General features: G+C 67.9%; 49 protein-coding genes (1 of these 49 cut by a window edge). 28 read left to right on the top strand and 21 right to left on the bottom strand.

The annotated features are described in order from the left end of the window. Positions 1–100: 100 nt before the first annotated feature. The 5 genes from HFGMBDPB_RS21385 to HFGMBDPB_RS21365 form a co-directional block, all read right to left on the bottom strand. Positions 101–1,393 carry a M20 family metallopeptidase gene (locus HFGMBDPB_RS21385; protein ID WP_016449789.1) on the bottom strand — a complete coding sequence of 431 codons (1,293 nt, stop codon included), beginning with the start codon at positions 1,391–1,393 and terminating at the stop codon, positions 101–103. Beyond that, positions 1,390–3,165, bottom strand: a complete 1,776-nt coding sequence (gene uraD, locus HFGMBDPB_RS21380; protein ID WP_017406411.1) for a 2-oxo-4-hydroxy-4-carboxy-5-ureidoimidazoline decarboxylase — start codon at positions 3,163–3,165, stop codon at positions 1,390–1,392. Before uraD ends, HFGMBDPB_RS21385 begins: the two co-directional genes overlap by 4 nt. A 6-nt stretch (positions 3,166–3,171) precedes the next feature. Beyond that, positions 3,172–4,128: an allantoinase PuuE gene (gene puuE, locus HFGMBDPB_RS21375; RefSeq protein ID WP_016452629.1), complete on the bottom strand. Its 957-nt coding sequence runs from the start codon at positions 4,126–4,128 to the stop codon at positions 3,172–3,174. Then, entirely contained in the window at positions 4,125–4,802 is a 678-nt protein-coding gene (locus HFGMBDPB_RS21370; protein ID WP_012204034.1) for a GntR family transcriptional regulator, read from the bottom strand. The genes puuE and HFGMBDPB_RS21370 overlap by 4 nt, the downstream gene beginning before the upstream one ends. 86 nt (positions 4,803–4,888) lie before the next feature. Then, on the bottom strand, positions 4,889–5,812 hold the full coding sequence (locus HFGMBDPB_RS21365) for a LysR family transcriptional regulator (RefSeq protein WP_016449787.1): 924 nt from the start codon (positions 5,810–5,812) through the stop codon (positions 4,889–4,891). Positions 5,813–5,936: 124 nt separating this feature from the next. Here HFGMBDPB_RS21365 and HFGMBDPB_RS21360 point away from each other — a divergent pair, with 124 nt between their 5' ends. The 3 genes from HFGMBDPB_RS21360 (at position 5,937) to HFGMBDPB_RS21350 (ending at position 9,500) form a co-directional block, all read left to right on the top strand. Next, positions 5,937–7,043 (top strand): tartrate dehydrogenase, encoded by a 1,107-nt coding sequence (locus tag HFGMBDPB_RS21360; RefSeq protein ID WP_212646179.1) that lies wholly within the window; start codon positions 5,937–5,939, stop codon positions 7,041–7,043. 52 nt (positions 7,044–7,095) lie between these two features. Then, positions 7,096–8,073, top strand: coding sequence for a tripartite tricarboxylate transporter substrate binding protein (locus tag HFGMBDPB_RS21355; protein WP_017406414.1), 978 nt, complete (start codon positions 7,096–7,098; stop codon positions 8,071–8,073). Positions 8,074–8,177: 104 nt separating this feature from the next. Then, positions 8,178–9,500, top strand: coding sequence for a glycerate kinase type-2 family protein (locus HFGMBDPB_RS21350; protein WP_212646178.1), 1,323 nt, complete (start codon positions 8,178–8,180; stop codon positions 9,498–9,500). 42 nt (positions 9,501–9,542) lie between these two features. Here HFGMBDPB_RS21350 and HFGMBDPB_RS21345 read toward each other — a convergent pair whose 3' ends face one another. From HFGMBDPB_RS21345 to HFGMBDPB_RS21335, 3 genes are all read right to left on the bottom strand, one after another. Continuing rightward, entirely contained in the window at positions 9,543–10,466 is a 924-nt protein-coding gene (locus HFGMBDPB_RS21345; RefSeq protein ID WP_212646177.1) for a Fic family protein, read from the bottom strand. Beyond that, a complete protein-coding gene (locus HFGMBDPB_RS21340; RefSeq protein WP_249343592.1) occupies positions 10,456–10,794 on the bottom strand; it encodes an antitoxin VbhA family protein in 339 nt (112 codons plus the stop codon). The genes HFGMBDPB_RS21345 and HFGMBDPB_RS21340 overlap by 11 nt, the downstream gene beginning before the upstream one ends. Before the next feature lie 95 nt (positions 10,795–10,889). Continuing rightward, positions 10,890–11,807 carry a LysR family transcriptional regulator gene (locus tag HFGMBDPB_RS21335; RefSeq protein ID WP_016449783.1) on the bottom strand — a complete coding sequence of 306 codons (918 nt, stop codon included), beginning with the start codon at positions 11,805–11,807 and terminating at the stop codon, positions 10,890–10,892. 120 nt (positions 11,808–11,927) lie between these two features. On the opposite strand from HFGMBDPB_RS21335, the gene gcl reads away from it, so the two are divergent. From gcl to glxR, 3 genes are all read left to right on the top strand, one after another. Further along, positions 11,928–13,718 (top strand): glyoxylate carboligase, encoded by a 1,791-nt coding sequence (gene gcl, locus HFGMBDPB_RS21330; protein WP_016449782.1) that lies wholly within the window; start codon positions 11,928–11,930, stop codon positions 13,716–13,718. 241 nt (positions 13,719–13,959) lie between these two features. After that, entirely contained in the window at positions 13,960–14,760 is an 801-nt protein-coding gene (hyi, locus tag HFGMBDPB_RS21325) for a hydroxypyruvate isomerase (RefSeq protein ID WP_016449781.1), read from the top strand. 52 nt (positions 14,761–14,812) lie between these two features. Further along, a complete protein-coding gene (gene glxR / locus HFGMBDPB_RS21320; RefSeq protein ID WP_016449780.1) occupies positions 14,813–15,727 on the top strand; it encodes a 2-hydroxy-3-oxopropionate reductase in 915 nt (304 codons plus the stop codon). A 96-nt stretch (positions 15,728–15,823) separates the two neighbouring features. Here the strand turns inward: glxR and ggt are convergent, their stop codons facing one another. Then, complete coding sequence (gene ggt, locus HFGMBDPB_RS21315; RefSeq protein WP_016449779.1) at positions 15,824–17,644, bottom strand: gamma-glutamyltransferase; 1,821 nt, start codon at positions 17,642–17,644, stop codon at positions 15,824–15,826. A 337-nt stretch (positions 17,645–17,981) separates the two neighbouring features. On the opposite strand from ggt, the gene uraH reads away from it, so the two are divergent. Beyond that, entirely contained in the window at positions 17,982–18,332 is a 351-nt protein-coding gene (uraH, locus tag HFGMBDPB_RS21310) for a hydroxyisourate hydrolase (RefSeq protein WP_012204044.1), read from the top strand. A 110-nt stretch (positions 18,333–18,442) separates the two neighbouring features. On the opposite strand, the gene HFGMBDPB_RS21305 is transcribed toward uraH, so the two are convergent. Then, positions 18,443–18,832, bottom strand: a complete 390-nt coding sequence (locus tag HFGMBDPB_RS21305; RefSeq protein WP_016449777.1) for a DoxX family protein — start codon at positions 18,830–18,832, stop codon at positions 18,443–18,445. A gap of 318 nt (positions 18,833–19,150) precedes the next feature. Between HFGMBDPB_RS21305 and HFGMBDPB_RS21300 the strand changes: the two genes are divergently transcribed. Next, positions 19,151–19,735, top strand: a complete 585-nt coding sequence (locus tag HFGMBDPB_RS21300; protein WP_016449776.1) for a BPSL1445 family SYLF domain-containing lipoprotein — start codon at positions 19,151–19,153, stop codon at positions 19,733–19,735. Between the two features lie 65 nt (positions 19,736–19,800). On the opposite strand, the gene HFGMBDPB_RS21295 is transcribed toward HFGMBDPB_RS21300, so the two are convergent. Next, a complete protein-coding gene (locus HFGMBDPB_RS21295; RefSeq protein WP_016449775.1) occupies positions 19,801–20,130 on the bottom strand; it encodes an Arc family DNA-binding protein in 330 nt (109 codons plus the stop codon). 93 nt (positions 20,131–20,223) lie between these two features. Between HFGMBDPB_RS21295 and HFGMBDPB_RS21290 the strand changes: the two genes are divergently transcribed. After that, a complete protein-coding gene (locus tag HFGMBDPB_RS21290; protein WP_017404032.1) occupies positions 20,224–20,613 on the top strand; it encodes a hypothetical protein in 390 nt (129 codons plus the stop codon). A gap of 3 nt (positions 20,614–20,616) precedes the next feature. On the opposite strand, the gene HFGMBDPB_RS21285 is transcribed toward HFGMBDPB_RS21290, so the two are convergent. Next, positions 20,617–21,105, bottom strand: coding sequence for a hypothetical protein (locus tag HFGMBDPB_RS21285; protein WP_016449773.1), 489 nt, complete (start codon positions 21,103–21,105; stop codon positions 20,617–20,619). A gap of 130 nt (positions 21,106–21,235) precedes the next feature. Here HFGMBDPB_RS21285 and xdhC point away from each other — a divergent pair, with 130 nt between their 5' ends. Further along, the gene (gene xdhC / locus HFGMBDPB_RS21280) at positions 21,236–22,111 is read left to right on the top strand and encodes a xanthine dehydrogenase accessory protein XdhC (RefSeq protein ID WP_133073328.1); all 876 of its coding nucleotides are present in this window, start codon (positions 21,236–21,238) and stop codon (positions 22,109–22,111) included. A 186-nt stretch (positions 22,112–22,297) separates the two neighbouring features. Beyond that, positions 22,298–23,617, top strand: coding sequence for a urate hydroxylase PuuD (locus HFGMBDPB_RS21275; RefSeq protein ID WP_133073327.1), 1,320 nt, complete (start codon positions 22,298–22,300; stop codon positions 23,615–23,617). A gap of 70 nt (positions 23,618–23,687) precedes the next feature. Here the strand turns inward: HFGMBDPB_RS21275 and HFGMBDPB_RS21270 are convergent, their stop codons facing one another. After that, a complete protein-coding gene (locus HFGMBDPB_RS21270) occupies positions 23,688–25,571 on the bottom strand; it encodes an EAL domain-containing protein (RefSeq protein ID WP_133073326.1) in 1,884 nt (627 codons plus the stop codon). 140 nt (positions 25,572–25,711) lie between these two features. Between HFGMBDPB_RS21270 and HFGMBDPB_RS21265 the strand changes: the two genes are divergently transcribed. Both HFGMBDPB_RS21265 and HFGMBDPB_RS21260 read left to right on the top strand, forming a co-directional pair. Further along, entirely contained in the window at positions 25,712–26,347 is a 636-nt protein-coding gene (locus HFGMBDPB_RS21265) for a Crp/Fnr family transcriptional regulator (RefSeq protein WP_016449769.1), read from the top strand. Between the two features lie 120 nt (positions 26,348–26,467). Further along, the gene (locus HFGMBDPB_RS21260; protein ID WP_133073325.1) at positions 26,468–28,729 is read left to right on the top strand and encodes a sensor domain-containing diguanylate cyclase; all 2,262 of its coding nucleotides are present in this window, start codon (positions 26,468–26,470) and stop codon (positions 28,727–28,729) included. A 16-nt stretch (positions 28,730–28,745) separates the two neighbouring features. Here HFGMBDPB_RS21260 and HFGMBDPB_RS21255 read toward each other — a convergent pair whose 3' ends face one another. Together HFGMBDPB_RS21255 and HFGMBDPB_RS21250 are read right to left on the bottom strand one after the other, a co-directional pair. After that, a complete protein-coding gene (locus tag HFGMBDPB_RS21255; RefSeq protein WP_212646176.1) occupies positions 28,746–29,438 on the bottom strand; it encodes a Crp/Fnr family transcriptional regulator in 693 nt (230 codons plus the stop codon). 114 nt (positions 29,439–29,552) lie between these two features. Then, positions 29,553–31,877 (bottom strand): DUF6351 family protein, encoded by a 2,325-nt coding sequence (locus HFGMBDPB_RS21250; protein ID WP_212646175.1) that lies wholly within the window; start codon positions 31,875–31,877, stop codon positions 29,553–29,555. A gap of 276 nt (positions 31,878–32,153) precedes the next feature. On the opposite strand from HFGMBDPB_RS21250, the gene HFGMBDPB_RS21245 reads away from it, so the two are divergent. The 8 genes from HFGMBDPB_RS21245 (at position 32,154) to HFGMBDPB_RS21210 (ending at position 41,690) form a co-directional block, all read left to right on the top strand. Further along, complete coding sequence (locus tag HFGMBDPB_RS21245) at positions 32,154–33,086, top strand: LysR family transcriptional regulator (RefSeq protein WP_016449767.1); 933 nt, start codon at positions 32,154–32,156, stop codon at positions 33,084–33,086. A 120-nt stretch (positions 33,087–33,206) separates the two neighbouring features. Beyond that, positions 33,207–34,796, top strand: a complete 1,590-nt coding sequence (locus tag HFGMBDPB_RS21240) for an ABC transporter ATP-binding protein (RefSeq protein WP_133073323.1) — start codon at positions 33,207–33,209, stop codon at positions 34,794–34,796. Then, a complete protein-coding gene (locus tag HFGMBDPB_RS21235) occupies positions 34,783–35,889 on the top strand; it encodes an ABC transporter permease (protein WP_043790732.1) in 1,107 nt (368 codons plus the stop codon). The genes HFGMBDPB_RS21240 and HFGMBDPB_RS21235 overlap by 14 nt, the downstream gene beginning before the upstream one ends. Continuing rightward, positions 35,889–36,809: an ABC transporter permease gene (locus HFGMBDPB_RS21230; RefSeq protein ID WP_016449764.1), complete on the top strand. Its 921-nt coding sequence runs from the start codon at positions 35,889–35,891 to the stop codon at positions 36,807–36,809. The genes HFGMBDPB_RS21235 and HFGMBDPB_RS21230 overlap by 1 nt, the downstream gene beginning before the upstream one ends. Before the next feature lie 48 nt (positions 36,810–36,857). Further along, a complete protein-coding gene (locus HFGMBDPB_RS21225) occupies positions 36,858–38,030 on the top strand; it encodes a BMP family ABC transporter substrate-binding protein (protein ID WP_212646174.1) in 1,173 nt (390 codons plus the stop codon). 250 nt (positions 38,031–38,280) lie between these two features. Further along, entirely contained in the window at positions 38,281–39,438 is a 1,158-nt protein-coding gene (locus HFGMBDPB_RS21220; RefSeq protein WP_016449762.1) for a BMP family ABC transporter substrate-binding protein, read from the top strand. Positions 39,439–39,633: 195 nt separating this feature from the next. Further along, a complete protein-coding gene (locus tag HFGMBDPB_RS21215) occupies positions 39,634–40,641 on the top strand; it encodes an aromatic ring-hydroxylating dioxygenase subunit alpha (RefSeq protein WP_212646173.1) in 1,008 nt (335 codons plus the stop codon). Next, positions 40,641–41,690: an adenosine deaminase gene (locus tag HFGMBDPB_RS21210; protein ID WP_212646172.1), complete on the top strand. Its 1,050-nt coding sequence runs from the start codon at positions 40,641–40,643 to the stop codon at positions 41,688–41,690. Before HFGMBDPB_RS21215 ends, HFGMBDPB_RS21210 begins: the two co-directional genes overlap by 1 nt. A gap of 6 nt (positions 41,691–41,696) precedes the next feature. On the opposite strand, the gene HFGMBDPB_RS21205 is transcribed toward HFGMBDPB_RS21210, so the two are convergent. Further along, the gene (locus HFGMBDPB_RS21205) at positions 41,697–42,137 is read right to left on the bottom strand and encodes an HIT family protein (RefSeq protein WP_046241129.1); all 441 of its coding nucleotides are present in this window, start codon (positions 42,135–42,137) and stop codon (positions 41,697–41,699) included. Between the two features lie 461 nt (positions 42,138–42,598). Here HFGMBDPB_RS21205 and HFGMBDPB_RS21200 point away from each other — a divergent pair, with 461 nt between their 5' ends. From HFGMBDPB_RS21200 to dcd, 3 genes are all read left to right on the top strand, one after another. Then, a complete protein-coding gene (locus tag HFGMBDPB_RS21200; RefSeq protein WP_046241130.1) occupies positions 42,599–43,705 on the top strand; it encodes a BMP family ABC transporter substrate-binding protein in 1,107 nt (368 codons plus the stop codon). Positions 43,706–43,816: 111 nt separating this feature from the next. Then, on the top strand, positions 43,817–45,109 hold the full coding sequence (gene guaD, locus HFGMBDPB_RS21195) for a guanine deaminase (RefSeq protein ID WP_212646171.1): 1,293 nt from the start codon (positions 43,817–43,819) through the stop codon (positions 45,107–45,109). Between the two features lie 68 nt (positions 45,110–45,177). After that, a complete protein-coding gene (gene dcd / locus HFGMBDPB_RS21190) occupies positions 45,178–45,750 on the top strand; it encodes a dCTP deaminase (RefSeq protein ID WP_013803686.1) in 573 nt (190 codons plus the stop codon). A 221-nt stretch (positions 45,751–45,971) separates the two neighbouring features. Here dcd and nadB read toward each other — a convergent pair whose 3' ends face one another. From nadB to HFGMBDPB_RS21170, 4 genes are all read right to left on the bottom strand, one after another. Next, positions 45,972–47,474, bottom strand: coding sequence for an L-aspartate oxidase (nadB, locus tag HFGMBDPB_RS21185; RefSeq protein ID WP_212646170.1), 1,503 nt, complete (start codon positions 47,472–47,474; stop codon positions 45,972–45,974). A gap of 10 nt (positions 47,475–47,484) precedes the next feature. Then, positions 47,485–48,618 (bottom strand): quinolinate synthase NadA, encoded by a 1,134-nt coding sequence (gene nadA, locus HFGMBDPB_RS21180; protein ID WP_133073319.1) that lies wholly within the window; start codon positions 48,616–48,618, stop codon positions 47,485–47,487. A gap of 144 nt (positions 48,619–48,762) precedes the next feature. Beyond that, on the bottom strand, positions 48,763–50,514 hold the full coding sequence (locus tag HFGMBDPB_RS21175; RefSeq protein WP_016449011.1) for a sensor domain-containing diguanylate cyclase: 1,752 nt from the start codon (positions 50,512–50,514) through the stop codon (positions 48,763–48,765). Between the two features lie 15 nt (positions 50,515–50,529). After that, positions 50,530–51,477, bottom strand: a complete 948-nt coding sequence (locus HFGMBDPB_RS21170) for a delta(1)-pyrroline-2-carboxylate reductase family protein (protein ID WP_154835113.1) — start codon at positions 51,475–51,477, stop codon at positions 50,530–50,532. Positions 51,478–51,578: 101 nt separating this feature from the next. On the opposite strand from HFGMBDPB_RS21170, the gene HFGMBDPB_RS21165 reads away from it, so the two are divergent. From HFGMBDPB_RS21165 to HFGMBDPB_RS21155, 3 genes are all read left to right on the top strand, one after another. Beyond that, positions 51,579–51,935 (top strand): hypothetical protein, encoded by a 357-nt coding sequence (locus tag HFGMBDPB_RS21165; RefSeq protein ID WP_227472599.1) that lies wholly within the window; start codon positions 51,579–51,581, stop codon positions 51,933–51,935. 108 nt (positions 51,936–52,043) lie between these two features. Further along, complete coding sequence (ypfJ, locus tag HFGMBDPB_RS21160; protein WP_212646169.1) at positions 52,044–52,922, top strand: KPN_02809 family neutral zinc metallopeptidase; 879 nt, start codon at positions 52,044–52,046, stop codon at positions 52,920–52,922. A gap of 185 nt (positions 52,923–53,107) precedes the next feature. Continuing rightward, positions 53,108–54,604 (top strand): DEAD/DEAH box helicase, encoded by a 1,497-nt coding sequence (locus HFGMBDPB_RS21155; RefSeq protein ID WP_016452606.1) that lies wholly within the window; start codon positions 53,108–53,110, stop codon positions 54,602–54,604. A 78-nt stretch (positions 54,605–54,682) separates the two neighbouring features. On the opposite strand, the gene HFGMBDPB_RS21150 is transcribed toward HFGMBDPB_RS21155, so the two are convergent. Then, on the bottom strand, positions 54,683–55,528 hold the full coding sequence (locus tag HFGMBDPB_RS21150) for a symmetrical bis(5'-nucleosyl)-tetraphosphatase (RefSeq protein WP_016449006.1): 846 nt from the start codon (positions 55,526–55,528) through the stop codon (positions 54,683–54,685). 24 nt (positions 55,529–55,552) lie between these two features. Here HFGMBDPB_RS21150 and HFGMBDPB_RS21145 point away from each other — a divergent pair, with 24 nt between their 5' ends. Then, positions 55,553–55,874, top strand: the beginning of a protein-coding gene (locus HFGMBDPB_RS21145; protein ID WP_016449005.1) for a hemolysin family protein. It continues 992 nt past the right edge of the window; only the first 322 of its 1,314 coding nucleotides appear in the window; the start codon lies at positions 55,553–55,555; the stop codon falls past the right edge of the window.

The raw sequence follows: 55,874 nt of genomic DNA, 5'->3' as shown, positions 1-55,874 counted from the left end.
GGGCTGCGGAGGTGCACGCGCCCCGATGCGGTGCCCGGACGCAAAAAAGCCCGGCGGCGCCGGGCTTGGGGGTCAGGCCTTGATGCGGGCCGTCAGGCGGTCAGGCGGTCAGGTCGCACAGCATGCGCGCGATGACCTTGGTGGCGCGGCGCAGGTCCTCCAGCACCAGGCGCTCGTCGGCGCGCTTGGCGTGGGATTCCAGCACGGTGCGCGGGCCGGCGCCGTAGATCACGCCGGGAATGCCGCGCTCCACATACAGGCGCACGTCGGTGTACAGCGGCGTGCCCACGGCTGGGGGCTTTTCGCCGAACACGGCTTCGCCATGGGCCTGGATGGCGTCCACCAGGGGCTTGTTGCCGGCCAGCGGCGTCATGGCATTGGCCAGCAGCAGGCGCTTGATGTCCACGCGCACGGCATCCTCGCCCGTGTAGCCGCCCTTGGCGTTGAAGTCGGCAATGGCCTGGGCAATGACGGCGCGGATGCTGGCCTCGACCTCGGCGGGGTTCTCCTCGGGGATCATGCGGCGGTCGATCTTGAGCACGACCTTGCCGGGCACCACGTTGGTGTTGGTGCCGCCTTCGATGCGGCCGATGTTCAGGTAGGGGTGCTTGATGCCCGGCACCTTGGAGGTCACCTGCTGGTACTTGGTGTTCTCGGCGTACAGCGCGTTCATCAGCACCACGGCGGCCTGCAGCGCGTCCACGCCGGTGTGGGGCACGGCGGCATGGGCCATCTTGCCCTGCACGGTCACTTCCATCTGCAGGCAGCCGTTATGGGCGGTGACGACTTCGTAGCTGAAGCCGGCCGCGACCATCAGGTCGGGTTGGGTGAGGTTGTTGGCCAGCAGCCAGCCGGGGCCCAGAATGCCGCCGAATTCCTCGTCGTAGGTGAAGTGCAGTTCCACCGCGCCCTTGGAGGGCTTGGCCACGGCTTCGAGCGCACGCACGGCGTAGGTGAAGGTGGCGAAGTCGCTCTTGCTCACGGCGGCGGCGCGGCCGTAGAGCTTGCCGTCCTCGATGGCGGCGCCATAGGGGTCCTGGGTCCAGCCCTCGCCGGGCGGCACCACGTCGCCGTGGGCGTTCAGCGCAATGGTCAGGCCGCCGCCGGCGTCACCTGCGCTGCCATAGGGACGGCGCACGATCAGGTTGGTGATGGATTCCATGCCGTAGGCCTTGACCTCGGCCTCGGGCACGGTGTGCTTCTCGGCCTCGTAGCCGAAGGTCTTGAGCAGCTCGGCCGTGCGCTCGGCGTGGGGGGCGTTGTTGCCGGGCGGGGTGTCGGTCGGAACCTGGACCAGGGCCTGCAGGAATTGCACCTCTTCATCGAAATGCTGGTCGATCCAGGCGTCCAGGGCGGCGTAGGTGGCTTGCTTGTCTTGGTTCATGTTGGTCATTGCTGCTCTTGGGCCAGTTGGTTCAGTACGTGGGAGAAGGCATCGACGGACAGTTGCATGTCGTCGGCGGTGGAGCTTTCCAGCGGGTTGTGGCTGATGCCGGCGTTCAGGCCGCGTACGAACAGCATGGCCTGGGGCATGATTTCATGCAGCTTCATGGCGTCGTGGCCGGCGCCGCTGGGCATGCGGTACAGGGGCACGCCCAGGGCGTCCACGGCGGCTTCCCAGCGCTGCTGCCATTCGGGGGCGCTGGGAGCGGCGGCGGCCTTCATGGCCAGCTCGGTGCTGTAGCGCAGGCCACGGCGCTGGGCGATGGCCTCGATCTCGGCCAGGATGTCGGCCACCATGGCGTCGCGCTGCTCGTTGGTGGGCGCGCGCAGGTCCAGGCTGAACTGGCAGCGGCCGGGAACCACGTTGACCGAGCCGCTGGGCACATTGAGCTGGCCCATGGTGGCCACCGAGGTGCCGTCGCGCGCGGCGCGCTTTTCGATGTACAGCGCCAGCTCGGCCACGCCGCAGGCGGCATCGCGGCGGCGGTCCATGGGCGTGGTGCCGGCGTGGCTGGCCATGCCGATCATCTCGCAGATGTAGCGCGCGCTGCCGTTGATGGAGGTGACGATGCCCAGCGGGATGTCCAGCTCGTTGAGCACCGGGCCCTGTTCGATGTGCACCTCGATGAAGCCCAGGTAGCGGGCCGGATCGCGCTGCAGCTTCGGAATGTCGTCAATGCACAGGCCGGCATGCTGCATGGCCTCGCGCAGGGTGATGCCGTCGGCATCCTTTTGCTCCAGCCATTCCTGCTTGAAGTCGCCGATCAGCGCGCCCGAGCCCAGGAAGGTGGCCTTGTAGCGCTGGCCCTCCTCTTCCGCAAAGCCCACGACCTCGATGTGGAACGGCAGGCGCCTGCCCTGGCGGTGCAGCTCGCGCACGCAGGCCATGGGCACGAAGATGCCCAGGCGGCCGTCGTACTTGCCGCCGTTGCGCACGGTGTCGTAGTGGCTGCCGGTCAGCAGGGTCTTGGCATCGTCGGTGGCCGCCTTGTAGCGGCCCACGACGTTGCCCACGGCGTCGATCTCTACCTCGTCGAAGCCGCAGTCGCGCATCCAGTGGCTGATGCGCTGGGCGCAGGCGCGGTGGGCATCGGTGAGGTAGGTGACGGTGAGCTGGCCCTTTTCGGCATACCCCGGGTCGCTGTGCTGGGCCAGCTTTTCCTGCCAGTCCCAGACATCGTTGCCCAGCTCGGGCGTGTAGCCGAACTTGTCGTTCAGGCGGATTTCGGCAATGCGGTGGATGTTGCGCAGCGCCTCGCCCAGCTCGAAGTCGGGGTGGTTGTGCAGGCGGCGCTCGAAGGTCTCGATGATCTCGGCCTTGGCCAGGCCCGCGCCGCGCGGACCGCGCACGGCCAGGATGAAGGGAAAGCCGAAGCGCTTGCCGTACTCGGCGTTGAGCTTGCGGATGTGCTCCAGCTCCTCGGGCGTGCAGCGGGTCAGGCCGGCCTTGTTCTGCTCGTTGGTGGATTCGGCCGTGAGCGTGTTGGTCTCCATGGCCTTGCCGGCCAGCTCCGGGTGGGCGCGGATCAGGTCGAGCTTGGCCTGCACCGGCGCCTTGTCCAGCACCTGGGCCATGGCGTACTTGATCTGTGCCAGCGAGCGGAAGGGGCGCTGGGCCAGCGCGGCCTCGGCAATCCAGGGCGAGTGTTCGTACAGGCCGTCGAGCAGACCGGTGGCGGTGGCCAAGTCGGCGGCATTGAGTTGTTCCAGCGTCAGAGCCATGCTGCGTTATTCCTTGTCGGGATGGTGGTGCGCCCAGTGGCGCGCGAGGTCGATGCGGCGGCAGACCCAGACCTTGTCGTGCCGCTGGATGTGGTCCAGAAAGCGCTGCAGTGCCGTGATGCGGCCGGGGCGGCCCAGCAGGCGGCAGTGCATGCCAATGCTCATCATCTTGGGGGAGTCATCGCCGGCCGGATCGCCCTCGGCGTAGAGGGCGTCGAACGTGTCCTTCAGGTATTGGAAGAACGGGTCGGCGTGCGAGTAGCCCTGGGGCAGGGCGAAGCGCATGTCGTTGCAGTCCAGCGTGTAGGGCACGATGAGCTGGCTGCGGGTGCTGCCGTCGCTCTTGCCGACCTTCATCCAGAAGGGCAGGTCGTCGCCGTAGTAGTCGCTGTCATAGGCGAAGCGGCCGTCGTCGGCCACCAGGCGGTGGGTGTTGGGGCTGTCGCGGCCCGTGTACCAGCCCAGGCCGTGGTCGCCATCGTGACCATACAGCTCGCCGAAGATCTCCATGCACTGGCGCATGTGCTCGCGCTCGACCTCGGCGGGAATGTTCTGGTAGTGGATCCACTTGAGGCCGTGGCAGGCCACTTCATGGCCCAGCTCGTGGAAGGCGGCGGCCAGTTCGCGGTGCTTTTGCAGGGCCGTGGCCACACCGAACACGGTCAGCGGCAGGCCGCGCTTCTCGAACTCGCGCAGGATGCGCCAGACACCGGCGCGCGAGCCGTACTCGTAGATGCCTTCCATGCTCATGTGGCGCTCGGGGTAGGCGGCCGGATTGAACATTTCGGACAGGAACTGCTCGCTGGCGGCATCGCCATGCAGCACGCAGTTCTCGCCGCCCTCTTCGTAGTTGAGGACGAACTGCACGGCCACGCGGGCCTGGCCGGGCCAGCGGGCGTGCGGGGGCGTGCGACCGTAGCCGATCAGGTCGCGGGGATAGGGGGCAGTGGCGTCGTAGGTCATGCGGATACGGAGGAAAGGGCCATCGAAAGATCGCTGGTCGGCATGTCGCGGTCGAAGGTCAGGCCGGCTTCCACGTGGTCCAGGTGCTGCTGCATGAGCTGCACGGCGTGGTCGGCGTCGCCGCCGGCCAGGGCAGTGACGATTTCGGCATGCTCGTCATGGGAATGCTCGGCGGCCGTGCTGGACTGGTACATCAGCGTGATCAGCGCGCAGCGCGAGATCAGCTCGCCCAGCAGCTGGGCCAGCACCTCGTTGCCCATGAGTTCGGCCATGCGCACGTGGAAGTCGCCCAGCAGCTCGGTGCGCTGGCCGACGTCGTTGCCGTCCATGGCCTTTTTCTCGGCCGCCACGTGCTGCCGCAGCGCGCGGATCTTGGCCGGCGTGCTCTGGGCGATGAAGGCGCGCACCATCTCGGCCTCGAGCATGCGGCGCACGGCGAAGACCTGGCGCGCCTCGTCCACCGAGGGCGTGGCTACGAAGGCCCCGCGCGCGGGTTCGAGCCGGATCAGGCGGTTTTGCGACAGCTGGAACAGCGCCTGGCGCACCAGGGTGCGCGAGACGCCGAAATGGTCTGCCAATTTCTGCTCGGCCAGCTTGGTGCCGGGCAGAAGACGGTGTTCGACGATGGCCCGGGTCAGGCTCTCGACAATGAAACTGGTGGTGGAAGTCTCCATCCGGCCATCATAGCGGCTGGCCACAAGAGTTGTATACAGTTTCTGTCTACTGCTTATTGGCGTTTCCCCGCATACGGCATCCCTTTTCAGAAACCGGGCGCGGCCGTATCGAAGTGCCGTGCCAGGTGCTCCACAAAGCGCTGCACGCGCTGGGTTGCCGCATGCCGCTGCGGATAGACCACATGGATGTCGGCCGGTGCCGTGGCATGGTCGGCCAGCACCTGCACCAGGCGGCCGCTGCGCAGGTAGCGGGCGATATCCCATTCGGCCCGCATGACGATGCCCAGGCCGGCCAGGGCCCAGCCCACGGCGATCTCGCCATCGTTGGTGCTCAGGCTGTCGCGCAGGCGGATGGCTTCGGTCTTGCGGCCGGGGCCGTTGTGGGTGAAGCGCCAGACGCCGTGGGCGTCGTCGCCCTGGCGGATGTCGATGCAGTCGTGCTGCATCAGCTCGCGCGGGGTGGCCGGCGTGCCGCGCCGCGCCAGGTAGGCGGCAGACGCGCACAGCAGCCGCCGGTTGGGCGCCAGGCGCCGCGCGATGACGCGCGCGTCCGGCGGCTCGCCAAAGCGTATGCACAGGTCGAAGCTGTCATCGACCAGGGGCGGCGGCGAGGCCGACAGCTGCAGCTGCACCTGGATCTGCGGGTGCCTGCGCACGAAGCTGGCGATCAGCGGCGCGATATGGCTGCGCCCGAATCCCAGCGTGGCATTGATGCGCAGCAGGCCCTGCGGCTGCCCGGGCATGCCGGCCACGGCCTGCTCCATGGCGGCAATGTCGTCCAGGATGCGCCGCGCATGGGCCAGGTAGGTCTGGCCCTCATCGGTCAGGCCCAGGCGCCGCGTCGTGCGGCTGACCAGTTGCACGCCCAGCCGCGCCTCCATCTGGGACAGGCGCTTGCTGGCCGCCGGCGTGGTGATGCCCAGCTCGCGGGCCGTGGCCGACAGGCTGGCGCTGCGGGCCAGCAGGCAGAAGAAGGCCATCTCCGATGGCGCCGAGACGGGTGTGCTCATTGTTGAATCAAAGTGAACGATGCCATCACTCTAGAGGCGCGCGCGGCGTTGTTCCATCGATAGATTCACGGACAAGGCCATGGATCCGCATGGCGCTTCATCCACCGCAATCCAAGGAGCCCTCATGACAAAGACATACCGCATCGCCTGCATTCCCGGCGATGGCATCGGCAAGGAAGTGGTGCCCGCAGGGCAGGAGGTGCTGCAGGCGCTGGCCGAAACCCAGCCCGGCCTGGGCTTTGCCTTCACCAGTTTCGGCTGGGGCGGCGACTGGTACCGCGCGCACGGCGAGATGATGCCGGCCGACGGGCTGGACGCGTTGCGCGGCCAGGACGCCATCCTGTTCGGCTCGGCCGGCGACCCGCACATTCCCGACCATGTCACGCTGTGGGGCCTGCGCCTGAAGATCTGCCAGGGGTTCGACCAGTACGCCAATGTGCGGCCCACGCGCATCCTGCCCGGCATCGATGCGCCGCTCAAGCGCTGCGCACGCGAGGACCTGGACTGGGTCATCGTGCGCGAGAACTCCGAAGGCGAATACGCGGGCGTGGGCGGCCGCGCCCACCAGAGCCATCCCATCGAGGTGGCCACCGACGTGAGCATGATGACCCGCGCGGGCGTGGAGCGCATCATGCGCTTCGCCTTCCGCCTGGCGCAGTCGCGGCCGCGCAAGCTGCTGACGGTGATCACCAAGTCCAACGCCCAGCGCCACGCCATGGTGATGTGGGACGAGATCGCGGTGCAGGTGGCCGCCGAGTTTCCCGACGTGCGCTGGGACAAGGAACTGGTGGACGCAGCCACGGCGCGCATGGTCAACCGCCCGGCCTCGCTGGACACCCTGGTTGCCACCAACCTGCATGCCGACATCCTCAGCGATCTGGCGGCCGCGCTGGCCGGCAGCCTGGGCATTGCGCCCACGGGCAACATCGATCCGGAGCGCCGCTACCCCAGCATGTTCGAGCCCATCCACGGATCGGCCTTCGACATCATGGGCCAGGGCCTGGCCAATCCCGTGGGAACCTTCTGGAGCTGCGTGATGCTGTTGGAGCACCTGGGCGAGCACCGTGCCGCGCAGCGGCTGATGCAGGCCGTGGAGCAGGTGACCGCCGATGCCGCGCTGCACACGCGCGACCTGGGCGGCAAGGCCACCACGCGGCAGGTCACCGACGCGGTCTGCGCACGGCTGCGCGCGCAGACCGCCGAGACCCAGGCCGAGCCCGTGCCTGCCTGAGCGCGCGCTGCATGGTCCGATAACCCACAAAAGAACAGACAGGAGACAAGCCATGAACCGCATCACCAGGGTTGCCGCCGCGTGCGCGCTGGCCGCCGCCATTCCTGCCACCATCCCAGCTGCCTGGGCCCAGGCCTGGCCGGCGCGCCCCGTCAACCTCATCGTGCCGTTTCCCGCAGGCGGCACCACCGATGTGCTGGCGCGTGCGCTGGGCCAGGAGCTGTCCAAGAGTCTGGGCCAGCCCGTGGTCGTGGAAAACCGCCCCGGCGCGGGCGCCACCCTGGGCGCCGACCATGTGGCCAAGGCGAAACCTGACGGCTACACCCTGCTCATGGGCGCCGTGCACCACACCATTGCCACCAGCGTCTACCGCAGGCTGGGCTATGACTTCCAGAAGGACCTGGCGCCCATCACCGTGGTGGCCGTGGTCCCCAATGTGCTGGTGGTCCATCCGCAGGTGCCCGCCAAAACCGTGCAGGAGCTGCTGGCCCAGGCCCGGGCCCAGCCCGGCAAGCTGGCCTATGGCTCCAACGGCGCGGGCACGGGCCAGCACCTGATCGGCGCGCAGTTCGAGTCCATGGGCGGCGTGCAGCTGCTGCACGTGCCCTACAAGGGCAGCGGGCCGTTGACCACGGATCTGCTGGGCGGGCAGATCGCCATGTCCTTCGATACCGTCACGCCTGTGCTGCCCCACATCAAGGCCGGCAAGCTGCGCGCGCTGGCCGTGACCACGGCCCGGCGCTCGGTGGCCCTGCCCGATGTGCCCACGCTGGACGAGGCCGGCCTCAAGGGCTTCGACATGGGCACCTGGTTCGGCGTGCTGGCACCGGCCGCCACGCCCAGGGAGGTACTGGCGCGGCTGGGCGCGGACATGAACCGCATCATCGAGTCGCCGCAGTTCCGCAGGAAGATGGAAGAGATAGGCGCCGAGCCCATCGGCGGATCGCCGGAGCAGATGGCGCGCCAGATCCGCGACGACACCGACCGCTTCGCCAGGCTGGTCAAGGACGCCAAGGTGGCCCTGGATTGAGTTGAGTTGGCACGAGGAACGAGGCCGGGCGAATCAGTTGTGACTTGACCGCATGCCACCGCCGGTGCAGGAAATTCCATAATGCCCGGCGGAGACAACACACCATGACCAGCACCACGGACCTGCACCTCACCGATCCCCAAGCCTTTCTGCTCGACCTCTACCGCGCTGCGGTCAAGGATGCGCAGCCCCTGTACAGCATGGCCCAATGCCTGCCAAAGCCTCCCAAGGGCCGCACCCTGGTGCTGGGCGCGGGCAAGGCCGGCGGCTCCATGGCCCAGGCGCTGGAGGCGCTGTGGCCGGCGGACGCGCCGCTGTCCGGCCTTGTGGTCACACGCTACGGCCACATCCCGCCGCGCTCCGAAGGGCTGGCGCAGCGCATCGAGGTGGTCGAGGCCGCCCACCCCGTGCCCGATGCGGCAGGCCTGGCCGCCGCCGAACGCATCCTCGCGCTGACCGAAGGGCTGACCGAGGACGACCTCGTGCTGTGCCTGATCTCGGGCGGCGGCTCGGCCCTGCTGACCCTGCCGGCCGAAGGCATCGACCTGGAGGAAAAGCAGCGCATCAACCGCGCCCTGCTGGAAAGCGGCGCCGCCATCGGCGAGATGAACTGCGTGCGCAAGCACCTGTCGCGCATCAAGGGCGGGCGCCTTGGCGCGGCCTGCGCGCCCGCGCGCGTGGTCACGCTGACCATCAGCGACGTGCCGGGCGACGACCCCTCCATCATCGCCAGCGGCCCCACCGTGCCCGATGCCAGCAGCTGCGCCGACGCGCTGGCCATCCTCGCGCGCTACCGCATCGACGTGCCTGAATCCGTGCGCCGCGCGCTGGAGGCAGGCGAGCTGGAAACCCCCAAGCCCGGCGACGCGCGCTTCGACGGCCATGAGGTCCACATGATCGCCACGCCCCAGCACTCGCTGGAGGCGGCCGCACGCGTGGCCGAGGCCGCAGGCCTGCGCGCCCATGTGCTGTCCGACGAGATCGAGGGCGAATCGCGCGAAGTCGCCAAGGTCCACGCCGCCCTGGCGCGCGCCGTGTCCCGCCACGGCCAGCCGTTTGCAAAGCCCTGCGTGATCCTGTCCGGCGGCGAAACCACGGTCACCATCCGGCAGCGCCCGGCCGGCACGCCCAAGGGGCGCGGCGGCCGCGCGGGCGAGTTCTGCATGGGCCTGGCCCAGGCCCTGCAGGGGCAGGAGAAGGTCTGGGCGCTGGCGGCCGATACCGATGGCATCGATGGCGTGGAAGACAACGCGGGAGCGCGCGTGTCGCCGGATACGCTGGCGCGGGCCCAGGCCCAGGGCATGCGGATTGCCGAGTACCTGGACCGCAATGATGCGTATGGGTTCTTTGATGCGCTGGGGGATCTGGTGGTGACCGGGCCTACGCATACCAATGTCAATGACTTCCGGGCGATTCTGGTTCTCTGAGAAGATCCGGGCCGTAGCCATTAGGGGCGTTGGCGTTCGCTTTTACCTTTTCTGGCTATGGCCGAAGTCGACGGTCTCCCCGGCGTTCAGGCAGTTCTGAACATGGTTCATGACTGACTGAATGCCGACTTTCTGCGCCCCGGGATGGCCCGGCATCTGCGAGGCCAGGCGGGTGGCTGCTGCATGCACGGTCTTGTATGCCGCTTCCAGCTCGGGATGCTCGCTCAACGCTTCCCGCTCGTTCAGTTGCTCAAAGGCCACTGCGCGGCTCGGACGTACTGCGTCGCGCAGCAAGTCGGGCAGGGCGGGATGGACTTTCAGCCGGTCCTGCGTGCGCAGGATTTTTCGCATGGTGTTTTCGTGCTGCACGTGTGGTTTCGCCAGCTCGTTCACGCTGCGGTCGCGGGCGATATAGAGAAGATCACGCCCGGCCTCGCTGTGTCCGAATCGTGCCCAATCGACCTCATATCCAGCTTCCCTGGCGAGCTGCCTGGTGAAGGTGCGAAGCGTACGGCTGTTGCCATCGCTGAATGGATGGGCGTAGTCCAACTCGATGTACATCCTGGCAAGCCGTGCCCTGAATTCAGCGGTCTTCAAGCCGCGCAGCTCGTCGGGGCTGGCTTCTTCGAGGGCCTTGTCGAGTCTGGCCATGGCCGCGTCGTCCATGCGTGAATAGACGACATGGAAAGTGCCTCCCATGGTCGATAGGCCGCGCTGCTTCATCCAGTCCTGGCCATGGGGCACCTGTGTTCTGAATTCGCCAGGCGTGACCTCGTGGAAGCCGGCGTCCGGCAAGTCCTGGAAGATGCGATGGTGGACTGCCTTCAGGTGGGCAGCGTCGAAGCTGCCGCGCACAGGCTCCAGCTCCAGCTCGACAAGCCGTTTGAATGTGTGATCGGCTTCGAGTTGCTGACGCTGCGCTGCAGTCAACGTGCTCGCGGATGCAGGCGGGACCTCATCGCGCATTGACCTTCACCTGGACGAAATCGGCAAGCTGGATATCACCCCGGATAAATTGGCGTGCGCCGGTCTCAGCAGCTTCGGAAGGCGTGAAGCCTTCCAGCCCAACGGACGCGCGGGCGAAGTTGACGGCTGCTTCGCGCCGGCGTTTCTCCGTTGCGGAAATGGCGGCGTTCACAGGGCCGCTGACGCGTTCACGCGATTGGTTGACATAGGCGCGCATCAACTCGCGCAGCACTTGTGCTGCGGGGCGGTTTTCCTGCAAGGCGGCGTCGGCAAACTCCGAGCGCAGCTCAGGCTCGACACGAAATGTCATTTGCACTTCTTTGGACATGGCTGGCACCTCGCAACACGGGGATCACACAGGCCGTTCGGACGGCATTCCTACCAATGTACATACATTGCATTGCCAATGCGCAGCGCCTGGCCTCACGCCCCGCGCGGCAGCGTCTCCCACCATTCGGCATCGAACCGCCCCTGCAGGAAGGCGATGAAGGACTGCACCTTCTGCGGCACCAGGCGCGGCGAGGGGTAGACGGCGTGGATTTCCTGCTCGGGCAGGCGGCAGGTCTTGAGGACTTCGACCACGCGGCCGGCCTGCAGCGAGTCGTGGGCCACGTAGCGGGGCAGGGCGGCGATGCCCATGTGCGAGCGTGAGGCCGCCAGCAGGGCCGAGAGGTTGTTGGAGCGCAGGCGGCCGGTGACGGGCACGGACACGGGCTCGCCGCTGGCGTTGCGCAGGCGCCAGAGGTCGTTGCCCTGCACGCTGCTGTAGATCAGCGTGGCGTGCTCCTTGAGGTCCGAGGGGCGGCGCGGCGTGCCGCGCTTGCGCAGGTAGGCGGGCGAGGCCACCAGTACCCAGGGGTTCACGCCCAGGGTGCGTGCGCCCAGGCTGGAGTCGGCCAGCTTGCCCAGGCGCAGGGCCACGTCGATGCCGTTGGCCACCAGGTCGGTGTAGCGGTCCTCGAAGCTCAGGTCGATCTGCACCTGGGGGTTGTGCGTCATGAACTCCAGCGCCAGCGGGATCAGCACGCGCCGGCCGAAGGCCACCGAGCTGCCGATGCGCAGCTGGCCCTGCACCTGGGTCTGTCGCACCTGCACCACCTTGTCCGCCTCGGCCACGTCGTTGACGATGGTCTTGCATTTCTCGTAGTACAGCGCGCCCGCTTCGGTGAGGCTCACGCCACGCGTGTTGCGGTTGAGCAGGCGCACCTTCAGGCGCGTCTCCATGGCCGCGACCTGCTTGGTCACCGTGGGCTGGGTGGTGGCGAACTCGTGCGCGACCTTGGTGAAGCTGCCGGTCTCCACCACGCGCACGAACATGTGCATGGCATCGAGTCTGTCCATGGTGCTGTCTCCTTTTTCATTGATAGTTATTCCTGCACGGAATAAATTTTATGGTCTGTGCAGGCGTTCCACCAACAGGCCCGTCTGCCTAGAGTTGTCTCCAGTTTGAAGGAGACCTCCATGGCGAAAATGAAAGCAATCGAAGCCGCAGTCCGCGTGCTGGAAAAAGAAGGCGTTACCGTCGCATTCGGCGTTCCCGGTGCCGCCATCAACCCGCTGTACGCAGCGCTCAAGGACCATGGCGGCATAGGCCATATTCTGGCGCGCCACGTCGAAGGCGCAAGCCACATGGCCGAGGGCTACACCCGCGCCGTGGCCGGCAACATCGGCGTGTGCATCGGCACCAGCGGCCCGGCCGGCACGGACATGATCACGGGCCTGTACTCGGCCAGCGCGGATTCGATTCCGATCCTGTGCATCACGGGCCAGGCGCCGCGCTCGCGTCTGCACAAGGAAGATTTCCAGGCCGTGGACATTGCCTCCATCGCCAAGACCGTGACCAAGTGGGCCACCACGGTGCTGGAGCCGGCCCAGGTGCCGCGCGCCTTCCAGCAGGCCTTCCACCTGATGCGCTCGGGCCGCCCCGGCCCCGTGCTGATCGACCTGCCCATCGACGTGCAGCTGGCCGAGATCGAGTTCGACATCGATACCTACGAGCCCCTGCCTGTCTACAAGCCTGCCGCCACGCGCAAGCAGGTGGAAAAGGCCATCGCCATGCTCAACGAGTCCGAGCGTCCGCTGCTGGTGTCGGGTGGCGGCGTGATCAACGCCGATGCGTCCGAGCTGCTGGTGGAGTTCGCCGAGCTGCTGGACGTGCCCGTGATCCCCACGCTGATGGGCTGGGGCACCATCCCTGACGACCACCGCCTGATGGCCGGCATGTGCGGCCTGCAGACCAGCCACCGCTACGGCAATGCCACCATGCTGGCCTCCGACTTCGTGCTGGGCATCGGCAACCGCTGGGCCAACCGCCACACGGGCTCGGTCGAGGTCTACACCAAGGGCCGCAAGTTCGTGCACGTGGACATCGAGCCCACGCAGATCGGCCGCGTGTTCGCGCCCGACTACGGCATCGTCTCGGATGCCGGCGCGGCGTTGCAGCTTTTCGTGGAGGTGGCGCGCGAGTGGAAGGCGGCTGGCCGCCTGAAGGACCGCAGCGGCTGGGTGGCCGAATGCCAGGCCCGCAAGAACAATGTGGAGTACCTGCGCAAGACCAATTTCGACAACGTGCCCATGAAGCCGCAGCGTGTCTACCAGTGCATGAACCGCAGCCTGGACAAGGACACCTGCTACGTCTCCACCATCGGCCTGTCGCAGATTGCCGGCGCGCAGTTCCTGCATGTCTACAAGCCGCGCAACTGGATCAACTGCGGCCAGGCCGGACCGCTGGGCTGGACCGTGCCGGCCGCCCTGGGCGTGCGCGTGGCCGACCCGGCCCGCAAGATCGTGGCGCTGTCGGGCGACTATGACTTCCAGTTCATGATCGAGGAGCTGGCCGTGGGTGCGCAGTTCAAGCTGCCCTACATCCATGTGCTGGTCAACAACAGCTACCTAGGCCTGATCCGCCAGGCGCAGCGCGCCTTCTCCATCGACTACTGCGTGCAACTGGCCTTCGACAACATCAATGTCGACGACAAGGAAGAGTCCAAGGGCTACGGCGTGGACCACGTCAAGGTGGTCGAGGGCCTGGGCTGCAAGGCCATCCGCGTGCACCGTCCCGAGGACTTCGCGCCCGCCATGCAGCAGGCCGAGGCCTGGATGGCCGAGCACCGCACGCCGGTCGTCGTCGAGGTCATCCTGGAGCGCGTGACCAACATCTCCATGGGCGCCGAGATCGACAACGTGATCGAGTTCGAGGACCTGGCCGCAGCGCCTGCCGACGTGCCCAGCGCACTGGCCCTGCTGGATTGACGCAAGGCACCCCCTGAGCGGCTGCGCCGCTTCTTCCTCTCTTCGGAAGGGGACGATGCCATCGCTGCGGGGCGGCCCTTGCCTGGCATCCCTGGCTGGTGCTGCGCCAATGCCTGCATTGCGGGCGGTGCAGGCAATCGGGGGTTCCGATTTCCATTGCCCCTTGGGCATTTTTTACCGGCGGGCGCCTTGCGTGCCCTGCCGCTCCCAACCCACCAAACGACTACCGGAGACTTCTGACATGCCCCGTTTTGCTGCCAACCTCAGCATGCTGTTCACCGAGGTGCCCTTCCTCGACCGCTTCGAGCGCGCGGCGCGCGCCGGCTTCGAGGCCGTGGAATTCCTGTTTCCCTACGCCCACACGGTCCAGGAGATCAAGGAGCGCGTCGACGCCCACGGCCTGCAGATCGTGCTGCACAACCTGCCTGCCGGCGACTGGGATGCGGGCGAGCGCGGCATTGCCTGCCACCCCGACCGCGTGGACGAGTTCCGCGCCGGCGTGGCCAAGGCCGTGACCTATGGCCATGCGCTGGGCGTGCCCCAGCTCAACTGCCTGGCCGGCAAGGCGCCTGCCGGTGCCGATGCCGCGCTGCTGCGCCGCACCTTCGTGGACAACCTGCGCTTTGCCGCATCGGCGCTGAGCGCGGCCAATCTGCGCCTGCTGATCGAGCCCATCAACCCCTTCGACATTCCCGGCTTCTACCTGAACCGCACGGACGAGGCCCTGTCCATCCTCGACGAGGTGGGCGCGCCCAACGCCTTCGTGCAGTACGACATCTACCACGCCCAGCGCACCGAGGGCGAGCTGGCGGCCACGCTGCAAAAGCATCTGGCGCGCATTGGCCACGTGCAGCTGGCCGACAACCCGGGCCGCAACGAGCCGGGCACGGGCGAGATCAACTACCCCTTCCTCTTCGCGCACCTGGACCGCATCGGCTACCAGGGCTGGGTGGGCTGCGAGTACAAGCCTGCGCGCGATACCGAATCGGGCCTGGGCTGGCTGGACGCCCACACCAGCGTGCGCACGGCAGTCGCCGCCTGAGTGCCGCCGGAGTTTTTTCTCAGCTTTTCAAAAACGACAAGGAGTACACAGCATGAATGCATCCTCTCTCAAGCTCGGTTTCGTGGGCCTGGGCATCATGGGCGCGCCCATGGCAGGCCACCTTCTGGCGGCTGGCCACCAGCTCTTCGTGAACACCCTGGGCAAGATCCCGGCGCAGATCGCCGAGAGCAGCGCCACCCAGTGCACCACCGCGCGCGGCGTGGCCGAGCGGGCCGACATCATCTTCCTGATGCTGCCCGACACGCCCGATGTCGAGAAGGTGCTGTTCGGCGAGGACGGCGTGGCCGCCGGCCTCAAGGGCAGCAGCGGCAAGGTGGTGGTGGACATGAGCTCCATCTCGCCCGTGGCCACCAAGGACTTCGCTCGCCGCATCGAGGCCATCGGCGCCCAGTACCTGGATGCGCCGGTCTCCGGCGGCGAGGTGGGCGCCAAGAACGCCACGCTGTCCATCATGGTCGGCGGCCCCGAGGACGTGTTCGCGCGCGTCAAGCCGCTGTTCGAGCGCATGGGCAAGAACATCACCCTGGTGGGCGGCAATGGCGACGGCCAGACCGCCAAGGTGGCCAACCAGATCATCGTGGCGCTGAACATCGAGGCGGTGGCAGAGGCTCTGCTGTTCGCATCGCGCGCCGGCGCCGACCCGGCCCGCGTGCGCGAGGCGCTGCTGGGCGGCTTTGCCTCGTCCAAGATCCTGGAGGTGCATGCCGAGCGCATGATCAAGCGCACGTTCGATCCGGGCTTCCGCATCTCGCTGCACCAGAAGGACCTGAACCTGGCCCTGAGCAGCGCGCGCCAGCTCGGCGTGTCCCTGCCCAACACCGCCCAGGCCCAGGAGCTGTTCAACAGCTGCGTAGCCCACGGCGGCGCGAACTGGGACCACTCGGGCATGGTGCGTGCGCTGGAGATCCAGGCCAACTTCGAGGTCGGCCAGAAGGTCCCGGCCTGATGCTGCGCAACTGACAACGCGATTGGTGGGAGGGCGGCCTTGCGCCGCCCTGTTGTGAAAAGCCGCGCTCGGCAACGGGCGCGGCTTTTTCTTGCTTCAATAGCCCAGTGTCTGCCCGTCGGGGTTGCGCGGGTCGGAGGCGCCGTAGAGCATGCCGTCGCGCAGCTGGATGGTCTGCGTGCGGCCCATGGATGCCTTCACGGCAACGTTGTGGCCGCGCGACTTGAGCAGGGCCACGGTGTCGGGGCTGATGCCCTTTTCCACGCGCAGCTCGTCGGGCGTCCACTGGTGGTGAAAGCGCGGCGTGGCGGCGGCCTCGGCCGGGTTCATGCCGAAGTCGATGGTATTGACCACGGTCTGCAGCACGGTGGTGATGATGCGCGCGCCGCCGGGGCTGCCGGTGACCAGCACGGGCTTGCCGTCCTTGAGCACCATGGTGGGCGTCATGGACGACAGCGGGCGTTTGCCTGCGGCCACCGCATTGGCATCGCCGCCGACCAGGCCGTAGGCGTTGGCCACGCCGGGCTTGGCAGAGAAGTCGTCCATCTCGTTGTTGAGCAGGATGCCCGTGCCCTTGGCCACGATGCCGCTGCCGAAGTTGGTGTTCAGCGTATAGGTCACGGCCACGGCGTTGCCCATCCTGTCCACCACGGAGTAGTGCGTGGTCTGGTCGCTCTCGTAGGGCTGGGGCTTGCCGGGCTTGATGTCCTTGCCGGCGCGCGCCTGGTAGGGGTCGATGCCGGCGGCCAGAGCCTCGGCGTAGCGCTTGGACGTCAGGCCCTTGAGCGGCACGGTCACGAAGTCCGGGTCGCCCAGGTATTCGGCCCGGTCGGCATAGGCCAGCTTCATGCCTTCGGCCATGTAGTGGATGCTCTGTGCGCTGTTGGCGCCCCACTGGTTCATGGGCCAGCGTTCCATCATGTTGAGGATCTGGATCAGGTGGGCGCCGCCGGAGGACGGGGGCGGCATGGTCACGATCTCGTAGCCGCGATAGGTGCCGCGCACGGGCTCGCGCTCGACCACCTTGTAGTTCTTGAGATCCTGCAGCGACAGGGCGCCCGCATGCGGCGCCATCTCGGCCGCGAGCTTGCGGGCAATGGCGCCTTCGTAGAACACCTTGGAGCCCTGCTGCCCGATCAGGCGCAGCGACTGCGCCAGGTCCTTTTGCACCAGGCGGTCGCCGCGCTTGAGGGGCTCGCCGTTGCGCCAGAAGATGGCCTGGGTGGCGGGCCACTGGCCCATGTTCTTCTTTTCCTGCTCCAGGATCTTGGCCAGGGTCTCGCTGACCGTAAAGCCCTTGTCGGCCAGCTTCACGGATGGCGCAATCACCGTGGACAGCGGCAGAGAGCCCCATTTCTTCAATGCATGCTCCATGCCGGCCACGGTGCCGGGCACGCCCACGGCGTAGTGGGTGTACAGCGACTTGCCGTCGATGACCTTGCCGTCCGCGCCCACGTACATGTCCCGCGTGGCCTTGGAGGGTGCGACCTCGCGGAAGTCCAGCGCAATGTTCTTGCCGCTCTTGGCGTCGTGCACGATCATGAAACCGCCGCCGCCGATGTTGCCGGCATTGGGCAGGGCCACCGCCAGCGCAAAGCCCATGGCCACGGCGGCATCCACCGCATTGCCGCCCGACTTCAGGATCTGCAGGCCGATGCGCGAGGCCAGCTCCTGCTCGCTGGACACCATGCCGTTCCTGGCCACGACGGGATGGAATACATCCATGTCGAAGTCATAGGCCGCACTGGCCGCCTGGGCCGCATTGCTTTGCGTGATGGGCGCTGCCGCCGGTGCAGGTGCTGCGGCCACCGGCGCTGGCGGCGCCGAGGCCGCGGGCGGCTGTGTGCTGCTGCAGGCGGCCAGGCTGGCAATGGCCAGCGCCAGGCTGGTTGCCAGCAAGGGGGAGCGAAATGGCATCGGTATCTCCTTGGCAGATGAAACAGTGGAACCGTTGAAATGAGCGAAAGTCCTTTGCCGCCCGGTATGCGATGGCCGCAGGGCCTGCAGCCGGGGCGGCGGCGGACCACAGTGTAGAAGCATGGCGTTGCAGGCCTGCGCACGGGCCGCTGCCGGCGTCGAAAGTGCGGGTATCTGCCTAGGCTCGAGCTGCATGGCGCACTTCAAGGGCGTACAAAAACTGTATACACTTTGCGAATGCACGAGGGGGCCGCGAGTGCTGTCGCGCGCCGCGCTTCGTGCATCGACCAACCAATGACAACCGGGCGGGCCAGCTCCCGCCTCACAGGAGATTTCCATGGGCCTGAGCACCCACGTCCTCGACACCATGAATGGCTGCCCCGCAGCCGGCATGGCTGTCGCGCTGTATTCCACCGATGGCGACCAGGCCACGCTGATCAAGAGCCTGGTGCTCAACCACGACGGCCGCACCGATGCGCCGCTGTTCGACAACAACAGCCTCAGGACCGGCACCTACCGGCTGACATTCGACGTGGCGGCCTACTTCAAGGCCCGTGGCGTGCAACTGCCCGAGCCCAATTTCCTCAACAAGGTGAGCCTGGACTTCGGCGTGGCCCATGCCGACCAGCATTACCATGTGCCCCTGCTGGTCAGCCCCTGGAGCTATTCGACGTACCGGGGCTCCTGAGCCCTGGACTGCAGGCGCAGGCTGTCGGGGGATGGCCTGGAGTGAAACCTGAAATGACGAACGGCCCGCATTGCGGGCCGTTGCTCTTGGGGCTCCAGCAAGCGTGCGGGCTACTTGCCCTTGGAATGCCCCATGGCCACGACCAGGGCCGAGATGAAGAAGAAGGCCTGCAGCTCCAGTGCCCAGCCTCCCGAGCTGTGCAGCTGCATCACCTGGCCTGTGTGCACCAGCGCGAAGGCCACGATCATGTTGACCGCAATCACCAGCGCCGCGGGCACCACCCACAGGCCCACCAGCAGCAGCAGCGGCGCCACCACCTCACCCAGATACACCGCATAGGCCAGCCAGCCCGGCGCGCCCGCGGACTCCACCATGCGCTCGATGCTGCCTATGCCGTAGCGGATCTTGGCCCAGCCATGAAAAAGCAGCAGGACCGCAAGCGTGACGCGCAACAGCACCATGGCTGCCTGGGGATGGTGAAAGTGGCTCCAGAACTTCATGAACTCCCTCGATGTGGATGGGCCCGGTGGGCCGGGTGTTGCTGTGGGTGCATTCTGGCATCAGCGGGCTTTCGGTGTCGGCTGTGGCGGCCCGGAACGGGATTTTCAGACATTTCCTGCGGGCCTGTAGTCCTATGGCGCAACTTGTGACATGTCTCATCACAAGTACCGCAAAGCGGCCTAGCATCGTCCCCAGCCTGTCTCCGAAGCGGTTTGCGAGCACTGGTAGGGGTGCCCGGGACCGGGAGGCAAGGTGATCAATCCAATGAACCGATGGGGTCTCCCCAAAACGTCCAATCAAGAAAGGCAGGTTTTCCCATGCGTCAGTTTTCTTTGCGTACCGTCGTGATGGCCACTGCACTGGCGGCCGGCAGCGTGGCCATGGTCGGCTGCACCACCACCAAGCCGGAAACCCAGTCCGCGCCGCGTGCTGATTCCACCACAGTCAATGCGCGCGCCAACGCTGCGCTGGAGCGGCTGTACCAGACGGCGCCGGGCTCCAAGGAAATGGTGGCCCGCTCCAAGGGCGTGCTGATCTTCCCCTCGGTGATCGGCGGCAGTTTCGTCATCGGTGTGGAGCATGGCCGCGGCGTGCTGCGCGTCGGCGGCCAGAACAAGGGCTTCTACAGCACCACGGGCGCCTCGGTGGGCTGGCAGGCAGGCGGCCAGTCCAAGGCTGTGATCTATGTGTTCAACACCCAGGAAGCGCTGGACAAGTTCCTGGCCAGCGACGGCTGGTCCGTGGGCGCGGATGCCACGGTGGCCGCAGGCAAGGTGGGCGCCAATGGCAGCGTGGACACCACGACCGCCCAGGGCCCCGTCACCAGCTATGTGCTGACCAACGCGGGCCTGGAAGCCGGCGTGTCGCTGCAGGGCTCGAAGATCACCAAGGTGGTCGAATGATCCCGGCCCCGAGGGGCCTTTGAACGAAACCGGCCTGCGGGCCGGTTTTCTTTTGTGCGGGCGGATCAGGCGCCGCCGGTTGCGCCGTCTTCACTGGCGGATTGCGGCGCAGCGGGCGCGAGCACGGCCTGCTCTATGCGTTCCAGGCGCTTTTCGATGCGCTCCACGGCTTCGGCGCTCATCTTGATGTCGTAGATGCTCACGGGCTCTTCGCATTCCAGCGAAGGGTCCGTCGAGGCCGACAGGCGGCCCAGCAGGGGGGCCTCGAACGTGGTCTGCAGCCGGGCCACGACTTCGGCGTTCATGGAACGGCCGGTGCGCTTGGCTGCCTCCTCGACGAGGTCCTTGAGTTCCTGCGGCAGGCGCAGCTTGTACTGAGGATCGGTCTGTTTCATCGCCGGCAATCATGGACCGGAAAGGTATTGACTGCAAGGGACCTGATAGGTATTGTTGCTTCGGGACCAGCACGGTCCCGCGCAAGGGATGCCATGAAGACAGTGAAGCAATCGGGCCACAGCCATCAGGAACCCTCACCGCAGCACCAGGAGGTGCTGGCGGTGGATGCGTTGTGCCATATGGGAGCGGCCCTGGGCGTGCTGGAGCTGCATGCCGAACGCGCCGGCTCGGCCATGGTATGTGCCGCGCGTGATTTGCTGCGTGGCTACCACGCCAGCGCTGACCAGGCGGTGGCCGGCCTGCAGGCCGGCGACCGCTCGGCAGGCGTGCTGCCGCAGCTGTCGCAGGACCTGGGCTATGCCATCGAGGTCATCGATCGCGTGAACGATGACGCACCGGACGACCTGGTGCTCTATGCCGTGACCTGCCTGCTCAGAAGCGCCCGAAGCTTTGCCGACGGCCAGCCGTGCGCAGCGGCCTGAGGCTCAGAGCTGGCCCTCGGTCAGCGTGTCGAGCTGGAAGCGGCCGGACTTGTCCCAGAGCCAGGTATCGGTATAGGTGATGCGGGCGGCGCCGGCCGGGGCGGGGAAGGGCGCGGCGGCGCGCACCAGGCGCTCGATCTCGCTCACCACCTCGGGGGCATGGCCGGGCGCGCGCATCCAGTGCAGGCGCTGGACCTGGCCGTTGCGGTCGATCTGGACCTGGAGCACGCCGATCGCGTAGAGCATGGGCGGCAACTGGCCCTTGTAGATGCGATCGGCATTGCGCGCGTACAGATGGTTGGCGGCCACCTTGCGGTACTGCAGCTGTGCGCTGGAGCTGACGTCGTCGGGGCGCGGGCCGGGGCCGGGCGGGGACTTGCAGGCCGTGACCAGGGAGGCAATGGCGGCCATCAGGCCGGCCCACAGCCAGGGGCGGCCGGAACGTGGCTTTTGCACGGAACTGTGCTGCGTGGAATCAGGGGAATCGGGCATGATTGCGAGCGTATCCTGAAACACTGCGGCACCGGCAGTCGGAGCGCAAAACTCAAGTGCCGCAGCGGACAATCCCGCAACAAATTCCAACGAAGCCCGCAGGCGCCACGACGGGCTGTCAGGTGCGCCCATGTGGAGTGACACGTTCAACAAAGTCGAGCAGGGCCTTGCGCAGGGGCCGCTGTGCTGGGTCGAAGTGATGGACTCGCGAGGCTCCGTGCCGCGCGAGCGCGGCGCCTGGATGGCGGTGTTCGCCGACCGCGTGGCCGGCACCATCGGCGGCGGGCACCTGGAGTTCGATGCCATCGACAGGGCCCGCAGCCTGCTGCGCGGCTGGGCAACGCTTGGCGAGCAGGGTAGCCAGGGCGGCCAGGTCGCCACCGAGCACCAGCACCGCTATCCGCTGGGCCCCAGCCTGGGCCAGTGCTGCGGCGGCGTGGTGATGCTGAGGTTCGTGCTGGTGCCCCAGGGCCGCATGGACATGCTGCGCGAGCGGCTGCAGCCGCCGCGCGACTGCGTGGCCCTGTTCGGCGCAGGCCACGTCGGCCATGCGCTGGTGCGCCTGCTGTGCAATCTTCCCTACCGCGTGATGTGGGTGGACAGCCGCGATTCGGTCTTCCCCGAGGAGGAGCACGAGCTCGTGCAGTGCGAGTATTCAGACCCCGTGCAATCGGCCGTGGCCGATCTGCCTGCAGGCTCCCAGGTGCTGATCATGAGCTTCAGTCATGCCGAGGACCTGGAGGTGGTCGCCCAATGCCTGGGCCGCCAGCGCCAGCACGGCGATCTGCCCTATGTGGGCCTGATCGGCAGCGCCACCAAATGGGCCACCTTCCGGCGCAGGCTGCGCGAGCGCGGCTTCAGCGATGCCGAGCTGGACCATGTGACCTGCCCCATCGGCGTGCCCGGCATCAAGGGCAAGGAGCCCGAGGTGATCGCGGTGGCCGTGGCGGCGCAGCTTCTGCAGCGGCGCAGCGCGGTGTCCGCGCGGAATCAGGGAAATCTCTAGTGAATTGATGCTGCGCAAGCCGATGGGCTGGCGAAAAATTGCATACACTTTGTGTCTACGAAATGGTCGCAGCGGTGCACCGGCGGTATATCTACCGGGTGCGCGGCCTTTTTCTTCTGCTCAGAGCGCCCGCAGTGGTGAGCAGGTTGAACACCGGCGGCCCCCACGCTGCCAAGGTTGAGAGCTATGGAAAGCTACATTCTCGACTGGGCCAACCTGCTGTTGCGGTGGCTCCACGTCATTACGGCCATCGCCTGGGTCGGTTCCTCCTTCTATTTCGTCTTCCTCGACAGCAGCCTGACGCCGCCCGTCGATGACGATCTCAAGAAGCAGGGCGTCAGCGGCGAACTCTGGGCCGTGCACGGCGGTGGGTTCTACCACCCTGTCAAGTTCAATGTCTCCCCGCCCAAGCTGCCGGACCACCTGCACTGGTTCTACTGGGAAAGCTACACCACCTGGCTCAGCGGCTTTGCGCTGCTGACGGTGTCGTACCTGTGGAACGCCAAGATCTACCTCGTCAATCCGGCCGATCCCAATGCCATGGGCTCGGCTGCGGCCATTGCCTCGGCCCTGGCCTTCCTGGTCGTGTTCTGGCTGCTGTACGACGGCATCTGCCGCGTCTTCGGCCAGAAGAAGAACGGCGACGCCACGGTGGGCGCCATGGTGCTGGTGCTGGTGTGCATCGCGGCCTTCCTGGCCTGCCACATCTTCCCGGGCCAGGCCGCCTTCCTGCTGATGGGCGCCATGCTGGCGACCTCGATGAGCGCCAACGTGTTCTTCTGGATCATCCCCGGCCAGCGCACGGTGGTGAAGGCCCTGAAGGAAGGCCAGCCCGTGGACCCCATCCACGGCAAGCGCGGCAAGCAGCGCAGCGTGCACAACACGTACTTCACGCTGCCGGTGCTGTTCGCCATGCTGTCCAACCACTACGGCTGGCTGTACAGCCATGAGCTGAACTGGCTGGTGCTGATCCTGATGATGTTCGCAGGCGCCGCCATCCGCCAGTTCTTCGTGATGCGCCACGGCTTCAAGCTGGGCCGCAATGCCCATCCCTGGCCCTACGCCCTGGTTGGCGTGCTGGTGCTGGTCGGCACGGCCGTCTGGCTCAAGCCCGCGCCGGCGCCTGCCGCAGCGCCTGCGCCGGCTCCCGCCGCCGTGCAGTCGCCTGCCGCAACGACCGAGCCCGCAGCAGCGGCTCCCGGTGGTGACACGGCTGCGCCTGCAGCCCCTGCGTCCCCGGCTGCCGCCGCTCCTGCCGACGGCGCCGTCGGCTATGCCCAGCTCGCGCCCTTCTTGCAGCAGCATTGCGTGGTCTGCCACGGTGCCGCCCTGCAGCAAAAGAATGTGCGCCTGGACTCGCCCGAGCAGGTCAAGGCCCATGCCCAGCAGATCTACCAGCAGGTGGTGCAGCTGCGCAAGATGCCCTTCGGCAATCCGGGCGCCCTGAGCGATGACGAGCGCGGCATGGTCAAGCGCTGGTACGAATCGGGTGCATCGGTGAACTGATCATCCTGCCGCGCCCATGCGCTGCCAGCCACCCGCCCGCAGTCTCGCAAGAGCCTGCGGGCTTCGTGTTTCAGGCAGGCCAGGCCGCTGCGGTGCCGTGCAGGGCCGGATGCCGCGCTTCATCGTGCGGCGTGTGCAGCGCGATGGCGCCGCGCCCCGGCAGGCTTTGCGCCTTGGCCTGCTGCTTGGCCAGGGCCGCGAGGTTGGCGATGTCCTCGGGTGCCAGCAGGCTGCCCGGCGCGACGCGCACCACGCCGATGGACAGCGTGGTGCAGGCAAAGAATCGCCGGATGCCGTGGCGGTCCTCGGCCCAGATGCCGCCGGCCTCGCGCGCCTGGTCGTCGAACAGCTGGCGCGCCTCGCCTGCGAAGGCGCCGACGATGTCCTCGCAGCGCTGCTGCCAGTCCTCGCTTTGCAGCAGCAGCATGAAGTCGTCCCCGCCCACATGGCCCACGAAGTCGCGCCGCGCGTCGCAGTGCGCCACGGCCAGCCGCGCCACCAGGCGGATCATCTGGTCGCCGCGCCAGTAGCCGTAGTGGTCGTTGAAGGGCTTGAAGTGGTTGAGGTCGGCGTAGCAGGCCACGAAGCCGGCGCCGCTGTCCAGCAGGCGCTGCATGTGCAGGCTGATGGGGATGTTGCCGGGCAGGAAGGTCAGCGGGTTGGCGTGGCGCGCGGCCTCGATGCGGGCCTCGGTCACGCGGCGCACCAGCTGCTCGCCCGTGCCCAGGCCCACATAGCGGCCGTTGTCGGTGACGATGAAGCCGTCGCTCAGGTAGCGCTGGTCCTGCGAGGTCAGGATGCCGACGAGCTGGTCCACATCGCAGTCCAGCTCCACGATGCGCGGCTGCACGTTGGCAAAGGCCAGGCAGGGCTTGCGTCCGTGGACTTCACGGAAGTACAGCGTGGCGTAGTGGTTCATGAACTGCTGGCGGTTGATGAGGGCCAGCGGCCGGCCGGCCTCCACGACGGCAATGGCGTGCAGCTGCTGCCCGGCCTGGAACAGCTCGGCCACCTCGTCGTTGCTGGCCGCCGGTGCCACGCAGGGCGCCTGCATCACCATCAGGTTGCGCAGCACGCCCGGGCGGGCGCTGTGGCCCTGGTGGGGCAGCACGGCCACGCGCGGGTCCTGCGCCACGCTCAGCGCCTGCGGGCTGATCTGCGGCTGGGCGGCTTCGGCGGGCCGGCCCAGCAGCCATCCCTGGCCGTACGCAATGCCCAGGTCGCGCAGGGTGCGCAGCTCGTCCTCGGTCTCTATGCCTTCGGCGATCAGCGTGGTTCCGAAGACCTCGGCAATGCCCTTGATGGCCTGCAGCAGCTGCAGCGTGGCCGGGCGCTGCTCGATCTGGTGGATGAAGTACTTGTCGATCTTGACGAAGTCCGGCTTGGCCTCGGACCACAGGCGCAGGCTGGAGCGGCCGTCGCCAAAGTCGTCGAGCGCCAGGCGCGCGCCCGTGGCGTGCACGGCCTTGACGGCGGCGCAGACGGCGGGCATGTCGGTCACATGGTCGTGCTCGGTGATCTCCACCACCAGGGACCGCGCCTGCACGCCGAAGCCGCGCACCGTGTCCCCGACCATGCCGGGGCCGCAGACACCCACGGCCTGCACCAGCGCCTGGGCGCTGAGGTTGACGAACAGCCGGCCCGGCGCGCCCTGGCGGCCCCAGTCCTGCAGCGCCACGCAGACCGCCAGCAGCTCGAATTCCCGAAGAATGCCCTCGGCCGCAGCGCCCTTGAGCAAGGCGTCGGGCGTGTGCAACGGCATGCCCCGGGGGCCGCGGATCAGCGCCTCATGCGCATAGATGCTGCCGCTGCGCAAGTCGGCCAGCGGCTGGAAGACACAGTACAGGCCGCCCGCGCGCATGAGCTGTGCCACGGGGCCTGCACCGGACCGCACTGCGGCCGACAGCACGGCCGCCGCAGCGGGCAGGCTGGCGAGCATCTGGGGATCGATCATGGGCTCAACTTTTCAGTTGGATACATTACGTTTCATTGGTGACATACTTGTGACAAGTATGCCGCCTGTCGGCGTGCGTGCTGGCGGCCGATTGACGTGGCTCAAAACGCGGCGGCTGCAAAGCCGGCAAAGTTGCGTGCATGTTCGCCCTGTCTTCCTTGCAAGCTTTCGCCTTCGCGCCGGGTTCCGCCCAGGTGTTGGCCGCGGGTACCTGGCTCAGGCTGCGTCGGCAGTCGCCGGATACGGTGATGTATCTGGAACGCGGTCGCGTGCTCCTGGGCATCGGCCAGGGTGGGCAGATGCGCCACCAGCTGGGTGTGGTGGAGGGGCCGGCCTGGCTGGATGCGGCCTTTGTGCTGCAGCGGCGCGGCAGCAGCCTGGACATGCTGGCCGACAGCGATGTCCGCGTGCAGCAGTTGCCCCAGGCCGACTTCCTGCAGGCCGTCTCGCAACTGCCTTCTCCCGCCCAGCAACTGCTGCAGGACATGGCCCAGGCCTACTGCGCCCAGACCGAGCTGGCCGTGAGCCGCCTGTCCAAGGATGCCGAGGCACGCTGTGCACAGTGGCTGCTGCGCCATGCCATGCCGCACGAGGCCGGGGGCCTGCGCGTGACGCTGCACCTGCGCAAGCGGCTGATCGCCGCCCAGCTCGGCATTGCGCCCGAGACCTTCTCGCGCGTCCTGCGCCAGTTGCGTGAACATGGACTCATCGCGGGCCGGGGCAATGTCATCGATCTGCCCAAGCCTGCGGCGCTCGAGGTGCTGGCGGTAGGCTGATTCCCACGCCGCTGACGGGTGCCGGCCTGCAAGCGCCGGGACTTGCGGGGCGGGGTATCCACTGGTTCGCGGGTTCCACCCAGTGGGACGGCTTTCGGGTCTGCATATATTGAGGGCGTCATGTCACTGGACGCCCGTCGATCCCCCTTTTTCCAGGCGCTGCTGGCATCCCAGGATGCTCCGCAGGTGCCGGACTCGCCCTCGTGGCCGCGCGCGTCCACAGGCTGGGGCGCCATGCGCTGCACGGTGCTGGCGCTGGCCGCGGCGGCCGTGCTTGTGGTGGGCCTGGGCAGTGCCTGGTGGGTATCGCACAGCATGCGCCAGCAGACGCTGGAGCGCGCCATGGCCCGGCAGGCCGACGAGGTCGATACCGTGGCGCGCATGCTGGCCTCGCGGCTGGAGCAGCAGCAGCGCCTGCTGTGGGTGCTGGCCCAGGGCATGGCCGACCAGGGCGGCGACCCCAGCCGCCTGATGGGCGAGATGCTGCGCGGAGACGCATCCGTGCGGCTGTTCGACACATTGCAGCTGGCCGATGCGCGTGGGCAACTGCAATTGAGCCTGCGCGGCGGCCGCTCCGAACCCCTGGTCGATCTGGACGAAGGCGTGCGCGACGTGATGCGGCGCAGCCTGGCCGATGGCAAGCCCGTGGTCTCCACCATGGTCCGCAAGGGGGCCGATCCCGCAATGATGGAGTTGCTGTACGCCGTGCCGCTGCGCACCGGCAACGGCACGGTCAGCGGCGTGCTTTCGGCGGGCGTGCGCATGTCCGGCCAGGCGCTGCTGCCGCCCGGCATCGACCCTTCGCGCTCCGCCGGGCGGCTGCTGGTCATGCAGCGCGACGGGCAGATCCTGGCCCACTCCGATCCGTCGCGCTGGACGGCGCGCGCCGAGGCCGAGCCCGGACTGGGCGCGGACTGGTTGCAGGACCCTTCCGCCGGCGGCCTGCAGGTGGGCCCCGATACCCAACGCCGCGCCGGCTACCTGGTGACGACGGCCGGCATGCCGCTGCCGCAGTGGCTGGTGGTCAGGATCACGCCCGAGGAAGCCATTGCGCCCAGCCTGGCGCCGCGCGTGCTCTGGTGGCTGCTGGCAGCCGTCGCGGGGGTCACCGCGCTGCTGGTGCTGCTGCTGATCCTGGTCACCGAACCCATGGCCGCCTTGCATCGCAGTGCACGCCAATGGCTGGCGAGCCAGGGGCGGCTGATGGCCGAAGAGCCCGATCCCGCGCCGGAGCCGGCGCCAGGCCATGCCGAGGAAGGCGGCTGGCGCATGCCCTGGACCCATGCCTGGGGAGAGGCTTCCACGCTGTGGCAGGCCCTGCACCGCCTGGGCCAGATGGGCCAGGACCAGGCCCACGAGGTCGGCCGGCTGCAACTGCAGCTGCAAACGCTGATGGACTACGCGCCCGTGGGCCTGGTGGTCACGCATGCGGCGCATCTGGAGCTGGTGGGCCTGCAGGCCGCGCGCATGCTGGGATATCCGCCGCGCGAACTGCAGGGGCAGGCGATACGCCAGCTGTGCGCCTCCGACGCTGCGCACGCCCAGTTGCTGGAGCGTGTGCGCAAGGACCTGGACATGTACGGCCAGTTCGACAGCGAGCAGTGCTTTGTCCGCAAGGACGGCCGCCCCATCTGGGTGCGCCTGCACGGCCAGAGCCTGCAGCGCCTGCAGCGCGGCCTGGAGCCACGCGCCGTGGTGCCGGCCGATCCCACCCTGGTCTGGGTGGTCGAGGACGTGACCATGCAGCGCCTGGTGCGCGAGCAGCCGGGCTGGAAGGCCATGCACGATCCGCTGACCCTGCTGCCCAACCGCGAGGCCTTTGCCATGCGCCTGCATGAATGGCTGCAGGAATGCAGCGCCGCCCAGCGCCTGCCCGCCGAGGCGCTGCAGGAAGAGGCCTCTTCCTCGCAAGCCGACGCCGAGGTTGCTGCCGTGGCCACGGCCGCGGTCGAAGTCGCCATTTCTCCCATGCCGCACCATGGCGTAATCCTGTTCCTGGACCTGGACCACTTCGCCCACGTCAACCAGCAGGGAGGCCATGCGGCCGGCGACGAGGTGCTGTGCCACATGGCCCGGCTGATCGACAGCGTGGTGCGGCCCTTGGGCTGGGTGGCGCGCCTGGGCGGCGACGAGTTCGCCGTGCTGCTGGCCGGCGTCCCGGCCGAGCAGGGCATGCTGCTGGCGCAGAGCCTGTGCATGGCCGTGCAGGACTGGGAAGGCGCGCACGAGGGCCAGCGCTACCTGATGGGCGCCAGCGTCGGCATGGTGGTGCTCGATGCCCGCCAGCACACGGTCAGCAGCGCGCTGCGCTCGGCCGACATGGCCTGCTATGCGGCCAAGCGCAAGGGCCGCAACCGCGTCGAGGTGCTGGAGGCCGCATGAGCGCCGGGGCCGCGCCTCATTCGAAGGATTCGCTGAAGCGACGCAGTCCCTCGGGATCGATCAGGGTCAATGCCCCATAGGAGACGCGGACCGCTCCGATGTCCTCCAGCTCTCCCAGGGTGCGATTGACGATCTGGCGCGACACGCCGGCCAGGCTGGCCAACTCCTCCTGCGACATGCCCAGGTGCCGGTTGCCGGTGTCCGGATACAGCCTCGAATCGGTCAGCTCCGAGATGCAGTGCGCCACATGGCGGCTGGAATGGTGCAGCCGCGCATGCTCGCAGCGGCCGATGAACTGGCCCAGGCGCGCATTGAGCTGGTCCAGCAGGAAGCGGTTGAAGCCGAGGCTGCGCTCCAGCAGCCAGTGAAAGGTGCTGGCCGGCATCAGTGCCACCAGCGTATCCTCGATCGCCGTCGCGTCGAACGGCCAGCATTCGTGCTTGAGCAGTGTGCCCTCGCCGAACCAGCAACCCGGGGTAAAGGTGGCCAGCGTGGTGCTGCGCCCGGTAGGCGACAGCGCATGGATCTTGACCGTTCCCTGGACGATGCCGGCCCAGTGGCCGGCCCGGTGCGTCTTGTGGCAAAGCGGGGCGCCGGCCGGTATGTGCCGCAACAGCACCTCCCGCCGCAACCTGAGCAGGTGGGCCCTGCTCAGGTGGGGCGCAAAGGGCGCGGACTTGAGGACGGCGTTGATCGTGGGCGGCTGCATGGTGCTTGATGCAAATCTTCAATGAAAGTCTGCTGCTTCATTGCCTGGATTGGCACGCTGCAAACCCTGATCACCGGCCCCCGGACCCCTGCGGGACTTCGCGCAGGGTGCAGCTCAATCGTTGCGCGAGACCGGCGCAGGCCCGGCCTTGGTGCCCGCCGGGCCGGCACTGAAATCGGTCAGGAAGGCCGCCTCCTGGCTCTGGCCCGTTCCGGCCTGGCTCCAGTCGCACACTCCTGCCGCAAACACTGCGGCAAGGCGCTTTTGCTGTGCCGGGCTGAAGGTGATGCCGGCGTACTCCGGGCTGGTGAACGAAAGGGGCTTGAGCTGGCACTGGTAGATGTCCTCCGCGAGCGGACCTCCGGCCACCTGGCGTGGCGACAGGGTCGGCTTGAGGGGACAGGCTGGGTCGTCCAGGGCCAGGACTTTGTCGAGATCCGAAGGGGCGGCTCCCGTTGCGGCGATGCATCCATCCCTGACATCCGAAGGCCTGTTGCGCACCACTTTCTGTGCCAGCGCCGCGCCGGTGGTGTCGCGCTCCACGGCGGTCAGCCAGCGGTCCATCATGACAAAGGCCTCGCGTCGCATGGCAGGGGCGATCAGCAGCGGGACCATGCCCTTGCTGGCGCGGATCACGTGGTTGTCATGGTGGCCGTTGGCGGCATCCAGCCGTGCGCGTTGCTGCAGGCTGCGCCAGGTCATGTGGATGTCGCTGCCGCCCTCGGGCCGCAGGTCGATGATGGCCACCTGGGACAGGTTCCTGCCGTTGCTGGTGAGGCCACTGCTGTAGAGCCTGGGCAGCAGGCTGGCCGCGGCCCGCTCGCGGGCTGCCGGCCTGGACGCAGTGCCGCCGGTCCAGTCCATGTCGTTGGTGTAGCTGCCGATGCCTTCGTTGAGCTGCACGAAAGCCTCCGCGTCGATGGCGCCCGACTGCAGTGCCTTGAGTCCGTACTGCAGGCCCGTGTTGTCATACGGCAGCTGCGGCTTGGTGTGGCCGTCGGTGTCCTTGAACGTCCCGAACACCGGGACCAGCATGTCGTGGATCGAGCAGCGCACGCCCTGGCCGCGTGTGCGCGGGTCGTAGACGATGGAGGCGGGAAAGCCCACGCCGCAGTTGTCGGGCAGCCGGGGGTTCTGGGGGGCGATGAAGCTCCCTACCCATTTGTCGCAGTAGCTGGCCGGATGGCCATTGATGGCGGCCTTCGCGATGTCGCTCAGTGCCTGTCCTGCGGCCGTCCTGTAGTAGTTGGACAGCAGGCCGCAGTCGCGTGTTTCCATCCAGGTGGACACCGCATCGGGATAGCTCAGCCCCGTCTGTATGCCCTGCAGCAGACCCGGCATGGCGGAGGCGATCACTGTCTGCATCATGGAGCCACCCGAGTCGCCGTCGCCCATGGTGTAGCGCACTTCGCCGTAGTTCTCGATCAGGTGCTCCTTGATGCGCATCATGTTCTCGGCGGCCAGCAACTCGTTGTTGTTGTGCAGGTGGTTGGTCAGCATGGCTTTCACGACCATGTGGCCTGCCGCGAGCGCGTTGGGGTCGAACGGCAGGCTGCCGCTGAACTGGTCGAGGAGGTTGACCGCCGGCTCCTGGAAGCGATTGCCGGAAGCGGCTGCGCCGAATCGCCACAGTACCTTGCCGTTCCATCCCTTTTGCGGCTCCCAGGGCGTCCAGGCAAGCGCGGGGTCATGGTAGGCCAGGATCTGGAAGGTGCCGCGGCCCATGACGCCAGTTTCCATGCGCAGCAGGTGCTTGACCGTATCTCCGCGGTCGTTGGTGAAGTCGGCGATCTCGCTGTCGGCCGGGCGCTGCGATGGGGCGTAGGCCACATGACAGGGCGTGGCGCCTGCCGGACCCATCGTGCAGGCGCTGCCTTGCCTGGCCTTGGGCATGTAGTAGTAGGTGTACTGGGTCCTGGTATTGCACTGGACATCCACCGGATCGGTATCGAGACCGCTGACGCGCGTGGTCACGGTCGCCGAAAGTGCCGTGCCCGGCACGGAAACGGTGGCTTGCGCGCCATTGCGCGTGGCGCAGATCCACGGCGCGGTCTGCGGCCCGGCGAAGATGGGATCGCCCCGGCCATGGTTGGTGATGTCCAGCCGTGCCCTCGCGCTGCCGGCCGCCGTGGCGGTGAGGGTGTTGGCGCCCACCCTCAATCCCTCGACCCGGCCCAGAATCCGGCCATTGGCGCGCTGGGCGAACCGGGCGGTGACATCCGTGCCATTGAGCGCCACCTTCAGCGCACCGGGCGGGCTGCCCTTGGGCAGCACAATTTCAATATAGGCATTGCCGTCGCTGATCATGTCGGCCCGGTTGGACAGGCTGCGTATCTCGATGACACCCAGGCCTGAATCACCGCTGCCGCCGCAGGCGGTCAGCACACTGGCGAGCGTGGCTGCGGCCACCATGCCCGAAAAAGGGGTTGGCTGTTTCATCGTCTTGTCTCCTGCAATCCACTTCCTTTTGAAGCGATTTCATTGAATCACGCTAACAGTCTGCAAGTCTGTATAGGTTTGGACAATGGTTTGCCGGCGACTGGCTCGCATATTGCATGTGCTGCGTGCACAAGTGTTTAACCGCCCCTGCTCAGGGCATTCTTGGTGCTTGTATCTAGCTGGCGGGGGTCATGGCTGGGTTACGCTGCGGGCTCCCCATGACCTGCGGCGCGTCCCCGGCGCGACCGCTCTTTTTTTCGCTGATTGCTTCGCTACATGCGCGACCAGGCCCTGTTCGACAAGATTGATCTGCACCTGATACGGGTGCTGCACACGGTGCTGACCGAGCGCAGCGTCTCGCGTGCCGCATTGCGCCTGGGCATGCACCAGCCGGCGGTGTCCGCCGCGCTCAAGCGCCTGCGCGACCTGGCCGGCGATTCGCTGCTGGTGCGCTCGGGCGCGCACATGCAGCCCACCGAGGCCGGGCTGCGCATGGTGCAGCCGGCGGCCGACATCCTGCGCGCGGCCGAAGGCCTGTTCAGCGATGCACGGCATTTCGATCCCCGCACCTCCACGCGCACCTTCCGCATCGCCGCCAGCGACTACCTGGACCCGCTGTTCCTGCCGCGCCTGGTGGCCCACCTCAAGACCGAGGCGCCCGGCTGCCCCGTGGACATCCTGGCCCTCAACGGCGACGCGCACTACGAGGTGCAACTGGCCCAGGGCGATGTGGACGTGGTGATCGGCAATTGGCCCGAGCCGCCGCAGGGCCTGCACATGGCCAGCCTGTTCGAGGACGAGGTGGTCTGCCTGGTCAGCCCCCAGCACCCGGCCGTGCGCCGCGGCTGGGACGTGGCCCAGTGGCTGGAGGCCGAGCACATCGCGCCCACGCCCACCTACCCGGGCGCGCGCGGCGTGATCGACGACCAGCTCTCCCGCATGGGCCTGCAGCGCCAGGTGGCGGCGCGCTGCGCGCATTTCAGCCTGATTCCCGACATCGTGGCCACCAGCTTGCTGGTGCTGACCACGGGGCGGCTGTTCTGCGAGCGCTTCAGCCAGCGCCTGCCCCTGGTGATCCTGCCCTGCCCGGTGGAGTTTGCGCCGCTGGTGTACTACCAGCTGTGGCATGCCCGCACGCACATGGGCGCGTCCACGCGCTGGCTGCGCGACGCCGTGCGGCAGGTGGCGCTGATGTCCCGTGCCCGCTAGGCGACGGCGACAGGAACCGCCTTTTGGGTGAACAAAGTGATGGCCGATATGAGGGCCGCCGAGGCGGTTTCAAGGACTTGTGTTCCAGTTTGTTGCAGAAATTGAAAGACAATCCCAGCCATGAATCCCCCCGATACAGTCCCCCTGCCAGCAGCAGCGCCGCCGCGGCTTCAGCTGACAGGCATCACCAAGCGCTATCCGGCGGTGGTGGCCAACAACGGCATCTCGCTGACCGTGGGCGCCGGCGAAGTGCATGCCATCCTGGGCGAGAACGGCGCCGGCAAGTCCACGCTGATGAAGATCATCTACGGCGCCGTCAAGCCCGACGAGGGCCGCATCGAGGTCGATGGCAAGCCGGTCCACATCCGCAACCCGCAGGAGGCGCGCCAGCTGGGCATCGCCATGGTGTTCCAGCATTTCAGCCTGTTCGACACGCTGTCCGTGGCCGAGAACGTCTGGCTGGGCCTGGACAAGAGCCTGCCGCTGGCCGAGGTGGTGCAGCGCATCGAGTCCACGGCGCATGACTACGGGCTGGAGGTCGATCCCCACCGCCCCGTGCACACGCTGAGCGTGGGCGAGATGCAGCGCGTGGAAATCATCCGCGCCCTGCTCACGCACCCGCGCGTGCTCATTCTTGACGAGCCCACCTCGGTGCTCACGCCGCAGGCGGTGGAAAAGCTCTTCGTCGTGCTGCGCCGCCTGGCGTCCGAGGGCTGCTCCATCCTCTACATCAGCCACAAGCTGCACGAGATCCGCTCGCTGTGCACGGCCTGTACCGTGCTGCGCGGCGGGCAGGTGACGGGCGTGTGCAATCCGGCCGTGGAGAGCAATGCCTCGCTGTCGCGGCTGATGATCGGCTCGGAGCCGCCCGAGCTCACGCACCGCGAATCCCAGGTCGGCGCCAGCGTGCTGCGCGTGCAGGGCCTGGCGCTGCCGCGCTCGGAGCCCTTCGGCGTGGACCTGCAGGGCATACAGCTCGATGTGCGCGCGGGCGAAGTCGTGGGCATCGCCGGTGTCTCGGGCAATGGCCAGAAGGAATTGCTGTATGCGCTGTCCGGCGAGGACACGCGCGCAGCGCCCGACATGGTGCAGATTGCCGGCCGGGAGGCGGGGCGCCTGGGCCCGGGCCGGCGCCGTGCGCTGGGCCTGCACTTCGTGCCGGAGGAACGCCTTGGCCGCGGCGCCGTGCCCAGCATGGGCCTGGCGCACAACCTGCTGCTGACGCGCAAGACCGCGCTGGGCAAAGGCGGCTGGATTCGCATGGGCCAGCTGCAGGAGCAGGCGCGCGCCATCATTGCGCGCTTCAACGTCAAGGCCGGCGGCCCCAACGCGGCGGCGCAGTCGCTGTCGGGCGGCAACCTGCAGAAATTCATCGTGGGCCGCGAGATCGATGCCAGGCCCGCGCTGCTCATCATCTCCCAGCCCACCTGGGGGGTGGACGTGGGGGCGGCCGCGCAGATCCGCGGCGCCATCCTGCAATTGCGCGACGAGGGCTGCGCCGTGCTGGTGCTCAGCGAGGAGTTGGACGAATTGTTCGAGATATGTGACCGCCTGCATGTGGTGGCCAAGGGCCGGCTGTCGCCCTCCGTGGCGCGGGCCGATGCCACCGTGCAGCAGATCGGCGAGTGGATGAGCGGCCTGTGGGACGGTGCTGCCGCCCCGAACGCCGCCCCGAGTGCCACCAAGGGAGGTGCCCATGTTCAAGCTTGAGCAACGCCCCCAGGCCTCGAAGCTGTGGACCTACGGTTCGCCCGTGCTGGCGCTGGCCATCACGGTGCTGATCGGCGTGTGCCTGTTCGTGGTGCTGGGCAAGGACCCGGTGCGCGGCCTGCAGGCCTTCTTCTGGGACCCCGTCAAGTCCACCTATGCGCTGGGCGAGCTGGCCGTCAAGGCCACGCCGCTGCTGCTGATCGCGCTGGGCCTGGCCGTGTGCTTTCGCTCCAATGTGTGGAACATCGGTGCCGAAGGCCAGTTCGTGATCGGCGCCGTGGCCGCAGGCGGCGTGGCGCTGCTGGCGGACAAGACCACGGGGCCCTGGATCGTGCCCGCCATCCTGGTGGCCGGCATGCTGGGCGGCATGGTCTGGGCCGGCATCGTGGCCCTGCTGCGCGACCGCTTCAATGCCAATGAAATCCTGGTCAGCCTGATGCTGGTCTACGTGGCCACCCTGGTGCTGGGCTTTCTGGTCTACGGGCCGTGGAAGGACCCCATGGGCTACAACTTCCCGCAGACCAAGACCTTCGAGCGCGTCACGCAGATCCCCAAGCTGATGCAGGGCATGCGCACCAATATCGGCCTGCTGCTGGCGCTGGCCGCGGCGGCCATGCTGTGGATCTTCCTGTTCCGCACCCGCGCCGGCTTTGCGCTGCAGGTCGGTGGGCTGGCTCCGGCCGCCGCACGCTACGCGGGCTTTTCCTCGCGCCGTGCGCTGTGGACGGCGCTGCTGATCTCGGGCGCCGCCGCCGGCCTGGCCGGTGCGCTGGAAGTGGCCGGCCCGCTGGGCCAGCTCACGCCCTATGTCCCGGCCGGCTACGGCTTCGCCGCCATCATCGTGGCCTTCGTCGGCCGCCTGCATCCCGTGGGCATGATCTTTTCCGCGATTCTCATGAGCATGTTCTATATCGGGGGCGAACTCGCCCAGTCGCGCCTGGGCCTGCCCAAGGCGCTGACCGGCGTGTTCCAGGGCCTGCTGCTGTTCACGCTGCTGGCCTGCGACACGCTGGTGGCCTACCGCGTGCGCTGGGTGTCCCGCACGCCCGTGGTCCCGCCCGCAGCGGCGCCTGCCGTCAAGGAGGCCCGCTGATGGAATCCTACGCACTGCTGCTGGGCTCCACGCTCAGCGCCGGCACCGTGCTGGCGCTGGCCGCGCTGGGCCTGCTGATCAATGAAAAGGCCGGCATCGTCAACCTGGGTGCCGAGGGCATGATGCTGTGCGCCGCCATCGCGGGCTTTGCCGCCGTGGTCCACACGGGCAGCACCACCGTGGGCTTTCTGGCCGGCATGGGTGCGGGCGCGCTGCTGGCCGCCATCTTCGGCGTGCTGGTGATCTGGCTGAACACCAACCAGTACGCGACGGGGCTGGCCCTGTCGCTGTTCGGCACGGGCTTCTCGGCCTTCCTGGGCCTGGGCTATGTGCAGGCGCGCCTGCCCGAGCTGCCCAAGTTCGCCGTGCCCTGGCTGTCCGACCTGCCCGTGGTGGGCACGGCGCTGTTTCGCCTGCATCCGCTGGTCTATGGCGCGGTGGCCATTGCGGCGGCCCTGGTCTGGTTCCTCTACCGCACGCGGGCCGGCTTGGTGCTGCGCGCCGTGGGTGAGTCGCCCCAGTCGGCCCACGCGCTGGGCTATCCGGTGCGCCGCATCCGCCTGGCGGCCGTGGTCTTCGGCGGCGCCATGTGCGGTCTGGCCGGTGCCTACATCTCCACCGTCTACACACCGCTGTGGGTGGAGGGCATGGTGTCGGGCCGGGGCTGGATCGCGCTGGCGCTGACCACCTTCGCCACCTGGCGCCCTGCGCGCGTGCTGCTGGGCGCCTACCTGTTCGGCGGCGTGACCATGCTGCAGTTCCATTTGCAGGCCACGGGCGTGCAGGTGGCCAGCCAACTGCTGTCCATGCTGCCGTACCTGGCGACCATCGTCGTGCTGGTGCTGATCTCGCGCAATCCGACCTGGATCCGCGCCAACATGCCGGCCTCGCTGGGCAAGCCCTTCTACCCGGGCTCCTGACGCTTTCATTGTTTCTCTCTCCCTCCAGAACCACAAAAGGACAAACGCATGCCCGCTTTGCGCGAACGCACCCTGAAACCTGGCCTCAAAAGCACGCTTGTGAAGATGATCGGCCTGTCGGCCATCTCGGTGGCGGCCCTGACCGCCTGCGGCAAGAAGGAAGAGGCCGCAGCGCCGGCTCCCGCTGCCGCGCCCGCAGCGCAGGCGCCGGCCGAGAAGCTCAAGATCGGCTTCATGTACGTCAGCCCCATCGGCGACGGCGGCTGGACCTTCCAGCATGAGCTGGGCCGCAAGGCCATCCAGGAGAAGTTCGGCGACAAGGTGGAAACCTCCTTTGTCGAAAGCGTGCCCGAGAGCGCCGATGCCGAGCGCGTGATGCGCGACATGGCCGGCCAGGGCAACAAGCTGATCTTCGCGACCAGCTTCGGCTACCAGGAGTTCGTGCAGAAGGTGGCGGCCGACCTCAAGGACGTGAAGTTCGAGCACGCCACCGGCTACAAGAATGCCGACAACGTGGCCACCTACGACACCAAGACCTTCGAGGGCGCCTACCTGGCTGGCATCGTGGCCGGCGGCATGACCAAGACCAAGACCATCGGCGTCGTGGCCTCGGTGCCTATCCCGGAAGTGGTGCGCAACATCAACAGCTTCGTGCTGGGTGCGCAAAGCGTCGATCCCTCGATCAAGGCCAAGGTGGTCTGGGTGAACGAGTGGTTCGCCCCGCCCAAGGAGTCCGAGGCCGCCACCTCGCTGATCAACGGCGGCGTGGACGTGCTCTACCAGAACACCAACTCCCCGGCCGTGCTCAAGACGGCCGAGGAACGCGGTGCGCGCGCCTTCGGCAAGGACGGCGACATGAGCGCCTTCGCGCCCAAGGCCCACCTGGGCTCGGCCGTGATCGACTGGAGGCCTTACTACAGCAAGGTCACCCAGGACACGCTGGACGGCAAGTGGCAGGGCGGCTCGTTCTGGTGGGGCGTGAAGGAAGGCGCCATCGACCTCGTGAAGATCGCCGACGACGTGCCCCAGGACATCAAGGACAAGGTCGCCAAGGCACGCGACGGCTTGAAGGACGGCAGCTTCGCCGTCTGGACCGGCCCCATCAAGGACAACGCGGGCAAGGAAGTGCTGACGGCAGGCCAGGTCGGCGACCTGGGCTTCATGACCAGCATCAACTTCTTCGTCAACGGCGTCGAAGGCAAGGTGCCGGGCGCCAAGTGATCCGGCGGCAGTCCATGCAACAAGGGCCCTTCGGGGCCCTTTTTTCTGCCGCGATCCGCCAGACGGGTCCGCCCTATGCACCACGATTGTGCAAAGCCCCCAAAATGTGGTTTTCCCGCATGCCTGGTGGCTCTGGCGCAGCCGGCTGGCGCCATTCTTGCTTTATTCTCGGGACCCATCGCGGCGGGTCTGCGCCCCTGCGGACACCGCCTTCTTCCTGCCTGCCGCAGGACCACTTGAGGAAACTTCGATGACTGATCTTCACAAACGCTCCCTGATCAAGGTGGCAGCGCTGTCGGCCGTGGCCGCCGCCGCGCTGGCCGGCTGTGGCAAGAAGGAGGAGGCCGCGCCTGCGCCCGCTCCCGTTGCCGAGGCCCCTGCTGCCGCTGCAACCGAGCCTTTGAAGATCGCCTTCGCCTACGTGGGCCCCGTCGGTGACGGCGGCTACACCTTTGCCCACGACCAGGGCCGCCTGGCGCTGGAGAAGGAATTCGGCGACAAGATCAAGACCTCCTACGTCGAGAGCGTGCCCGAGGGCGCCGACGCCGAGCGCGTGCTGCGCGACATGGCCGCCAACGGCAACAAGCTGGTCTTCGGCACCACCTTCGGCTACATGGAGCCCATCCAGAAGATCGCTCCCGACTTCCCCGATGTGAAGTTCGAGCACGCCACCGGCTACAAGACCGCCGCCAACGTCAGCACCTACGACAGCCGCACCTACGAAGGCGCTTATCTGGCCGGCATCATCGCGGGCTCCATGACCAAGTCCAACGTGCTGGGCGTGGTCGGCTCCGTGCCGATTCCCGAAGTGCTGCGCAACATCAACAGCTTCACGCTGGGCGCGCAGTCCATGAACCCCAAGATCAAGACCAAGGTGGTCTGGGTCAACGAGTGGTTCGCCCCCCCGAAGGAAACCGAGGCTGCGACTTCGCTGATCAACGGCGGCGCCGACATCCTGTTCCAGAACACCGACTCCGCCGCCGTGCTCAAGACGGCCGAGGAAAAGGGCAAGCGCGCCTTCGGCTGGGACTCCGACATGACGGCCTACGGCCCCAAGGCCCACCTGGGCTCGGCCATCATCAACTGGACTCCCTACTACACCAAGACCGTGCGCGAGATGCTGGACGGCAAGTGGAGCAGCCAGCAGACCTGGTGGGGCGTGAAGGAAGGCGCGATCGACATCGTCTCGCTGGCCGATGACGTGCCCGCCGAGGCCAAGGCCCGGATCGAAGAGGTCAAGAAGGGTCTGAAGGACGGCACCTTCCACATCTGGAAGGGCCCGATCACAGGCCAGGACGGCAAGGAACTGCTGGCCGCCGACGCCGTGGCCGAAGACAAGTTCCTGACGGGCATCAACTTCTACGTCAAGGGCGTGGAAGGCAAGGTGCCGGGCCAGGACAGCAAGTAAGACAGACGCCAGGCCACCCGGCGCAGGCCGGGTTGCCTGTTGCCGCCAGGGCCGCCTTCGGGCGGCCTTGGCGTTCATGCGCAGCACAGGTGTACCTGTACCGTACCTGTGCTGCGCATCGAGCGGGTTTATGCTCGCTCCCAGCCGCGGCCTGCCCGCCGCCGCGGCACAGACAGACAGCAAGAGATTCCCCCCATGATCGAAAACTCCCTCTGGCATCCCGTGGCCCAGGCCCACGAAGTTGTCGATGCGCCGCTGGGCGTGCAACTGCTGGACCAGCCCCTGGTGCTGTGGCGCGATCCGCAAGGCCAGGTCCGCGTCTTCGTGGACCGCTGCCCGCACCGTGGCGCACGCCTGTCCATGGGCCGTGTCGAGAACGGCCACCTTGAATGTCCCTACCACGGCTGGCAGTTCGCCGACAGCGGCCAGTGCGTCAAGGTGCCGGCCCTGCCCAGCTTCACGCCCCCGCCCTCGCAGTGCGTGAAGGCCTTCGAGGCACAGGAAGCCTACGGCCTGGTCTGGGTGCGGCTGGCCACGGGCGAGGAGCTCTCGACTGTTCCGGCCCTGGCGGCCCTGGCGGCACTGCCAGCGTTTGAAGCCGAGGCGGACGCGCACCTGCGCAAGCTCAACTGCGGCCCCTACGACGTGGCCGCCAGCGCGCCGCGCATCATCGAGAACTTCCTGGACATGTCGCACTTCGGCTTTGTCCACGAAGGCTGGCTGGGCAGCCGCGACGCCACGGCCATCGAAGCCTATGCCGTGGAGACCACGGCCACGGGCGTGCTGGCCACGGGCTGCAAGGCCGTGCAGCCGCAGTCCAACCTGCACTCCACCAGCGCGGCCGAGGTCGAGTACACCTACGAAGTCACGGCGCCCTATGCCGCCGTGCTGACCAAGCTGCCCGAATCCGGCACCACCCGGGCCGGATGGCGCGAGTCCATCGCCCTGTTCATCTGCCCCGTCACGCCCGAGACCAGCCGCGTCTGGTTCCGGCTGGCCGTGGCAGACTTCGATTCGCCCGACGCACAGCTGCAGGAATTCCAGCACACCATCTTCTGCCAGGACCAGCCCGTGCTGGAGTCGCAGCAGCCCAAGTGCCTGCCGCTGGACCCGCGCGCCGAAATGCACTCTGCGGCCGACCGCATGTCGTCCGCCTACCGCCGCTACCTCCGGGCCAGCGGCATCACCTTCGGAGTCTGCTGATGCACACCGTACCCGCCGTGGATGCCGCGCATCTGCCCCAGTTGCTCAAGGCCATGCCCAAGGCCGAGCTGCACATGCACATCGAAGGCTCGCTGGAGCCCGAGCTGATCTTCGCGCTGGCCCAGCGCAACGGCGTGAAGCTGCCCTATGCCAGCGTGGAAGACCTGCGCCGCGCCTATGCCTTCACCGACCTGCAAAGCTTTCTGGACATCTACTACGCCGGCGCCAGCGTGCTGCTGTACGAGCAGGATTTCTACGACATGGCGCGCGCCTACCTGACGCGTGCCGCGCAGGACAACGTGGTCCATGCCGAGATCTTCTTCGACCCCCAGACCCACACCCAGCGCGGCGTGGGCATGGAGACCGTGATCAACGGCCTGTACCGCGCCTGCCGCGATGCGGAGATAGAGCAGGGCATCTCGTCGGCGCTGATCCTGAGCTTTCTGCGCCACCTCAGCGAGGAGGACGCCTTCGCCACGCTGGAGGCCGCGCTGCCGCTGCGCGACCGCTTCATCGGCGTGGGCCTGGACAGCAGCGAGGTCGGCAACCCGCCCGAGAAGTTCGCCCGCGTGTTCGCGCGCTGCCGCGAGCTGGGCCTGCACCTGGTCGCGCATGCGGGCGAGGAGGGACCTCCCGCCTATATCTGGGGCGCGCTGGACGTGCTGCATTCCGAGCGCATAGACCACGGCGTGCAGGCCGCGCGAGACGAGGCCCTGATGCAGCGCCTGGTGCGCGACGGCGTGCCGCTGACCGTCTGCCCACTGTCCAACCTCAAGCTGTGCGTGGTGGCCGACCTGGCGCAGCACAACCTGCCGCAGCTGCTGGAGGCGGGTCTCAAGGTCACGGTCAATTCCGATGATCCGGCCTACTTCGGCGGCTACGTGAACGAGAACTACCTGCAGCTGTTCGCCGCCACGGGCATGAACTCGCAGCAGGCCTGGCAGCTGGCGGTCAACAGCTTTGACGCCAGCTTCGTCACGCCCCAGCAGCGCGCCCACTGGATGCGCCAGCTGGAGGCCGTGTTCGCCAAGTACGCAGCCCTGGCCTGAGTCCGCTCAGGCCAGCGCCTTCCTGAGGCGCTCGGCATGGTCCTGCAGCGCCTGCATGCCGGGCTCCTTGCGCGGCCAGCCCAGGCCCACGCCGTCGCCCTCGTGGCGCGGCAGCACATGCAGGTGGAAGTGGAAGACGGTCTGCCCGCCCGCCGCGCCGTTGGCCTGGAACAGGCTGATGCCTTCGGGGTCGAACGCTGACTGCACGGCCTGCGCCACGCGCTGGGCCGTGCGCATCACGGCGCCGGCCTCGTCGGGCGTGAGGTCCAGCAGGGTCACGGCATGGCGCTTGCTGGCCACCAGCACATGGCCGGGATTGACCTGGCCGATGTCCATGAAGGCGATGGTCTGCTCGTCCTCGAACACCTTGGCGGACGGGATCTCGCCCGCCACGAGGCGGCAGAAGATGCACTGGCCCGGGGGCGAGGTATCGACGAACATCGGCATGGTCTTGTACTCCTTGGTGGTTGCTGGGGGGTGGAATTTGCCGACGATCTTAGAGCGTGTTAAGCACTTTTAAGTACCCGCGTTGGTTCTGCGCGCTGGTGATCGCAAGGCGCAGTGCGCCGCCAAGGCTGGAGCCTTGGCAAGCGCTGCAACGCCGCGAGCGCCTGCGCGCAGAGCCAACCCTTCGGGAAAGCCGGGAAATGGGCCCGGCCCTTCGTTGCAGCACACTTGCGGTATGGCAACCGCGGCGCGCGCTGCGCCTCGTTCCGGGCCCATTTCCCGGCTTTCGCGGGCACTTAAAAGTGCATAACACGCTCTAGTAGACGGTATCTGCCGCCCCTTATGGCGGCCATAAGCGCAGGCCCAGGCAGCCCCCGGGGCCGCTGCCTATAATCGCGCCCCGCACCGGCCGCTGCCCACGGCAGGTGCGTTTTCATTTCCGGGCCATGTAGAGGAACACCATGTACAAAAACCTCGCAGCCGCAGTCGCGGCCGCAAGTCTTGTATCCACGGCCTTGTCCCAAGGCCATCCCGCCCCTTCATCCCCCGCAGGTTCCACGCCCCTCAAGGCGGCCTTCGTCTATCTGACGCCCGTGCTCGACGCCGGCTGGACGCGCCAGCACGACGAGGGCCGGCGCGCATTGCAGGCGGCCCTGGGCCCGCGCGTGCAGACCCGCGCCGTGGACAGCGTGCCCGAGGGCCCCGACGCCGAGCGCGTGCTGCGCGACCTGGCCGCCAGCGGCAACCAACTGATCTTCACCACCAGCTTCGGCTACACCGAGTCCGTGATGCGCGTGGCGCGCGACTTCCCGCAGGTGAAGTTCGAGTCGGTCACGGGCTTCAAGCGCGCCGACAACGTGGCCACCTCGAATGCGCGCTACTACGAGGGCCGCTATCTGTCGGGCATTGCCGCAGGCCGTGCCAGCAAGACGGGCGTGGCCGGCTTCGTGGTCGGCTTTCCGATTCCCGAGGTGCTGCAAGGCATCAACGCCTTCACGCTGGGCATGCGCTCGGTCAATCCCAAGGCCACGGTCAAGGTGGTCTGGCTGGATACCTGGTTCGACCCGCCGCGCGAGCGCGATGCGGCCATGGCACTGTTCAACGGCGGCGTGGACGTGGTGTCCTTCCAGGTCGCATCCACCGCCGTGATGCAGGCCGCCCAGGAGCGCGGCCGCATGGCGATTGCCTACCACTCCGACATGCGCAAGGACGGGCCCGACGCCCAGTTGCTGGCCGTCACCCACCAGTGGGGCGACTACTACACGGCGCGCGCCAAAGCGGTGCTGGACGGCAGCTGGAAGAGCCAGGACACCTGGGGCGGCGTGCGCGAGGGCATGATCCGCGTGGAGGGCTTCGGCCCCAGGCTGCCGCCCGCCGTGCGCGAGGAAGTGCTGCAGCGCCAAAAGGACATGGCCCAGGGCCGCCTGCAGCCCTTCAAGGCCGGCGACCAGCCGGTGCGCGACAACCAGGGCCAGGTGCGCATTCCTGCCGGCAAGCAGCTGGACGATGCGCAGATCCTGCAGATGAACTGGCTGGTGGAAGGCGTGCAGGCCACCCTGCCCAAGTGAGGTGGGACCCCTGGCTGCCGCCCTGGCGTAAACCCTAGGGTGGCGCCTGCCGATGGCGCCTATAGCGCTGCGGATATGGCATCTGCCTGTCCGCCCGCTAAGCTTGGCGGCATGCAAATCTACCGTTCCTCATTGCTGCGTTTTGCCGACGATGGCCAGGCGCTCTACGACGAAGACGGCCTGCTGGCCGTCGCCCCGGATGACAGGGGGCAGCAGCGCGTCGTCGCCGCCGGCAGCTGGCAGGCGCTGCAGGCGCAGTTCACCGGACAGCCGGGCGCCGAAGTCACCCATCTGCCGGGCCGCATCCTGGCGCCGGGCTTCATCGACCTGCACATCCACTATCCGCAGACTGATGTGATCGGCGCGCCTGCCGCAGGCCTGCTGCCCTGGCTGGAGAAATACACCTTCCCTCATGAGTCGGCCTTCTGCGAACGCGCGCATGCCGACAGCGTGGCCGAGTTCTTCCTGGACGAGCTGCAGCGCAACGGCGTGACCACGGCGCTGGCCTTTGCCACCTCGCACCTGGGGTCGGTCGATGCGCTCATGGGCGCGTCGCAGGCGCGCGGCATGCGCATGATCACGGGCAAGGTCCTGCAGGACCGCCACAGCCCCGACGGCGTGCGCGACCAGACCGAGCAAAGCCTGATCGACACCGAAACCCTGATCCAGCGCTGGCATGGCGTGGACCGCCTGGGCTACGCGATCACGCCGCGCTTTGCCCCCACCAGCACGCATGAGCAGCTGCGCGGCGCGGGCGAGCTGGCCGCCCGCTACGCCGATGTCTGGATCCAGTCCCATGTGGCCGAGAACCTGGACGAGGTGCGCTGGGTGGCCGAACTCTTTCCGAAGGCCCGCAGCTATCTGTCGGTCTACGACGACTTCGGCCTGATGCGCGAGCGCGCCGTCTACGCGCACTGCATCCACCTGGACGACGAGGACCGCGCCCTGATGCGTGAACGCAGCACCGCTGCGGCCGTCAGCCCCACCAGCAACCTGTTCCTGGGCAGCGGCTTCTTCGACTTTGCGCGGGCCGATGCCGCGCAGTTCCTCTACGGCCTGGCCAGCGACGTGGGCGGCGGCATGAGCTTCAGCCCTTTCCGCACCATGCAGGCCGCCTATGTGGCGGGCCGCGAGGGCCAGACCAAGCAGGGCCTGAGCCTGTCGCCCGGCAACCTGTGGTGGCAGCACACGGCGGGCGCGGCGCGCGCCCTGGGCCTGGCGGGGCAGGTGGGCAACCTGCAGCCGGGCTGCGAGGCCGACTTCGTGGTCATCAACCCGGCCTGCACGCCGCTGCTCGAGCGCAAGACCCGCCAGGCCGAGAGCCTGGACGAGCTGCTGTTCGCCATGATCATCCTGGGCGATGACCGCCTGATCGAGCGCACCGTCGTTTCTCAAGCAAAATAGCGCCTTTGCGCCAGTGCCCGGCCGGGTGCTGGCGCTTGACAAGTGCAGCTAGGGAACGAGGAATTGCCATGAGCATTAAGAGCGACAAGTGGATCCGTCGCATGGCCGAGGATCACGGCATGATCGAGCCTTTCGAGCCGGCCCAGGTTCGCAACGTCGATGGCCGCAAGATCATCAGCTACGGCACCAGCAGCTATGGCTACGACATCCGCTGCGCACCCGAATTCAAGGTGTTCACCAACATCCACAGCACCGTGGTGGACCCCAAGAACTTCGATGAGAAAAGCTTCGTCGACTTCGAGGGTGACAGCTGCATCATCCCGCCCAACAGCTTCGCGCTGGCGCGCACGGTCGAGTACTTCCGCATCCCGCGCAATGTGCTGACCATCTGCCTGGGCAAGAGCACCTACGCGCGCTGCGGCATCATCGTCAACGTCACGCCGTTCGAGCCCGAATGGGAAGGCTATGTGACGCTGGAGTTCTCCAACACCACGCCGCTGCCCGCCCGCATCTATGCCGGCGAGGGCTGCGCCCAGGTGCTGTTCTTCGAGAGCGATCCCGACGATGTCTGCGAGGTCAGCTACCGCGACCGTGGCGGCAAGTACCAGGGGCAGGTGGGCGTGACGCTTCCCAAGGCCTGACGACTTTGGCCCGGCAGACAAGGCCCGCAGCGAAAGCTGCGGGCCTTTTTCATCGCCGGGCCGCCCCAAGATGAAAAGCGGCCCCCTTGGGGGGCAGCGGCCCTTGCGCAGCAAGGGTAGCGTGGGGGTCATTCTTCATCGCCGGGCCGCCCCAAGATGAAAAGCAGCCCCCTCGGGGGGCAGCGGACCTTGCGCAGCAAGGGGAGCGTGGGGGGCATTCTTCATTCCACCAGCGCCAGGGCGGCGTCGATGCGCGAATGCGCGCCGCAGCTCTCGCGCCGTGCGGCGGCGGCCGTGGCCATGAGCCAGCAGACATCGAGCTGGTTGCGCAGCGCATGGCCTGCGGCAGGTGCCAGCCTTTCCCGCCATGCCGCAATGCGCTGCACGGCCTGTGCCAGGCCCTGGTCGCTGCGCTGTATGCCCACGCAGTCCTGCATGAGCTGGCGCAACTCCTGCGCGACGGCTGCCGTGTCTTGCTCCTGTGCGCCGGCCTGCAGGGTTTCGGTCGGCCGGGCCGGCGCCGGGGCAGCAGCCGGCTGCTGCGCGATGGCCCGGGCGGCCGCGCGGCCCATCACCACGCATTCGAGCAGCGAATTGCTGGCCAGCCGGTTGGCGCCGTGCAGTCCGGTGCGCGCCACCTCGCCGATGGCGTGCAGGCCATCGACATCCGTGCGCCCGTCGATATCGGCCAGCACGCCGCCGCAGGCGTAGTGGGCGCAGGGGGCCACGGGAATCGGCTGCGTCGCAATGTCGATGCCATGGCTGGCGCACAGGGCCATCACGCCCGGGAAATGCGACTGCAGCCAGGCGCGGGGCCTGTGGCTGATGTCCAGGTGCACGAAGGCCAGGCCATGGCGGTCCATCTCGTGCCGGATGGCCCGGGCCACGATGTCGCGCGGCGCCAGTTCGGCCCGCTCGTCATGGGCAGGCATGAAGCGCGTGCCGTCCGGCAGGCGCAGCAGGGCGCCTTCGCCACGCAATGCCTCGGAGACCAGGCCGGCCGCGCGGCCGCCCACCTGCAGGGCCGTGGGATGGAACTGCATGAACTCCAGATCACCCACGCGGCAGCCCGCGCGCCAGGCCATGGCCACGCCATCGCCCGTGGCGGTGGCCGGGTTGGTGGTGGCGGGATAGACCTGCCCCAGCCCGCCCGTGGCCAGCACGGTATGCGCGGCATGCCAGCGCTGCTGGCGGCCATCGGGCAGGCGCACCAGCGCGCCTGTGCAGTGCGCAGGCTGTCCTTCGGTCAGCAGGTCCAGCGCGCTGGTGTGTTCATGCAGATCGATGTTCGCGCGCTCCCGGCAGGCGCGCAGCAGGGCGGCGTGCACGGCCTGGCCGGTGCAGTCGGCGGCATGCACGATGCGGCGGCGGCCGTGGCCGCCCTCGCGCGTGAGGTGCAGGCCACCGCTGTCGTCGCGCGTGAAAGGCACGCCGTGGGCCACCAGCCAATCGATGGCGTCGGGCGCCTGCTCGAGGATGGCGCGCACGGCCTGCGCATCGCACTGGCCTGCGCCCGCAACCAGGGTGTCCGCCACGTGTTCGTCGATGCTGTCCTGTGCATCCAGCACGGCGGCAATGCCGCCCTGGGCCCAGGCGCTGGCGCATTCCTCGGCCGCGCCCTTGCTGAGCAGGGCCACGCGCAGATGCGGCGGCAGCGACAGGGCGGCGGCCATGCCGGCCAGGCCGGCGCCGATGATGAGTACGTCTGTGCAAGGCTGTGTCATGGCGCTGTCCTCAGGCGGGACCGAAGTGCTGGAAGAGCGCCGCATCGCGCGCAAGGTCGCCGCTGGCGCGCACGGGCTGGCGGTGGCCGGCCGCGAAAGCCAGCATGCGTTCGATGGGCCGGCGCGCGGCCTGGGCGATGGCGGGGTCCACCTCGATGGCGCACAGGCCCTGCTCCAGGGCCAGCTCCACGCCCTGCAGGCTGTTCATCGCCATCCACGGGCACATGGCGCAGCTCTTGCAGGTGGCGCCCTGGCCGGCCGTGGGCGCGGGCAAGAAGGTCTTGCCCGGGTAGCGCATGCGCATGTCGTGCAGGATGCCCTGGTCGGTGGCCACGATGAAGGTGTCGGTGGGCAGCCGGCCAGCCGCGTTGATGAGCTGGGTGGTGGAGCCCACCACGTCCGCCTGGGCGGCCACGGCGGCCGGCGACTCGGGATGCACGAGGATGGCGGCCTGCGGATACTCCAGTGCCATGGCGGCCAGTTCGTCGGCCTTGAACTCGTCATGGACCAGGCAGGAGCCATGCCACAGCAGCATGTCGGCGCCGGTCTGGCGCTGGATGTGGGCGCCCAGGTGGCGGTCGGGAGCCCAGAGGATTTTCTCGCCGCAGGCGTGCAGGTGGGCCACGATGTCCTGTCCCACCGACGATGTGACCACCCAGTCGGCGCGCGCCTTCACCGCCGCGCTGGTATTGGCGTAGACCACGACCGTGCGGTCCGGGTGGGCGTCGCAAAAGGCGCTGAACTCGTCTGCCGGGCAGCCCAGGTCCAGCGAGCAGCTGGCGTCGTCGTCTGGCATGAGCACGCGCTTTTCCGGGCTGAGGATCTTGGCGGTCTCTCCCATGAAGCGCACGCCGGCCACGATCAGGGTGCTGGCCTGGTGCTGGGCGCCGAAGCGCGCCATCTCCAGCGAATCGCCCACGCAGCCGCCGGTCTCGCGCGCCAGGTCCTGCAGTTCGCCATCCACGTAGTAGTGGGCCACGAGCACGGCATCGCGCTCGTGCAGCAGGGCGCGTATGCGCTCGGTGGTCCGAAGGCGCTGGGCGCGGTCCAGTTCAGGGGGAATGCGGGCCCATGCCTCGCCGATGCCGCACTGGCCGGCGTGGGAGAAATGGGGCTTGTCGTACTGCACGGATTTGAGCTGCATGGTGGCCGTCCGGGACTGTGGAAAAGGTCTGGTGATGGCTGCGAATAATATGCTCAATTTGAGTATTAGTGTGATGTTTTTTCCCGCACTGGTGTTTTGCGGCAGGCGGCAAGCCGAGGGGGCAGAAAGCGGCGCGGGGCCGTCTCAGCGCTGAAGCTGCACGTTGTTGCGGCCTGCGCCCTTGGCCTCGTACAGCGCTTCGTCGCCACGGCGCAGCATGGCGGCGGCCGTGTCCGTGGTGCCGCGCAGCGTGGCCACGCCCACGCTGGCGGTGACGGGCTCGCCGTGGGCCATGGGCGTGGAGGCCAGCAGTTCGCGCAGTTGCTCTGCAATGGCCACGGCCGCGTCGGCCGTGGTGTCGGGCAGCAGGGCCAGGAATTCCTCGCCCCCCATGCGGGCCAGCACGTCGGACTCGCGCAGCCGCATGCGGAAGGCGCGCGCCAGGGTGCGCAGCACGGCGTCGCCCATGTCATGGCCATGCTGGTCGTTGATGCGCTTGAAGTGGTCCACGTCGATGACGAGCACGCTCAAGGGGCGGCCGCTGCGGCGCGCCAGCGCCATGGCGAAGTCCAGCTGGAAATCGAAGCCCCGGCGGTTGAGCAGGCCCGTGAGCGGATCGCTGCGCGCCTGGTGCTCCAGCTCGGCATTGGCCTGCTGCAGCTGCAGGGTGCGCTCGCGCACCTGGCGCTCCATGGCCTCGTTGGCCGAGCGCAGCTGGGCAATGCTGCCGCGCAGCGCCTGCGAGAGGCGGTGCACTTCGCGGCTGCTGTGCAGCTGCGGAATGTCCGGCGCCGCGCCGCTGCCATCGATGCCGTTGGCCGCGCGGGCCAGGCGCTTGAGGTCCTGGCTGAGCCTTCGTGCCACCAGCCAGGCGATGACGGCGGCCACCAGCGCCGCCGCCAGGCCGCCGGCCAGCACCTGGTGCATGGCCTGGCGCGCGGGCGCATAGGCGCTGTCGTGCGGCTGGCGGGCCACGATGTGCCAGCCCATGGCCGTCACCCGGTTGTGGGCCTGCAGCGGCACGGTGGCCGTCAGAAAGCTCTGCGGGCTGTCCTGCCAGCGCGCCACCTGCACAGGCAGCAGCGTGGCATCGGACGTATCGGCAGACACGGTATGGGCCACCGGCAGGCGCTGGTCCAGCGCCTGCAGCGGCTCCAGGCTGTCGCCCGGGGCGTGGATGATCTTGCCGTGGCGGTCAAAGATGAAGAGGCCGATCTGGCGATCCCCGCTGTCGGCCTGCTGCAAGGTCTGCATGGTCTCTCGCACCCATTCCCAGCTGCTGTGCATGCACAGCACGCCCTGCGTGAGTCCGCCCACGCGGATGGGCGCTGCAAAGTCCATGAACCGGCGCGGCGCGCCGTCGGCCGGGGGCGCAAGCAGCGCGGCCATGCGCGGCGAGGAGGCACGCACGTCGCCCACATGCACGCGCTGCAGCCCCGGCTCGAACCAGGGCCGGTCGCTGACATCGTGGCCCACCAGCAACTGGTCGGTGGCGCTGCGCACCGTGCCCTCGGCGTCGGCCACACCTATCCAGAGGTTGGACGGCGTCAGCGAACGGGCGCGGTTGAGCAGCGCTCCCACGCCCGGGGAATCCAGCCCTTGCACCCACAGCTCCGGCGAAGCGGCCAGCACCTCCACGGTATGGGCACGGCTGAACAGCCCTTCAGACAACTGCCGCGCCGCGTTGGAGGCCATGGCATGCAGCGAGGCGCTGACCTCGCGCTCCATGCGCCAGCGCAGCAGTTCGCCGAAGGCCAGTGACATCAGCACCGTCACGCCCACCAGCAGCGAGCCGAAGACCAGGGCCAGTTGCGTGCGCAGGCCCAGGCGCTGCCAGCGGCCGGGCTCGGTGCTTGGGGGCGGGGCGGGGGAATCCGGGGGAGAAAGCTCGTTCAACGCAGAAATCCGTCGTCAACTGTTCTGAAGCGCAGCCCGGCGCATTGCCAGGCGGGTGGCCGCAAGGTCCCAGCCCCCCCATCCGCAGGATTTGAACAGCACCGGCACCTGCGGGCGCAGCCATTGCTCGCGCACCACCTGCTCCAGCGTGGGCAGGGCGGCCACGTCCATGCCCGCCTGCAGCAGATCACCGGCTTCGTGCAGCGCATCTGCGGTATCGACGACGACGCGGCCCGCCTGCGCAAGGCCCAGGCACAGGCTGGGCGCCAGCTCCACCATCTGCGGCGTGAAGGCGCCCACGGCCGAGACAAAGGCATCGGCGCGCGGGGCTGCATGCAGCACCACGGCGCGGGCCGGCGTGCAGGTCACGATCAGCGGGCAATGGCGCGCGGCGGCCTCCAGATCCTGCACGGCACTGGCCTGCAGGCCCATGGCATGCGCCTGGCTGACCAGTGACTGGGCGCTCTCGGCGCTGCGCGATGCCACCTGGACCTCGCGCACGCCCAGGCCTGCTGCAAAGGCCTGCATATGGGCCAGGCCCTGCACGCCGGCGCCCACGATCAGCAGCGGGCCCTGCGGATTGGGAGCCAGCCTTTGCGCGGCCAGCAGCGATACGGCGGCCGTGCGCCGCGCCGTGACCGTGGGGCCGTCCAGGATCAGGCGGCGCTCGCCCGTGGCCACATCGAAGACCACCACATCGCCCTGGATGGTGGCGCGCGGCGTGCCGGCATTGCCGGGCGTGAGGCTGATCAGCTTGGTCATGGCCACCTGCCCATCGGTGGCGGGCATGCAAAACAGGCTGCCTCCTGCGGGCAGTGGCATCACGATGCGCGGCGGCACCTGCACTGCCCGGGGCTGCAGCAGTACAGCCGCGATCTCTTCGGCCAGCTCCTTCCAGGGCAGCAGGGCGGCGGTGGCCTGCGCGTCTAGGGCGGCGGAGGAGTGCGTGCTGGAATGGCTCATGGCCGCGACTGTACACAGTAGGCGCGCGCAGGCCAATGCGCGATGTGTCCGGTGGTGCACCCAGGCCCGCGCGGGCTTGCGCAGGCACTACGATGTCGCCTATGTCACAAAAGCCTTCTTATCCGCGCGAGGAGCCCAGCTGGGACGGTTCGGCGCGGCCCGAAGCTCCCCGCAAGGAATCGGCCCCGCGCTACGAGCAGCAGCGGCGCGGGCCCGCGCCCGAACCGTGGCAGCGCGAGGAGCCTCCCAGCGAACAGGCACCTGCGCCCCGCAGGCCCGGCGAGCCTGCACGCGAGCGGCGCAGGCGCGGCGGATGGGGGCTGGGCCTGGCGGTCGTCGTCGGCCTGTGCATCGTCGCCGCGCTGCTGGCCGGCATGGTGCTGGTGGCGCGCGAGCAGGTACTGCGCAGCCAGGCGCCGCCCGTCACTGCCCCCATGGCGGTGCAGCCCGTGCGCTGATACACGCCGTATCATTGCCGGGACTGCGGACGCTGCGGCCCCGCAGGTTCCGACGTAATATCGCCGCCCGATGCTGCAGGCCGCAGCACAGATCCAGGAGCGAACACCATGAGATGGGAAGGCAACCGCGAGTCGGACAATGTGGAGGACCGCCGTGATGACGGTGGTGGCGGTGGTGGTCCCGTCTTTGGCGGGCGCAGCATCGGCATCGGCACCATCGTCATCGCCCTGGTCGGTGGCTGGGTGCTGGGCATCAATCCGCTGACCATCCTGGGGGCGCTCAGCGGCGGCGCGCCGGTGCAGGTGCAGCAGCCCCAGGGGCCGGCCCACAAGCCGCCGGCCGACGACCAGCTCGCCCGCTTCGTCTCCACCGTGCTGGCCGATACCGAGGATGTGTGGCGCGAGGTGTTCCGCCAGGGCGGCGCCCAATATGCCGATCCCAAGCTCGTGCTGTTCCGCGGCGCCACGCCCACGGCCTGCGGCACGGGCCAGTCCGCCATGGGGCCGTTCTACTGCCCTGCCGACCAGAAGGTCTATATCGACCTGGGCTTCTACGAGACGCTCAAGAACCAGCTGGGCGCGCCCGGCGATTTCGCCCAGGCCTATGTGATTGCCCATGAGGTGGGCCACCACGTGCAGAACCTGCTGGGCATCAGCGCTCAGGTGGACCGTGCGCGGGGCCGCGTCAGCAAGGTCGAATACAACCATCTGTCGGTCAAGCTGGAGCTGCAGGCCGATTGCCTGGCCGGCGTCTGGGCGAACCGCGCGCAAAGCGCACGCCAGATCCTGGAGCAGGGCGATGTGGAGTCGGCCATGAATGCCGCTTCCAAGATCGGCGACGACGCCCTGCAGCGCGCCGGTGGCGGCGCCGTCGTGCCCGACAGCTTCACGCATGGCACCAGTGCCCAGCGCCAGCGCTGGTTCAGCACCGGTCTGCGCACCGGCAGCGTCAAGTCCTGCGACACTTTCTCGGCCGCTTCGCTTTGAAAAATGACCCCCGAGGGGCGCTGTCCCGTCTCGAGGCGGTGTCCCGGCGATGAAAAAATGCCCGCATAGCGGGCCCTCGTACCGGGTTTTTGCGGGTTGCGCTCACGCAACGCCATGCTTGTCCAGGTGCCAATTGGCGTTATTGCAACGCACAAATCGCGCTAGGTGCGACAATAGCGTCCTCAATGACAAGCTCTTTCTCCAATCTCCAACTGGCCGAGTCCCTGGCGCGCGCCGTGGCCGACATGGGCTACGAGTCCATGACGCCCATCCAGGCGCAGGCCATTCCGGTTGTTCTGACCGGCAAGGATGTCATGGGCGCAGCCCAGACCGGCACGGGCAAGACGGCAGCGTTCTCGCTGCCGTTGCTGCAGCGGCTGATGCGCCACGAAAATGCCTCCGCTTCGCCTGCACGGCACCCCGTGCGGGCGTTGGTGCTTTTGCCCACGCGCGAACTGGCGGACCAGGTGGCTCAGCAGATCGCCCAGTACGCCAAGTACACCAAGCTGCGCAGCACCGTGGTGTTCGGCGGCATGGACATGAAACCGCAGACGCTGGAACTGAAAAAGGGCGTCGAGGTGCTGGTGGCCACGCCGGGCCGGCTGCTTGACCATATCGAAGCCAAGAACGTGGTGCTCAACCAGGTCGAGTACGTGGTGCTCGACGAGGCGGACCGCATGCTGGACATCGGCTTTCTGCCCGACCTGCAGCGCATCCTGTCCCATCTGCCCAAGACACGGACCACCTTGCTGTTCAGCGCCACCTTCTCGCCCGAGATCAAGCGCCTGGCCGGCAGCTACCTGCAAGACCCCGTCACCATCGAAGTGGCCCGTCCCAACGAGACGGCGTCCACGGTGGAGCAGCGCTTCTACAGCGTCAGCGACGACGACAAGCGCTATGCGCTGCGTTCGCTGCTCAAGCAGCGCGAGATCCGCCAGGCCTTCGTCTTTTCCAACAGCAAGCTGGGCTGCGCCCGCCTGACGCGGGCGCTGGAGCGCGACGGTTTGCGTGCAACGGCGCTGCACGGCGACAAGAGCCAGGACGAGCGCCTGAAGGCGCTTGAAGCCTTCAAGCGCGGCGAGGTGGATCTGCTGGTGTGTACCGATGTCGCGGCCCGCGGCCTGGACATCAAGGACGTGCCGGCCGTCTTCAACTACGACGTGCCCTTCAACGCCGAAGACTATGTGCACCGCATCGGCCGCACGGGACGCGCAGGCGCCTCCGGCATTGCCGTGACCCTGGTGACCAACCACGATGCGCGCCTGGTGGGCGAGATCGAGAAGCTCATCAAGAAGAAGATCAACGTCGAAACCTGCCCCATGGAAGATTTCCGCGGCAGCGCACCGCGTGGTCACCGTTTCGACGAGCTGCCGCGCCAAGGCGCTGGCGGCGGTTATGGTCGTGAACGGGATCGCGGCGGCGAGCGTGGCGATCGCGGTGCCGATGCCGCACGGGGCAGCACGGGCTTCGGCCATCGCGGCTCGCGCATGGCCCAGCGCCCGGCGCATTCCGACCCCTTCTTCGACAAGCCCTATGAGCCTTCGGCCAGCGCCGACGCCAACTGGGAAAGCCAGCGCGCTGCGCCCAAGGCCGGCGGCAACATCAAGCCCAAGCGCAAGCTGGCGGCGCTGTTCAAGGCGCCGGTCGCGCCCGCCGCGCCCGTCGCCACCTCCGAGGTCTGAGCGCCGCACACGCGGCCTGCTTCCCGAATAACGCCTGCCTTGCAGGCGTTTTTTCATGGGTGCACGGGCTGCTCCCGATCAGCCTGGGGCCTGGGCCTGCGGGCAATCCACCTGGATCAGCTCCCTGTCCGCCAGATGGTCGCCGAAGCGCATCATGCTCAGGCAGCCACCCCAGACGCAGCCCGTGTCCAGCGCCACCAGATCGGGCCGGTTGATATGGCCCAGCGTGGACCAGTGGCCAAAGGCAATGGGCACGCCCGCCGTGGCGCGGCCCGGCACATCGAACCAGGGCATGAGTCCTGGCGCTGCCTGCTCTGCCGACTCCGTGCTGTCGAAATCCATGACCCCCTGAGCGCTGCAAAAACGCAGCCGGGTCAGCGCGTTGACGATGACACGCAGCCGTTCCCAGCCCTGCAGATCCGGCGACCAGCGATCGGGCTGGTTGCCGTACATGGCTTGCAGGAAATCCGGCAATTGCGCGCTGCGAAGTACCGTGTGCACCTCGCCTGCAAGGTCCATCACTTCCTGGGCGGTCCACTGCGGCAGCACGCCTGCGTGGACCATCAGCAGCTCATCGCCATGCACCGTGCGGTGGCTGCGCGCCAGCGGCTGCTGTCGCAGCCAGTCCAGCAGCTGGTCACGATCGGGCGCTTGCAGCACCTGGGCCAAGGTGTCGCGGCGGCTGTTGCGGCGCACGCCGTGGGCGGCGGCCAGCAGGTGCAGGTCATGGTTGCCCAGCAGGGCGCGCATGGAGTCGCCGGCGGCCATGCAGGTGCGCAGTACCTTGTCCGATGCCGGGCCGCGATTCACCAGGTCGCCGAGGATGTACAAGGTATCGCGGCTGGCGGAGAAATCCACGCGTTGCAGCAGGCGCTCAAAGGCGTCGTGGCATCCCTGGATATCACCGATACAGTAAAGTGCCATGGTCTTCTTTCTGATATACGAACCATGGATTTTCTGCTGATCGCGTTGCTTACGCTGCTCAATGGGGTGTTTGCAATGTCCGAATTGGCACTGGCCTCCAGCCGCAAGGCTCGGTTGGTGGCACTGGCTGAAACAGGCGACAAGGGGGCGGTGGCGGCACTGGCCTTGCTCGACAACCCCACGCAATTTCTTTCTTCGGTGCAGGTGGGCATCACCTCCATCGGCCTGCTCAACGGTATCCTGGGTGAGGCGGCCTTCAGCGACGGACTGGCCGCATGGCTGCTGGGCCTGGGCGTTCCAGAGCGCGCAGCCAGCATTTCGGCAACGGCAGTCGTCGTGACCGTGA

Origin of the sequence: Delftia sp. PE138 (assembly GCF_018320755.1) — a bacterium.
In the GTDB taxonomy this organism is placed as follows: Bacteria; Pseudomonadota; Gammaproteobacteria; order Burkholderiales; family Burkholderiaceae_C; genus Comamonas; species Comamonas tsuruhatensis.
Note: the sequence above shows the minus strand (reverse complement) of the source record. Positions and strands in the feature narration are given on the sequence as shown.

Coding starts and splice junctions, on each gene's coding strand:
- nadA (WP_133073319.1), bottom strand. CDS start 48,618: ATGCAGCTCAAATCCGTGCAGTACGACAAGCCCCATTTCTCCCACGCC.
- HFGMBDPB_RS21235 (WP_043790732.1), top strand. CDS start 34,783: ATGTTCAAGCTTGAGCAACGCCCCCAGGCCTCGAAGCTGTGGACCTAC.
- HFGMBDPB_RS21265 (WP_016449769.1), top strand. CDS start 25,712: ATGTTCGCCCTGTCTTCCTTGCAAGCTTTCGCCTTCGCGCCGGGTTCC.
- HFGMBDPB_RS21290 (WP_017404032.1), top strand. CDS start 20,224: ATGAAGACAGTGAAGCAATCGGGCCACAGCCATCAGGAACCCTCACCG.
- HFGMBDPB_RS21220 (WP_016449762.1), top strand. CDS start 38,281: ATGACTGATCTTCACAAACGCTCCCTGATCAAGGTGGCAGCGCTGTCG.
- HFGMBDPB_RS21305 (WP_016449777.1), bottom strand. CDS start 18,832: ATGAAGTTCTGGAGCCACTTTCACCATCCCCAGGCAGCCATGGTGCTG.
- puuE (WP_016452629.1), bottom strand. CDS start 4,128: ATGACCTACGACGCCACTGCCCCCTATCCCCGCGACCTGATCGGCTAC.
- HFGMBDPB_RS21345 (WP_212646177.1), bottom strand. CDS start 10,466: ATGCGCGATGAGGTCCCGCCTGCATCCGCGAGCACGTTGACTGCAGCG.
- HFGMBDPB_RS21210 (WP_212646172.1), top strand. CDS start 40,641: ATGCACACCGTACCCGCCGTGGATGCCGCGCATCTGCCCCAGTTGCTC.
- guaD (WP_212646171.1), top strand. CDS start 43,817: ATGCAAATCTACCGTTCCTCATTGCTGCGTTTTGCCGACGATGGCCAG.
- HFGMBDPB_RS21355 (WP_017406414.1), top strand. CDS start 7,096: ATGAACCGCATCACCAGGGTTGCCGCCGCGTGCGCGCTGGCCGCCGCC.
- HFGMBDPB_RS21300 (WP_016449776.1), top strand. CDS start 19,151: ATGCGTCAGTTTTCTTTGCGTACCGTCGTGATGGCCACTGCACTGGCG.
- ggt (WP_016449779.1), bottom strand. CDS start 17,644: ATGCCATTTCGCTCCCCCTTGCTGGCAACCAGCCTGGCGCTGGCCATT.
- uraD (WP_017406411.1), bottom strand. CDS start 3,165: ATGGCTCTGACGCTGGAACAACTCAATGCCGCCGACTTGGCCACCGCC.
- HFGMBDPB_RS21270 (WP_133073326.1), bottom strand. CDS start 25,571: ATGATCGATCCCCAGATGCTCGCCAGCCTGCCCGCTGCGGCGGCCGTG.
- HFGMBDPB_RS21335 (WP_016449783.1), bottom strand. CDS start 11,807: ATGGACAGACTCGATGCCATGCACATGTTCGTGCGCGTGGTGGAGACC.
- HFGMBDPB_RS21260 (WP_133073325.1), top strand. CDS start 26,468: ATGTCACTGGACGCCCGTCGATCCCCCTTTTTCCAGGCGCTGCTGGCA.
- HFGMBDPB_RS21165 (WP_227472599.1), top strand. CDS start 51,579: ATGTCACAAAAGCCTTCTTATCCGCGCGAGGAGCCCAGCTGGGACGGT.
- HFGMBDPB_RS21170 (WP_154835113.1), bottom strand. CDS start 51,477: ATGAGCCATTCCAGCACGCACTCCTCCGCCGCCCTAGACGCGCAGGCC.
- uraH (WP_012204044.1), top strand. CDS start 17,982: ATGGGCCTGAGCACCCACGTCCTCGACACCATGAATGGCTGCCCCGCA.
- hyi (WP_016449781.1), top strand. CDS start 13,960: ATGCCCCGTTTTGCTGCCAACCTCAGCATGCTGTTCACCGAGGTGCCC.
- gcl (WP_016449782.1), top strand. CDS start 11,928: ATGGCGAAAATGAAAGCAATCGAAGCCGCAGTCCGCGTGCTGGAAAAA.
- HFGMBDPB_RS21365 (WP_016449787.1), bottom strand. CDS start 5,812: ATGAGCACACCCGTCTCGGCGCCATCGGAGATGGCCTTCTTCTGCCTG.
- xdhC (WP_133073328.1), top strand. CDS start 21,236: ATGTGGAGTGACACGTTCAACAAAGTCGAGCAGGGCCTTGCGCAGGGG.
- HFGMBDPB_RS21295 (WP_016449775.1), bottom strand. CDS start 20,130: ATGAAACAGACCGATCCTCAGTACAAGCTGCGCCTGCCGCAGGAACTC.
- ypfJ (WP_212646169.1), top strand. CDS start 52,044: ATGAGATGGGAAGGCAACCGCGAGTCGGACAATGTGGAGGACCGCCGT.
- HFGMBDPB_RS21225 (WP_212646174.1), top strand. CDS start 36,858: ATGCCCGCTTTGCGCGAACGCACCCTGAAACCTGGCCTCAAAAGCACG.
- HFGMBDPB_RS21215 (WP_212646173.1), top strand. CDS start 39,634: ATGATCGAAAACTCCCTCTGGCATCCCGTGGCCCAGGCCCACGAAGTT.
- HFGMBDPB_RS21240 (WP_133073323.1), top strand. CDS start 33,207: ATGAATCCCCCCGATACAGTCCCCCTGCCAGCAGCAGCGCCGCCGCGG.
- HFGMBDPB_RS21385 (WP_016449789.1), bottom strand. CDS start 1,393: ATGACCAACATGAACCAAGACAAGCAAGCCACCTACGCCGCCCTGGAC.
- HFGMBDPB_RS21255 (WP_212646176.1), bottom strand. CDS start 29,438: ATGCAGCCGCCCACGATCAACGCCGTCCTCAAGTCCGCGCCCTTTGCG.
- nadB (WP_212646170.1), bottom strand. CDS start 47,474: ATGACACAGCCTTGCACAGACGTACTCATCATCGGCGCCGGCCTGGCC.
- glxR (WP_016449780.1), top strand. CDS start 14,813: ATGAATGCATCCTCTCTCAAGCTCGGTTTCGTGGGCCTGGGCATCATG.
- HFGMBDPB_RS21360 (WP_212646179.1), top strand. CDS start 5,937: ATGACAAAGACATACCGCATCGCCTGCATTCCCGGCGATGGCATCGGC.
- HFGMBDPB_RS21245 (WP_016449767.1), top strand. CDS start 32,154: ATGCGCGACCAGGCCCTGTTCGACAAGATTGATCTGCACCTGATACGG.
- HFGMBDPB_RS21340 (WP_249343592.1), bottom strand. CDS start 10,794: ATGTCCAAAGAAGTGCAAATGACATTTCGTGTCGAGCCTGAGCTGCGC.
- HFGMBDPB_RS21230 (WP_016449764.1), top strand. CDS start 35,889: ATGGAATCCTACGCACTGCTGCTGGGCTCCACGCTCAGCGCCGGCACC.
- HFGMBDPB_RS21285 (WP_016449773.1), bottom strand. CDS start 21,105: ATGCCCGATTCCCCTGATTCCACGCAGCACAGTTCCGTGCAAAAGCCA.
- HFGMBDPB_RS21275 (WP_133073327.1), top strand. CDS start 22,298: ATGGAAAGCTACATTCTCGACTGGGCCAACCTGCTGTTGCGGTGGCTC.
- HFGMBDPB_RS21150 (WP_016449006.1), bottom strand. CDS start 55,528: ATGGCACTTTACTGTATCGGTGATATCCAGGGATGCCACGACGCCTTT.
- HFGMBDPB_RS21155 (WP_016452606.1), top strand. CDS start 53,108: ATGACAAGCTCTTTCTCCAATCTCCAACTGGCCGAGTCCCTGGCGCGC.
- HFGMBDPB_RS21350 (WP_212646178.1), top strand. CDS start 8,178: ATGACCAGCACCACGGACCTGCACCTCACCGATCCCCAAGCCTTTCTG.
- HFGMBDPB_RS21200 (WP_046241130.1), top strand. CDS start 42,599: ATGTACAAAAACCTCGCAGCCGCAGTCGCGGCCGCAAGTCTTGTATCC.
- dcd (WP_013803686.1), top strand. CDS start 45,178: ATGAGCATTAAGAGCGACAAGTGGATCCGTCGCATGGCCGAGGATCAC.
- HFGMBDPB_RS21205 (WP_046241129.1), bottom strand. CDS start 42,137: ATGCCGATGTTCGTCGATACCTCGCCCCCGGGCCAGTGCATCTTCTGC.
- HFGMBDPB_RS21370 (WP_012204034.1), bottom strand. CDS start 4,802: ATGGAGACTTCCACCACCAGTTTCATTGTCGAGAGCCTGACCCGGGCC.
- HFGMBDPB_RS21250 (WP_212646175.1), bottom strand. CDS start 31,877: ATGAAACAGCCAACCCCTTTTTCGGGCATGGTGGCCGCAGCCACGCTC.